51 protein-coding genes (1 of these 51 only partly in view) are annotated in these 57,045 nt (G+C 60.4%); 21 read left to right on the top strand and 30 right to left on the bottom strand.

Annotation, left to right across the window (positions count from 1 at the left end; all coding sequences use genetic code 11):
• From dmeF to N1078_RS10630, 6 genes are all read left to right on the top strand, one after another.
• On the top strand, positions 1-295 hold the 3' portion of the coding sequence (gene dmeF, locus N1078_RS10655) for a CDF family Co(II)/Ni(II) efflux transporter DmeF (protein WP_274088150.1). The gene continues 719 nt to the left of window position 1, outside the view; 295 of the gene's 1,014 nt are visible here — the last part of the coding sequence; its start codon lies beyond the left edge, outside the window; its stop codon occupies positions 293-295.
• A gap of 277 nt (positions 296-572) precedes the next feature.
• Positions 573-1,964, top strand: a complete 1,392-nt coding sequence (locus N1078_RS10650) for a PhoH family protein (RefSeq protein WP_274088149.1) — start codon at positions 573-575, stop codon at positions 1,962-1,964.
• Positions 1,965-2,102: 138 nt separating this feature from the next.
• The gene (gene moaC / locus N1078_RS10645; protein ID WP_274088148.1) at positions 2,103-2,591 is read left to right on the top strand and encodes a cyclic pyranopterin monophosphate synthase MoaC; all 489 of its coding nucleotides are present in this window, start codon (positions 2,103-2,105) and stop codon (positions 2,589-2,591) included.
• The gene (locus N1078_RS10640) at positions 2,588-2,830 is read left to right on the top strand and encodes a MoaD/ThiS family protein (RefSeq protein ID WP_274088147.1); all 243 of its coding nucleotides are present in this window, start codon (positions 2,588-2,590) and stop codon (positions 2,828-2,830) included. Before moaC ends, N1078_RS10640 begins: the two co-directional genes overlap by 4 nt.
• Positions 2,831-2,987: 157 nt before the next feature.
• A complete protein-coding gene (gene moaE / locus N1078_RS10635) occupies positions 2,988-3,446 on the top strand; it encodes a molybdopterin synthase catalytic subunit MoaE (protein ID WP_274088146.1) in 459 nt (152 codons plus the stop codon).
• Positions 3,447-3,865: 419 nt separating this feature from the next.
• Positions 3,866-4,642, top strand: a complete 777-nt coding sequence (locus tag N1078_RS10630) for an ABC transporter substrate-binding protein (RefSeq protein WP_274088145.1) — start codon at positions 3,866-3,868, stop codon at positions 4,640-4,642.
• Positions 4,643-4,675: 33 nt separating this feature from the next.
• On the opposite strand, the gene N1078_RS10625 is transcribed toward N1078_RS10630, so the two are convergent.
• The 8 genes from N1078_RS10625 to N1078_RS10590 all read right to left on the bottom strand — a co-directional run bounded on the left by N1078_RS10625 (position 4,676) and on the right by N1078_RS10590 (position 12,796).
• Positions 4,676-5,095: a group II truncated hemoglobin gene (locus N1078_RS10625; RefSeq protein ID WP_274088144.1), complete on the bottom strand. Its 420-nt coding sequence runs from the start codon at positions 5,093-5,095 to the stop codon at positions 4,676-4,678.
• Positions 5,096-5,178: 83 nt separating this feature from the next.
• The gene (locus N1078_RS10620; protein ID WP_274088191.1) at positions 5,179-6,102 is read right to left on the bottom strand and encodes an FAD:protein FMN transferase; all 924 of its coding nucleotides are present in this window, start codon (positions 6,100-6,102) and stop codon (positions 5,179-5,181) included.
• Positions 6,092-8,269, bottom strand: coding sequence for a PepSY domain-containing protein (locus N1078_RS10615; RefSeq protein ID WP_274088143.1), 2,178 nt, complete (start codon positions 8,267-8,269; stop codon positions 6,092-6,094). The genes N1078_RS10620 and N1078_RS10615 overlap by 11 nt, the downstream gene beginning before the upstream one ends.
• 15 nt (positions 8,270-8,284) lie before the next feature.
• Positions 8,285-8,752: a DUF2271 domain-containing protein gene (locus N1078_RS10610; protein ID WP_274088142.1), complete on the bottom strand. Its 468-nt coding sequence runs from the start codon at positions 8,750-8,752 to the stop codon at positions 8,285-8,287.
• A gap of 206 nt (positions 8,753-8,958) precedes the next feature.
• The gene (locus N1078_RS10605; RefSeq protein WP_274088141.1) at positions 8,959-9,588 is read right to left on the bottom strand and encodes a helix-turn-helix transcriptional regulator; all 630 of its coding nucleotides are present in this window, start codon (positions 9,586-9,588) and stop codon (positions 8,959-8,961) included.
• Between the two features lie 80 nt (positions 9,589-9,668).
• Positions 9,669-10,796, bottom strand: a complete 1,128-nt coding sequence (locus tag N1078_RS10600; RefSeq protein WP_274088140.1) for an NAD(P)/FAD-dependent oxidoreductase — start codon at positions 10,794-10,796, stop codon at positions 9,669-9,671.
• A complete protein-coding gene (locus N1078_RS10595) occupies positions 10,796-11,749 on the bottom strand; it encodes an ornithine cyclodeaminase family protein (protein ID WP_274088139.1) in 954 nt (317 codons plus the stop codon). Before N1078_RS10595 ends, N1078_RS10600 begins: the two co-directional genes overlap by 1 nt.
• Before the next feature lie 99 nt (positions 11,750-11,848).
• A complete protein-coding gene (locus N1078_RS10590) occupies positions 11,849-12,796 on the bottom strand; it encodes a GlxA family transcriptional regulator (RefSeq protein ID WP_274088138.1) in 948 nt (315 codons plus the stop codon).
• A 118-nt stretch (positions 12,797-12,914) separates the two neighbouring features.
• On the opposite strand from N1078_RS10590, the gene N1078_RS10585 reads away from it, so the two are divergent.
• From N1078_RS10585 to N1078_RS10575, 3 genes are all read left to right on the top strand, one after another.
• Positions 12,915-13,385 carry a nuclear transport factor 2 family protein gene (locus tag N1078_RS10585; RefSeq protein WP_274088137.1) on the top strand — a complete coding sequence of 157 codons (471 nt, stop codon included), beginning with the start codon at positions 12,915-12,917 and terminating at the stop codon, positions 13,383-13,385.
• A 37-nt stretch (positions 13,386-13,422) separates the two neighbouring features.
• Positions 13,423-13,743, top strand: a complete 321-nt coding sequence (locus N1078_RS10580; RefSeq protein ID WP_274088136.1) for a GIY-YIG nuclease family protein — start codon at positions 13,423-13,425, stop codon at positions 13,741-13,743.
• 66 nt (positions 13,744-13,809) lie between these two features.
• Positions 13,810-14,745, top strand: coding sequence for a glutathione S-transferase family protein (locus tag N1078_RS10575; protein WP_274088135.1), 936 nt, complete (start codon positions 13,810-13,812; stop codon positions 14,743-14,745).
• A gap of 42 nt (positions 14,746-14,787) precedes the next feature.
• On the opposite strand, the gene N1078_RS10570 is transcribed toward N1078_RS10575, so the two are convergent.
• From N1078_RS10570 to yjeH, 5 genes are all read right to left on the bottom strand, one after another.
• Positions 14,788-15,105, bottom strand: a complete 318-nt coding sequence (locus N1078_RS10570) for a glutaredoxin family protein (RefSeq protein ID WP_274088134.1) — start codon at positions 15,103-15,105, stop codon at positions 14,788-14,790.
• A gap of 58 nt (positions 15,106-15,163) precedes the next feature.
• On the bottom strand, positions 15,164-15,982 hold the full coding sequence (locus N1078_RS10565; RefSeq protein WP_274088133.1) for a polyphosphate kinase 2 family protein: 819 nt from the start codon (positions 15,980-15,982) through the stop codon (positions 15,164-15,166).
• A gap of 2 nt (positions 15,983-15,984) precedes the next feature.
• Positions 15,985-16,992: a nucleoid-associated protein YejK gene (yejK, locus tag N1078_RS10560; protein ID WP_274088132.1), complete on the bottom strand. Its 1,008-nt coding sequence runs from the start codon at positions 16,990-16,992 to the stop codon at positions 15,985-15,987.
• 36 nt (positions 16,993-17,028) lie between these two features.
• Positions 17,029-18,363, bottom strand: coding sequence for a TAXI family TRAP transporter solute-binding subunit (locus tag N1078_RS10555; protein ID WP_274088131.1), 1,335 nt, complete (start codon positions 18,361-18,363; stop codon positions 17,029-17,031).
• Between the two features lie 76 nt (positions 18,364-18,439).
• A complete protein-coding gene (yjeH, locus tag N1078_RS10550; protein ID WP_274088130.1) occupies positions 18,440-19,708 on the bottom strand; it encodes an L-methionine/branched-chain amino acid transporter in 1,269 nt (422 codons plus the stop codon).
• Between the two features lie 125 nt (positions 19,709-19,833).
• On the opposite strand from yjeH, the gene N1078_RS10545 reads away from it, so the two are divergent.
• The 4 genes from N1078_RS10545 (at position 19,834) to N1078_RS10530 (ending at position 26,332) form a co-directional block, all read left to right on the top strand.
• Complete coding sequence (locus N1078_RS10545; RefSeq protein WP_274088129.1) at positions 19,834-20,253, top strand: Lrp/AsnC family transcriptional regulator; 420 nt, start codon at positions 19,834-19,836, stop codon at positions 20,251-20,253.
• Positions 20,254-20,255: 2 nt separating this feature from the next.
• On the top strand, positions 20,256-21,476 hold the full coding sequence (gene sbcD / locus N1078_RS10540) for an exonuclease subunit SbcD (protein WP_274088128.1): 1,221 nt from the start codon (positions 20,256-20,258) through the stop codon (positions 21,474-21,476).
• Positions 21,473-24,907, top strand: coding sequence for an AAA family ATPase (locus N1078_RS10535; protein WP_274088127.1), 3,435 nt, complete (start codon positions 21,473-21,475; stop codon positions 24,905-24,907). The genes sbcD and N1078_RS10535 overlap by 4 nt, the downstream gene beginning before the upstream one ends.
• A 138-nt stretch (positions 24,908-25,045) precedes the next feature.
• Positions 25,046-26,332, top strand: coding sequence for an ABC1 kinase family protein (locus N1078_RS10530; protein WP_274088126.1), 1,287 nt, complete (start codon positions 25,046-25,048; stop codon positions 26,330-26,332).
• Here N1078_RS10530 and N1078_RS10525 read toward each other — a convergent pair.
• Complete coding sequence (locus N1078_RS10525; protein ID WP_274088125.1) at positions 26,329-27,471, bottom strand: ABC transporter substrate-binding protein; 1,143 nt, start codon at positions 27,469-27,471, stop codon at positions 26,329-26,331. The genes N1078_RS10530 and N1078_RS10525 overlap by 4 nt on opposite strands.
• A 129-nt stretch (positions 27,472-27,600) precedes the next feature.
• Positions 27,601-28,401 carry a substrate-binding periplasmic protein gene (locus tag N1078_RS10520; RefSeq protein ID WP_274088124.1) on the bottom strand — a complete coding sequence of 267 codons (801 nt, stop codon included), beginning with the start codon at positions 28,399-28,401 and terminating at the stop codon, positions 27,601-27,603.
• 173 nt (positions 28,402-28,574) lie between these two features.
• Here N1078_RS10520 and N1078_RS10515 point away from each other — a divergent pair, with 173 nt between their 5' ends.
• Entirely contained in the window at positions 28,575-29,942 is a 1,368-nt protein-coding gene (locus N1078_RS10515; protein ID WP_274088123.1) for a choice-of-anchor I domain-containing protein, read from the top strand.
• A gap of 133 nt (positions 29,943-30,075) precedes the next feature.
• Here the strand turns inward: N1078_RS10515 and rlmF are convergent, their stop codons facing one another.
• From rlmF to N1078_RS10470, 9 genes are all read right to left on the bottom strand, one after another.
• The gene (rlmF, locus tag N1078_RS10510) at positions 30,076-31,089 is read right to left on the bottom strand and encodes a 23S rRNA (adenine(1618)-N(6))-methyltransferase RlmF (protein ID WP_274088190.1); all 1,014 of its coding nucleotides are present in this window, start codon (positions 31,087-31,089) and stop codon (positions 30,076-30,078) included.
• A gap of 90 nt (positions 31,090-31,179) precedes the next feature.
• The gene (locus N1078_RS10505) at positions 31,180-33,006 is read right to left on the bottom strand and encodes an SLC13 family permease (RefSeq protein WP_274088122.1); all 1,827 of its coding nucleotides are present in this window, start codon (positions 33,004-33,006) and stop codon (positions 31,180-31,182) included.
• Between the two features lie 32 nt (positions 33,007-33,038).
• Positions 33,039-33,335 (bottom strand): winged helix-turn-helix domain-containing protein, encoded by a 297-nt coding sequence (locus N1078_RS10500; protein WP_274088121.1) that lies wholly within the window; start codon positions 33,333-33,335, stop codon positions 33,039-33,041.
• A gap of 69 nt (positions 33,336-33,404) precedes the next feature.
• Complete coding sequence (nhaD, locus tag N1078_RS10495; protein WP_274088120.1) at positions 33,405-34,781, bottom strand: sodium:proton antiporter NhaD; 1,377 nt, start codon at positions 34,779-34,781, stop codon at positions 33,405-33,407.
• Positions 34,782-34,994: 213 nt separating this feature from the next.
• Complete coding sequence (nhaC, locus tag N1078_RS10490; RefSeq protein ID WP_274088119.1) at positions 34,995-36,458, bottom strand: Na+/H+ antiporter NhaC; 1,464 nt, start codon at positions 36,456-36,458, stop codon at positions 34,995-34,997.
• Positions 36,459-36,591: 133 nt separating this feature from the next.
• Positions 36,592-39,423, bottom strand: a complete 2,832-nt coding sequence (locus N1078_RS10485) for a valine--tRNA ligase (RefSeq protein ID WP_274088118.1) — start codon at positions 39,421-39,423, stop codon at positions 36,592-36,594.
• A gap of 117 nt (positions 39,424-39,540) precedes the next feature.
• Positions 39,541-39,942: a DNA polymerase III subunit chi gene (locus N1078_RS10480; protein WP_274088117.1), complete on the bottom strand. Its 402-nt coding sequence runs from the start codon at positions 39,940-39,942 to the stop codon at positions 39,541-39,543.
• A gap of 82 nt (positions 39,943-40,024) precedes the next feature.
• A complete protein-coding gene (locus N1078_RS10475) occupies positions 40,025-40,444 on the bottom strand; it encodes a DNA polymerase III subunit chi (protein ID WP_274088116.1) in 420 nt (139 codons plus the stop codon).
• Between the two features lie 185 nt (positions 40,445-40,629).
• Positions 40,630-42,120, bottom strand: a complete 1,491-nt coding sequence (locus N1078_RS10470; protein WP_274088115.1) for a leucyl aminopeptidase — start codon at positions 42,118-42,120, stop codon at positions 40,630-40,632.
• Between the two features lie 143 nt (positions 42,121-42,263).
• On the opposite strand from N1078_RS10470, the gene lptF reads away from it, so the two are divergent.
• Both lptF and lptG read left to right on the top strand, forming a co-directional pair.
• On the top strand, positions 42,264-43,385 hold the full coding sequence (lptF, locus tag N1078_RS10465; RefSeq protein WP_274088114.1) for an LPS export ABC transporter permease LptF: 1,122 nt from the start codon (positions 42,264-42,266) through the stop codon (positions 43,383-43,385).
• Entirely contained in the window at positions 43,378-44,439 is a 1,062-nt protein-coding gene (gene lptG / locus N1078_RS10460) for an LPS export ABC transporter permease LptG (RefSeq protein WP_274088113.1), read from the top strand. Before lptF ends, lptG begins: the two co-directional genes overlap by 8 nt.
• Before the next feature lie 132 nt (positions 44,440-44,571).
• On the opposite strand, the gene N1078_RS10455 is transcribed toward lptG, so the two are convergent.
• Positions 44,572-45,066, bottom strand: a complete 495-nt coding sequence (locus N1078_RS10455) for an RDD family protein (protein ID WP_274088112.1) — start codon at positions 45,064-45,066, stop codon at positions 44,572-44,574.
• A 181-nt stretch (positions 45,067-45,247) separates the two neighbouring features.
• Entirely contained in the window at positions 45,248-45,460 is a 213-nt protein-coding gene (locus N1078_RS10450) for a cold-shock protein (protein WP_274088111.1), read from the bottom strand.
• Between the two features lie 609 nt (positions 45,461-46,069).
• Between N1078_RS10450 and N1078_RS10445 the strand changes: the two genes are divergently transcribed.
• Positions 46,070-46,684 (top strand): hypothetical protein, encoded by a 615-nt coding sequence (locus tag N1078_RS10445; RefSeq protein ID WP_274088110.1) that lies wholly within the window; start codon positions 46,070-46,072, stop codon positions 46,682-46,684.
• A gap of 792 nt (positions 46,685-47,476) precedes the next feature.
• Here the strand turns inward: N1078_RS10445 and N1078_RS10440 are convergent.
• Genes N1078_RS10440 through N1078_RS10425 form a run of 4 tightly spaced genes read right to left on the bottom strand, consistent with a single transcriptional unit; the run spans position 47,477 to position 51,701 of the window.
• Positions 47,477-49,513 carry an LTA synthase family protein gene (locus N1078_RS10440; protein ID WP_274088109.1) on the bottom strand — a complete coding sequence of 679 codons (2,037 nt, stop codon included), beginning with the start codon at positions 49,511-49,513 and terminating at the stop codon, positions 47,477-47,479.
• Positions 49,510-50,121 (bottom strand): hypothetical protein, encoded by a 612-nt coding sequence (locus tag N1078_RS10435; RefSeq protein WP_274088108.1) that lies wholly within the window; start codon positions 50,119-50,121, stop codon positions 49,510-49,512. The genes N1078_RS10440 and N1078_RS10435 overlap by 4 nt, the downstream gene beginning before the upstream one ends.
• Positions 50,118-51,398, bottom strand: coding sequence for a sialidase family protein (locus N1078_RS10430; protein WP_443218108.1), 1,281 nt, complete (start codon positions 51,396-51,398; stop codon positions 50,118-50,120). Before N1078_RS10430 ends, N1078_RS10435 begins: the two co-directional genes overlap by 4 nt.
• A 3-nt stretch (positions 51,399-51,401) precedes the next feature.
• Entirely contained in the window at positions 51,402-51,701 is a 300-nt protein-coding gene (locus tag N1078_RS10425; protein WP_274088107.1) for a PepSY domain-containing protein, read from the bottom strand.
• Positions 51,702-52,339: 638 nt separating this feature from the next.
• Between N1078_RS10425 and N1078_RS10420 the strand changes: the two genes are divergently transcribed.
• From N1078_RS10420 to N1078_RS10405, 4 genes are read left to right on the top strand one after another with little or no spacing between them, the layout of a single operon-like run.
• A complete protein-coding gene (locus N1078_RS10420) occupies positions 52,340-53,827 on the top strand; it encodes a SulP family inorganic anion transporter (protein WP_274088106.1) in 1,488 nt (495 codons plus the stop codon).
• 14 nt (positions 53,828-53,841) lie between these two features.
• A complete protein-coding gene (locus tag N1078_RS10415) occupies positions 53,842-54,693 on the top strand; it encodes a universal stress protein (RefSeq protein WP_274088105.1) in 852 nt (283 codons plus the stop codon).
• 5 nt (positions 54,694-54,698) lie between these two features.
• Positions 54,699-55,052 (top strand): TraR/DksA family transcriptional regulator, encoded by a 354-nt coding sequence (locus N1078_RS10410; protein ID WP_443218107.1) that lies wholly within the window; start codon positions 54,699-54,701, stop codon positions 55,050-55,052.
• A 45-nt stretch (positions 55,053-55,097) separates the two neighbouring features.
• Positions 55,098-56,060, top strand: coding sequence for an SdiA-regulated domain-containing protein (locus tag N1078_RS10405; RefSeq protein ID WP_274088104.1), 963 nt, complete (start codon positions 55,098-55,100; stop codon positions 56,058-56,060).
• Positions 56,061-57,045: the final 985 nt, after the last annotated feature.

The raw sequence follows: 57,045 nt of genomic DNA, 5'->3' as shown, positions 1-57,045 counted from the left end.
GCTGTTGATTGAAACCGCCAAGGCGCTACTCGACCGGGAGATGGATAACCCAATTGTCGAGCGCGTGCGCAGAGCCTTGGCCGAAGAGGCCGATACCGAGTTGGCGGATTTGCACGTGTGGCGCGTTGGCCGGGCGCAGTTCGCGTGCCTGGCCAGCGTGGTGACCCATGGCGATCGCTCAGCGGATCGTTACAAGGCTCGCCTGGCGGGGATTGCAGAACTGGTGCATGTAACCGTTGAGGTCAATCGTTGCGCGGTTGCGCAGGGCGCCGATGAGAAAAATCGGCAGGCGTGAAGGCCGGTTGAATCATCGACTTTAACGGTGCTGGCGCGGGGCGCCAAGCGCTATTTGTCACACTGAAAAATAAACCCCCGAATAGGTAAAAAAACGTTTTTCTGTCATCCAAATAGGAGTAATTAAAAGGCAAGACCGCCGAACCCTGCAGACAGGTGGCGGCCATTGGCCCTCACCTTTTTGCAGCCTGCTCAGCCTCGCCACTGAGCAGCCGGCGGCCCCTTTGCAGCGCAGTTTCACTGCTGCGTTGCTTGGCTACTACAGAAGGTGACCGAGTATGGATGACCACGGACGCGCCAAATCCAACGCCCCAACCCTGTACGCCCTCGACACTAATGTGCTGATCCATGATCCCAATGCGCTGCTGAATTTTCAGGAGCACCATGTCGCCATTCCGATGACCGTACTGGAGGAGTTGGACAAGCTTAAAACCGGCAAGCAGGGCGTCGCTGCCGAGTGCCGCCAGGCCATTCGCCTGATCGACAAAATCCTCGGCAGTGCCAGCCCCGAGGAGGTGGAGCACGGCGTCGCGATTCAGCGCGATAAGAGCGGGCCGCGTGGCTTTCTGTCGATCCTGATGAGCAAACGCGCGGCGCCCATCACCTGGCTGCCCGAAGACCTCAACGACAACAAAATCATCAACCAGCTGGTGGAGCTGAAGGCGCGCCGGCCAGGCCTTGATGTGGTGCTGGTGACCAAAGACATCAACATGCGCCTTAAAGCGCGCGCCTGCGGCATCGATTCAGAGGATTACCACACCGACCAACTGGTCGACGATATATCGCTGTTGCCCAAGGGGTACCACAACGTCAGTGGCTCCTTTTGGGACCGCGTCGAGAAAGTCGAGACGCGTCAGGGCCATGGCCGCACCTGGCACCAAGTGCAGCTCACCGAAGACCTGCCGGCGATGCACCTCAACGAGTTCATCATCGACGAGCAGGGCTTTGTTGGCTGGATCAAAGGCATCAAGCCGGGTGAGTTGCTGATCCTCGATATGCACCAAGAGCCGCTGATGCATCAGGAAGCCTGGGGCCTGCGGCCGCGCGATATCTATCAGTCACTGGCGCTGTATGCGCTGCTTGATCCGGACATTCATCTGGTCAACCTGACGGGCGCCGCCGGCTCCGGTAAAACCATCCTGGCCCTGGCGGCGGCCATCGAACAAACCATGGTCAGCAAGCGCTATCGGCGCATTATTGCCACCCGTAGCGTGCAGGGGCTGGACCAGGAAATCGGTTTTCTGCCCGGCACCGAGGCGGAGAAGATGGAGCCCTGGCTCGGCGCGATCACCGACAACCTTGAAGCCCTGCATATGGAGGACGAGAACACCCACGGCAGCGTCGACTACATCCTGCAAAAGGTGCCGCTGCAATTTAAATCCCTCAACTACATCCGCGGGCGCAGCTTTCAGCAGAGCCTGATCCTCATCGACGAATGCCAGAACCTCACCCCGCACCAGATGAAAACCATCATCACCCGTGCTGGCAGCGGTTCAAAAGTGGTGTGCCTGGGCAACCTGGCGCAGATCGATACGCCTTATCTGTCGGCGCCCAGTTCAGGGCTGACTTACCTGACGGAGCGCTTCAAAGACTTCGAGCATGGCGTGCACATTACCCTGCAAGGGGTGCCGCGCTCGATCCTCGCCGAGTACGCCGAAAGCCATCTGTAGCTCACTTGCCGCGCTCGCCCTGCAGGCCATATGGCTGCAGGGCGAGTTGCCGCGTGATGCTGAATCCTACGGCATTCATAGGTGCCGTAACCTGACCCCTGGGTTTACAATCGCCGGACACTTGTCTGGAGTCTGCCCGTGTTAACCCATCTCGATTCCCAAGGCCGCGCCAATATGGTCGATGTCAGTGATAAAGCCCTGACCGTCCGTGAAGCCGTGGCTGAAGCCTTGGTGCGCATGCGCCCCGAAACGCTGCAGATGATTAGTCAGGGCGAACACCCCAAGGGTGATGTATTCGCCGTGGCGCGGATTGCCGGCATTCAAGCGGCGAAGAAAACCAGCGATCTGATCCCGCTGTGCCACCCGCTGATGCTCACCAGCGTCAAGGTCGAGCTACTGGCTGAGGGTACGGATGCCGTGCGCATTACCGCGCGCTGCAAGCTAACCGGGCAAACCGGCGTGGAGATGGAGGCGCTCACCGCCGCCAGCGTCGCCGCGTTGACCATCTATGACATGTGTAAGGCCGTCGACCGTGGCATGGTCATCGAAGGCGTGCGCCTGCTGGAGAAGGTCGGCGGTAAGAGCGGCGCCTTCAAGGCCGAGAGTGTGGCGGGAGCAGGCGCATGATTCGCGTGCAGTATTTCGCCCGTTACCGCGAGGCACTGGGGCTTGATGGTGAGCAGCTAAATGCCGCGTTCAGCGACCTTGAGCAATTGCGCCAGCACCTCCTGAGCAGAGGGGGCGTCTGGACGGTGCTGGCCGAGCAGAACCTGATGTGCGCGCGTAATCAGGAACTTTGCAGCCTGGACGAGCCGTTGCAGGCCGGCGATGAAGTGGCGTTTTTTCCTACCGTGACGGGCGGTTAAATCTGTTGTTATCGCGGCTAAAGCCCCTCCCACAAGTGATCACGCCTCTGTGGGAGGGGCTTTAGCCGCGACAGAGCCTAGGAGGGTTTGAACGCAGCGCCCCCTGTGTTGACTCAGTTTTTGCCTTTCACCCTTTACGCTTCGAGGCCAGTTTTTCATGAATATTCGCGTCCAGTCGCAACCCTTCGACCCCGGTCATGAACTTAACGCCTTACATGCCGCCAATCTGGGCATTGGCGCGGTGGTCAGCTTTGTAGGCTATGTGCGCGACTTCAACGAAGGGCGCGAAGTCGGCGGTATGTTTCTCGAACACTTCCCCGGCATGACCGAAAAAGCCTTGGGCAAAATTGCCGAAGAAGCCAAGCAGCGCTGGCCGCTGCTGGGTATTGAGATCATCCACCGCGTGGGGCGCTTGGAGCCGGGCGAGCCGATTGTGTTTGTCGGCACCAGCAGCGCGCATCGCCAGGCCGCGTTTGATGCCTGCAACTTTGTCATGGACTACCTGAAAACCCGCGCACCGTTCTGGAAAAAGGAAGACACCGCCGAAGGCCCGCGCTGGGTCGAGGGGCGTTGCTCCGACCAGGCTGCGGCTGAGCGCTGGAAACCGCAGCCCTAAGAACCTGTTCAAAGTCTGCTGCGCGTCGGCACTGTTGCGTTAAAAACAGGCTCGGAATGCTCATTTACAGCTCGTAAACTCCGCTTCCTCGCCTGTTTTTGCCTTGCATTGCTCTAGCTCGCGAGCCTTTGAACAGGCTCTAAGTCATTTTACCGACGTCGCCTGCGCTGATCGTTCAGTCGCAGCGATGACTTTTGCTCGGTTGACGATTTGTACCTATAAGTCCAGTATGGAATTTAAAGTATAAGTCGAGACTGGCAAATGACCCGTCCACGCGAGCGTAACCGCTATCGCTTCCCGCTCAGGTGCAAACCTGCTGCGCCTTTCTTCTGTCTTGCAGCAACCGTCGTTGCCCTGCTGACCTGTGCAGCAATGCCAGGTGGCGTGGGCCTGTCACTTTCCCAGCAGGAATCCATATCATGAAGAAAATCGTCCTGGCGGGCGGCATCGCCCTGAGCCTTATCGCCTCTAGCCTATTCGCGGCAGACAAACCCTTGCGCCTGGGTATCGAGGCGGCGTATCCACCCTTTGCTTACAAGGAAGCCAGCGGGCAGATTGCCGGCTTTGACGTGGATATCGGCAACGCCCTGTGCGCCGAAATGAAGACCGAATGCCAATGGGTTGAGCAGGAGTTTGATGGCCTGATCCCCTCGCTCAAGGTGAAGAAGGTCGACGCCATTCTGTCGTCTATGACCATTACCGATGATCGGCGTAAATCGGTGGATTTCACCGATAAGTACTATTACAGCCCTGCGCGCTTGGTGATGAAGGCGGGCAGCGAAGTCGCCGCCGATTTCAGCGACCTCAAGGGCAAGCGCATTGGTGTGCAGCGCTCAACCACCACCGACCGTTTCGCCAGTGCAGTGTTGGCCGCGCGAGGGGTTGAAGTGGTGCGCTATAGCTCGCAGAACGAAATCTATCTGGACCTGCTGTCCGCGCGCCTGGATGGCACCCTCGCCGATGCCATACCTGTGGAGGAGGGCTTTCTGAAAACCGATAACGGCAAGGGTTTCGCCTTCGTTGGCCCAGCCTTTACCGACCCCCAGTACTTTGGTGAAGGCGCCGGTATTGCTGTGCGCAAGGGCGACAGTGAGCTGCTCGGTAAACTGAACGCGGCCATTCAGGCGATTCGCGCCAGCGGCGAATACCAGAAGATTCAGGATAGGTACTTCACCTTCGACATCTACGGCGACTGAGTGCTCGGCTAAATAGCCCGGATAGCCTTTGGGCTATGCATGCCGATTACGGCTGGCCTGGACGATGCGCTGAGCCGGTACCCGCAGCTGGGTTAGCAGGTACTCGGCAAACGCTGGCGCATAAGGCTGCAGAGCGATGGCCTGGGCCATGCAATTGAGCCAGCTCTGGCTGAGTTGCTCGGTGATCGGCCACTGGGCGTGAAAGGCCGGCAGGGCGATGGAACCGTATTTTTCACTGAACAATTTGGGGCCGCCGAGCCAGCCGCTGAGAAAGCAGGCCAGCTTGTCACTCGCCAGGTGCAGGCTTTCGCCGTGCAGGCGGCGCAGTTCTGCGGCCTCGGGCTGCTCATCCATCAATCGATAGAAATCTGCGACCAGGCGGCGCAAACCTTCGATGCCGCCCGCGGCCTGATACGAGGCGTCGCCTACGCCGTAAATCGCTTGCTGTTGCATCCACTGAACTCCTCGCCAAAGCGCACATTGTAAGGCGGGTAATAGGCATTCGGGTCGCTGTGCGCTGAGCTGTGCTGTCGGCGTTAAAGTCCGACTGTCACTTCGCGTAACTCATCGCCATCGCGCACGACAAAAATGGCGCTCAAGCCTTTGGCGTTGGCCAGCTGCGCGCCGTGTTCCACGCCGAGCACCATCAGTGCAGTGGCCCAGGCGTCGGCGTACATACAACTGGTGCACAGCACCGACACCGAGGCGAGCTCAGAGAGCAGCGGGGCACTGGTGTGCGGGTTCATGGTGTGAGAAAACACCTGGCTGTTATGCTCACGCCAGTGGCGGTAGTCGCCGGAGGTGGCGATGGCGGTGTTGCTCAGGGCCAGCGAGCCAAGCACTTCGCGTTGGCCTTTAAGGGGTTTTTCCAGGGCGACTGACCATTCGCTGCCATCGGCCTTTACGCCGCTGACGCGCATCTCGCCATCAATGCTCACCAGGTAGGACATGATGCCGTGGCGCGCCAGGCAGCGGGCCATCTGGTCCACGGCAAAGCCTTTGGCGATGCCGTTAAGGTCCAGGGTGATGGGCGCATGTTTGCGTACTCGGCCGTTGTCCGGGTCGATTTCCAATACATTCCGTGCGCTGGGTTGCTTGTCCGGCCAGGTGTTGAGCGGCGCGTGTGGGCCAAAGCCGCACGCGCTGACCAGCGCGCCGACGCCAATCTCGAATGCGCCCTCAGACTCGGCGCTGATGCGCAGTGCGCTGCTCAGCACCCACAGCAGCTCATCGGGCACGCTCAGCCATTGGCCGCAGCTGGCCGCATTGAGTTGCATCAGGTCGGACTCGGGCTTCCAGGTCGACATTTGCTGGTCAACCTGATCGACCGCCTGTTGCAGCTCGCTGCTGATCACGCTCAGGTCGAGCCCGGCCGGTGCATATAGCACCGCGCTCCAGCGGGTGCCCATGGTGGCGCCACTCAGGTTGTGGCGCTGCGCGGCGCTTATCTCAGTAGACATCTTCACGGTAGCGTCCTTGTTGGCGGAGTTGTTCGATGTTCAAGCCGAGTTGCTGCAGCAAGGGTTCCAGCACGTTGCGCACCCCGGCGGCCATATCGCGGGAGCCGCACACCAACACCTGAGCGCCCTGTTGCAACAGCGCCAGCAGTTTGTCGGCGTCCTGCAGGAGACGGTCTTGCACATACATCGGCTTAACCGCCTGGGAGAACGCCAGGCCTAGCTGGGTCAGGCGTCCGTCAGCCAGGTATTCATTCAGTTGCGTTTCATAGAGGAAGTCCGACTGTGCGCTGCGCCCACCCCAGTACAGGTGCAGCGGGCGCTGATGGGCATTCTTACGGACAAAGCCAATCAACGGCGCTAGCCCAGTGCCAGCGCCCACCAGAATCAGCGGGTGCTGGCCGGCAGTCGGGCGAAACTCAGGGTGCGCTTGGATTACTCCTTCAATACAGTCACCTACCTGCAGCCTATGCAGCAGGCCTGAACACAGGCCCTCGCGCTGTTTGCGCACACAGATTTCCAGCACGCCATCTTCATCGCCGCTGGCAATCGAGTAGAAGCGTGGCGGCAGATCAATGCCTGGACGGATGGCCAGCAGGTCGCCGGGTGCAAAGCGGCTGTTGCTGGTGGGCGATACGGCAAAGCGCAAAACGGCGGCCGGTGATTCGCTGCCCTCGCCGTAAAGCTCGCGGCTCAGTAGCTGCAACTGTTGTGGGGTTTCGCAGCTGGCGTGCGCAGTGAAGTGCAGGGCAACGTCGACTTCCTTGCCAAGCCGCTGCGCCCACTGGTTGAGCTCGCCCAAGGCATTGCGGTCGATGCGCTGCAAGGGCAGTAACGTCGCTAAGCCCTTTTGCTGCAGGCATTGCTCAACGTGCTCGGCATAGCCGCAAAAGTGCTGAAACTGCGAATCACCAAAGCCCAGTACCGCGACTTGCAGCGTTGGCTTCAGCTCGCTGCGCTGTAAACGCCCGAGAAACGCCTTGGCCGAATCGGGAGCCTGGCCATCGCCATAGGTCGAGGTGAGTAGCAGCAGTTGGCTGGCTTGGCGGTAGTGCGGCTGCAGCTGATTCATGCTGGCGCAGTGCACTCGCAGGCCCTGGCTCTGCAATTGTTCCTGCAACTGCCGGGCATAGTTCCAAGTAGCCCCGCCTTGACTGCCAACCAGCAGAATGATCTGCGCTTGATCGGCTGGCGTATTGTCCGCTCGTGCGCCAGCCAGACGCTTGCGCCGCGCCCAAGAGAACAGACCGAAACCGCTGAGAAACAACACGGCCAGGCTGGAGCCGCTGAGGATCAGCGTCCACAGTGGCGAATGCGCGCCGGTGTGCAATTCGTAGATGTTCTCGTACAGGCGAGTGGCAAAACCGTGCGGCTGATAGCTGATCCATTGGCCGGTGTTGGCATTGACGAAGCCTTCACCCGCCGCCGTGCGTACGGTGTAGATATTGGCATCCGGGTCGCTGGGGAACTCCAGTTCGCGCAAGTCTTGCAGGTCCAGGTTGCGCAATGCAGCAAGGCTGCTCAGCTCGGCTGCGGGGGCCGAGTAGCTGGCCTCAGGGTAGGCGGGCGAGGCATCTTGACCATCGTAGATCCAGCCCTGACTGATAGCCGCCAGATACAGCCCACTCAGGGCGAGAATCGCCAGGGCCGGCAGCGTCCAGCGGGCCACGACCATATGCCAGTGAATCAGCCCGCTGCTGGCTGGAATAGGCCGAACTAAGCGGCTCCAACCCCCGAGTCGGCGCGCTAACAGCCAAGCGCCAGTGACCACCAGGATCAGCATGGCCAGCGCCGCGAGGCCACTGAACCAGCGGCCCGGCTCGCCGAGCAGCAACTCGCGGTGCAGGTTGCGCGTCCAGGCAAGCAGGGCGGAAGGCTGGTAGGGCGAGATAACTGAACCGGTGAGTGGATCAACCACCACGGTGCTGTTCTCGTTCGTAGTACTGAGCGTGACGCGCAGCTCACCACTGGGTGCCCGTTCAATGCGCTCGATACCTTGCACCTGGCCGGCGATACGCGCGGCAACGTCGGCGACGTTTTCACCGGCTGCTGGCGCCGTTTGCATGTGTGCAACCAGGGTGCTGCTGGACAACACCAGACCGGTGGCCGCCGAGACCATCAGCAAGACGCCAAGGAGCAAGCTGAGTACCACGTGGGTGCGTTGCAGCATGAGCGGGCTCCTGGGTTAAAACTGGTAGCTGAAGGTGTTGACGTAGCCTGTTGCGCTACCGCTGACTGGCGTGGGCTGTTGTGTGAGCGGCACTTTGATCTCGGCGCGATTGTCCTGCTTGTTCTCGACGGCGCTGTCGATGCGGATTTCGTAGCCGGCATCAATCAGCGCATCTTCCAGTTCAACAGCCACCTTCAAGGTTTGCCCGCTGCCAACGCTGGCACCGGTAAGGCCGTCGTATTCGGCAGGCTTGTTACCATCACGCACCCAGTCACGCAGGTGCTTGTAGTACTTGGCCTTCTTGCCGGAGACCCACAGCGTGCGCTGGTAATTGCCCTGCGCATCGGTAACGTAGAACGCCAGGTAGGCATCGTTGCCGCGGTACTCTTTCAAGGTGGTTTGCAAGGTGATTTCGCGGGCCTGGCTAAGCGTGGGCAGCGCCGCCAAACCGGCTAAAGCGAGGGTGAAGGTGGTCTTGTTCATGCTGAGTCTCCATGAAGGCATGACGCCACCTTAATGACCCAGCCTGAAGCCAAGCTGAACAGCAGAATAGACGGGCTTAAGGCCACCTTAAGGATGTTCTGGAACAGGTTTGCCGGCTCAACCTACGGCCTATTGCAGGCGGGCGGATGGGCACGAGTAGGCGGTGTGTTGAGTGTTGTTCAGGTGCACTCAAGAGGGGCGGCAGGCTAGTCGGCCTTGATCTCTTTCAGGTGTTTGTACACCGTCGCGCGGCCCATGTTCAGCACGTTGGCCACGTAGTTGGCGGCGCTTTTACCTTTGAAGGCGCCTTCGGCGTGCAGGGCTTCGACCAGCTCGCGCTTGTGTTCGCGGGTCAGCAGGTTGAGGCCGAGTTGGCGCTGACGCAACCAGCTGTGCAGGAAGGTATTGATGCGCTCCTGCCAGTCGTCGCGGAACAGCGCGTCGGGCTGTGGCACCAATTTGCTGGATGAGAGGAACAGGTCCAGCGCCTGCTTGGCGGTTTCGAACAGCGAGATATTCAGGTTGATGCACAGCACGGCGATCGGTGTACCGCTTGCGTCACGCAGCACGCTGCTGACCGAGCGGATCTTCTGGCCATCCCAGTTGAGCTTTTCGTAAGGACCGATGGTGCGTTCATCGACCTCGCCGCTGAGCATGTCTTCCAGCGCGGCGTCGTCGCCGATCACCCGCTTGGAGATGTTGTTGGCGATGTAGTCGACTTTCTGCGTGCGAACATCGTGCAGCACCACCTCGGCATGGGGGAAAAACAGCGTGGCGATGGCGTCGGCGATGGTGCGGTAGTTGTCCAGCTCGGGGGCGTGGCGGGGCGGCGTCATGCGACTAACTCTTCGGGCTCAGGTGGCGTTGCGAGTGTGCCGTATAGCGCCCGAGGCGTCATCCTCGGGCGTGCTCGGCGTTATCTGTTTAGCCGTGCCGGCGAGAGCATGGCCTCGGTTAAACCAAACTGGCGCAAGTGCTCGGGCATTGGTTCGCCACGCGCCAGAGCGGCGCAGGCCATGCCCATGGCAGCGGAGGTCTGGATGCCATAACCGCCTTGCGCCGCGACCCAGAAGAAGTCCGCCACCTGTGGGTCGAAGCCGCCCACCAGATCACCATCAGCAACGAACGAGCGCAAGCCGGCCCAGGTATGCGCCGGGCGGCGAATGCTCAGGTGGGTGTGCTCTTCGATCTGATAAATGCCCATGGCGATATCCAGCTCTTCCGGTTGCACATCGTGGGGCTCGACCGGGTCAGCGTTGGCCGGCGAGCCGAGCAGCAAGCCGGCGTCGGGCTTGAAGTAGAAGGATTCGTCCAGGCTGACCACGCAGGGCCAGGCCTGGCAATCGATCCCTTCTGGCCCGTCAAAGGTAAACGCTGCGCGGCGTTTGGGCGTTAGGCCAATGGGCGCGACACCCGCCAGCGCGGCAATCTGGTCGCACCAGCCGCCAGCGGCATTGATCAACACCTTGGCGCGGTATTGCGCGGAGCCACACTCAACCAGCCAGGCGTCACCATCGCGCTGGATGCGCAGCACTTCACGGTGGGTGTGGATTTCCCCGCCTTGCTGACGGATGCCGCGCAGGTAGCCCTGGTGCAAGGCGTCGGTGTCGATGTCAGCGGCGCTGGGATCGAGCATGGCGGCCTGCACCTTGTCGCGGCGCAGCACCGGCACCAGCGCGCAAGCTTCGTCGGCAGTCAGCATACGCATCTGCGGCACGCTGGCGCGGCCACTGTCGAACTGGCGCTGCAGTTCTTCGGCGTCGCCGCTGAAGTCCACCACCAACTCGCCCCGTGGGGTTAGCAGCGGGTGTTCGGCAAAACCGGCGGGCGGCGCGTCATAAAAGGCGCGGCTGGCGGCGGTCAGGGCGCGTACCTGAGGTGTGCCGTAGGCCACGGTGTAGAGCGCGGCGGAGCGGCCGGTGGAGTGATAGCCAGGCAGTTGCTCGCGTTCCAGCACAATGGTTTTGCCATGCGCCGCAAGAAAGTAACCGGTGGAAGCTCCAGCGATACCGGCACCGATGATCAGGTATTCCGCCTGCTGCATCAGCATGCCTCCTGCTTGAGTTGGTACAAGGCGTGGGCCAGGGCGACATCCTCCAGGCCCAGGCCGATGGAGCGGAAGAATACCGAGCGGCGGTAGTCCGGGCGAGGGGCTTTGGCGCTGACCAGTTCGGCCAGGTCGCCCTGGATGTCGGCGCTGCTCCAGCCGAGCCTGCCGGCTAACAGCATTTCTCCCGCGCTGCTTGGCGTGGTGGCGCGGTAGTCACAGTAAACATCCATGGTCAGCAAACTGGCCGGCGTGACTTCGTGGGCGCGCGGTGCGTTGGTGCTGATTGAGGTGATCAGTGCCGGCTTATCGAGGTCGGCAGGGTCCAGCAACGGCTTGGCTGAAGAGGTGCAGAGCATCACCACGTCGGCGTCGCGCAGGGCATCCGCTTGGCTGGCACAGAGTTCAATACGCGGGTCGAGTTGCCGCAGTTGATGTTTCTGCGCATCAGTCTTGCCGGTTAGGCCGGGTGAGTAGAGGCGAATGCTCTGCCATGGGCGCAGCTGTTTTGCGTAATGCACATGGGCCTGGGCCACTGCGCCGCTGCCGATCACCACCAGGCGGCTGGCTTGAGGCGCAGCCAGGGCATCCACGGCGACGGCGGTGGTCGCGGCAGTGCGCGCGGTGGTCAGGCTGCCCGCGTCACACAGCAACAACGGCTGGCCCGTTTGCATGGACATCAGCAAGGTCCAGGCAGTGACCAGCGGGCCTTGCTCACGGACGATATAGGGCGAGGTCTTCACCCCGTAAACGCCTGCGCCGGCGAGCACGCCGAGGTAGTTGATAAAGTCGCCGCCGCCATTGGGGAACTCCACCAACTGTTGCGCCGGTTGCACCGCATTGCCGGCGGCCAGCTCGCGGAACATGGCGACCATGGCCTGGTGCACATCGACCTGGGCAAGCAGTTGCTCGGCTGCGGTTTTATCCAGCACATAGGGGGTGGTCGACATGGGCGGCTCCATCATGGGTTAAACAGTTAAATCCATTTTGGACTTTTAGGTATTAATCGACAAGCGCCGACGCGCCAAGTTGATACACCGCAGCGACGTTCAGCGGGTTTGCCGCAGGCGCTTGCGAAACGCCCCTGGGTTCTCGCCGCAGAGTTGTTTGAACAGCTTGGCGAAGGTGGCGCGGTCGGTATAACCGACGCGTTCGGCGACCTGTTCGAGCGACGCGCCACTGCGCAGGGCGTGCTGCGCTGCGCTCATGCGTACACGTTGCAGGTAGTCGTTGGGCGTCAGCCCGGTGCGGATCTTGAAGCGCCGAAGCAGGGTGCGCGATGAACAGTTGGCCTGGGCGGCCAGGCGCTTGAGGTCGATGCGCTCAGCGTGATGCTGATGCATCCATTGCAGCAGTGGGGCAAGCGGACAATCGCTGTTGGTGGGCGGCAACAGTGGGGCGAAGCGCGATTGCTGACCGCGCTGAGTATCGAAGACCAGCGCATTGGCCACCTGCTGCATCAACTCGTTGCCGCCATGCTGGGCGATCAGGTGCAGGCACAGGTCGAGCCCGGCATGCGCGCCACCGGAGCTGAGCAGGTGGCCATCCTCACAGACCAGTTGCTCGATCTGCAGATTGACCTGCGGATAACGCTGCCGAAACTGGCCGGCCAGCGCCCAATGGGTGGTGGCGCGGCGACCCTCGAGTACACCGGCGGCGGCCAGCAGGAAGGCGCTGCTGCACAGGCTGGCCAGTTGTTGATGGGGCGTTCGTTGCGCCAGCCAGGGTAACAGGGCGGCGTTGTCAGTCAGTGTGCTGTCGATGGCGCTGCCGCTGGCGGGCAGCAGAATCAGATCGGCGCTTTCGGCCAGCCGTAAATCACCATCGACCTGGATCTGCGCAAAACCGAGGTCGACCGCTTGCCCGTCCAGGCTAAAGCGCTGCAACTGGAACAGCCGCTGCTCGGCCAAGCGGTTGGCCAGGGTGAAGGCGTCCATCGCCATACTCAGGCTGGAGCAGACGGTTTGCGGGCAAACGTAGAGGGCTATTTTCAGCATGACGCGCTCATGGCTGACAAGGTTGGCGATTATTGACACAAGACTGTCTTATGCGCCAATCGCGACTCAGGGTTTTTAGGGCAATACTGCCTGCAGTCGCCTTACGGAGTTCTGCCTCATGAGCCATGCCAACGCCGAACTGATCGGCCGCTTTTACCAGGCCTTTCAGCAGCTGGATGCCGAGACTATGGCCAGCTGTTACACCGAGGACGTGCAGTTTAGCGACCCGGTGTTTACCGACCTGCGTGGTGCGGATGCTGGCGATATGTGGCGCATGCTGTGCGTCAAAGCGCAGGGTTTCACCCTGACATTCGAGGGCGTTACGGCGGATGATCACAGCGGCCGAGCGCGCTGGGTGGCGACTTACACCTTTAGTAAGACGGACCGTACCGTGGTCAACCGTATCGAGGCCAGTTTCCGCTTTCGCGACGGCAAGATCTGCGAGCACCGCGATCATTTCGACCTGTGGCGCTGGGCCCGTCAGGCGTTGGGCAGCAAAGGCTTGTTGCTGGGCTGGACGCCTTTTGTGCAGAACGCTATTCGCCAGCAGGCCGGTAAAGGGTTGGCGGCGTTTCAGAGGAATCGCTAAGCTCGGCGACCGTATTAATTGCCAGCCGATCCGACTGATGCCCGACTCTTCTCTTGCGCCTGAGACACCCGCCGCCAAGCCCTGGTTTGTCTACCTGGTGCGGGCAGCCAACGGCGCGCTGTATTGCGGCATCAGCGACGATCCCCATAAGCGGTTTGCCAAGCATCAGACTGGCAAGGGCGCACGCTTCTTCCATTCCAGCCCGGCGCAGGCCCTGGTGTATATCGAGGCCTGCGTAGCCAAAGGCGATGCACTGCGCCGCGAGCGAGCGATCAAGGGGCTGGGCAAAGCCGCCAAGGAAACCTTGGTGCTGGCTTACGCCGCTATCGGTGCGACTGATAACCCGCCATTAGGCTAAGCGGGTAGGCCGCCAACGCTTGCACGGGTAAGCTGCTGCACTACCTGAATCCTTGCGGAGCCTGCCATGCACGAGTTGATCCTGCACCATTACCCAACCTCGCCCTTCGCCGAAAAGGCGCGGTTGATGCTCGGCTTCAAGCTGCTGTCCTGGCGCTCGGTGATGATCCCACCGGTGATGCCCAAGCCGGACCTGACCGCGCTTACCGGTGGCTATCGCAAGACACCCGTGCTGCAGGTGGGTGCCGATATTTATTGCGACACGGCGTTGATCGCCCGTCGTCTAGAAGCGGAAAAAAACACCCCTGCGCTGTTTCCCGAAGGCCAGGAGTTTAATGTTGCCTGCTTTGCCCAATGGGCCGACACCCAGGTGTTTCTGCATGCCGTGAGCCTGGTGTTTCAGCCGGAGTCCATCGCCGCACGCTTTGGCAAATTACCGCCGGAGTTTCTCAAGAGCTTTATTGCTGACCGCTCGGCGCTGTTCACCGGCGGCCTGGCGACGCGGGTGCCGCTGGAAGTCGCCAAGCACCAGTGGCCGACAATGATGGCGCGCTTGCAGCAGCAACTTGAACGCGAGCAGGGCGACTTCCTCTTTGGTGAGGCCTCGCTGGCGGATATCGCCATGGCCCATCCACTATGGTTCCTGCGCGGTACGCCAGTGACGGCGCCGCTGGTTGATGCCTACCCTGCGGTTGCCACGTGGCTGGCGCGGGTATTGGATTTTGGGCATGGCTCGTTCAGCGACATGACTGCAGAAGAAGCCGTTGGCATCGCCCGCGAGGCGACCCCAGCCGCGCTGCCGGATATTGCCCTGGCTGATCCGAATGGCTTTGCCGTTGGCCAACAGGTGGCGATTTCTGCCGTCGATTATGGCGTGGATGCGGTAGAAGGTGAGCTGGTCTTCAGCGGCACGGAAGCGCTGATCCTGCGCCGCGAAGACCCGCGCGCCGGCACTGTACATGTGCACTTCCCACGCATCGGTTTTGCCATCAAGGCGCTGTAGCGTCGTAAAGCCCGGCGCGCTTAGGGCTTTAGGCGCCGGGTCTTAGTACGCGGCCCGCATCGCGCGTGGGTTGTAGCCGTGAATCAGCGTGCCGTTGATGTCTATCAGCGGTACGCCGCGGCCGCCTAGCGCCTTGAAGGTGGCATTGCCATCGGCATCCTTCTCGATATCCACTTCCCGATATGCGATGCCGTCGTTCGCCAGTTGTTCGCGGGTTTTGGCGCAATAGCCGCACCACTGCGTGGCGTATAGCACCACTTCGCTTGGCCGCGCAGCCTGCTCGGGCTGCAACCAGGCGTTGATGTTGTCCCAGTATTGATAGAGCGCCAGTGCGCTTAACAGCAGGATGATTTTCTTCATGGGGCGTTCCTTTGCCTCGCTATTGCGTTGTGCTGCGTGCGCCGGTTGCGCGCGTAGATTAACTGCGCGCCAAATCTGCCAGGCTGAAGGGCGCTGGAGTGTCCGGCCAGTCCAGTTTCAACTGTTCCAGCGCGCGGGCCAGTAGGCTGGTCACGAACCAGTCACGCAACCAGCGGTGATCGGCTGGGATGACATACCAAGGCGCTGCGTCGGTATGGCTGGCGCTCAGTTGCTCGGCCCAGCGCTGCTGGCGCAGGTCGAATTCGCGGTAGGACTGCAGATCGCTGCTGTGTAGCTTCCAGCGCTTATGGGGTTGCTCCAGGCGCTCCTGCAAGCGTTGCTTTTGTTCGTCTTTGGAAATCTGCAGAAAGCACTTGAGGGGCTGAATCGACTGGCTGAGCAATTGCGCTTCGAAGTCCGCAATCACCTGCTGGCGTGCCGGCAGCTCGGCGGCGCTGCACAGGCCGTCCAGCGGGTCGCTGATCAGCCCTTCGTAGTAACTGCGGTTGAACACCCCGAGCAGACCTGGCGCCGGCAGGCGACGTTGGTAGCGCCAGAGAAAGTCGTGGCGCTGTTCGCAGGCATCAGGCTTTTGAAAGCCATGAATACTCAGCCCCTGCGGGTCGAAACTGCTGATCACCCGGCGGATCACGCCGTCTTTGCCGGAGCAGTCAGTGCCCTGCAGGATCAGCAGCAGAGCATTACGGCGGTTGGCCCAGAGCATGCGCTGCTGTTGGTTGAGCCAGGGGCGCAGCTCCGCCATGGCTTGGTGCGCCGTGTGTTTGTCCAGGCCGAATGTACGCGCCGGGTCCTGGCCAAAGGGGGCCGCGGGGGCACACCGACAGCTATCCAGTAGGTGGTCAGGCAGGCGCGTCATGGCTAGTTTTTACGGCGTTTGAGTTGATCGGTCAGCTGCGTTGGCAGGTTGCGGATCACCAGGGTGTCACTGCTTTCGTCGTACTCGACCTTCGAGCCGAGCAGGTGCGCCTCGAAACTAATCGACAAGCCTTCGGCACGCCCGGTAAAGCGCTGGAACTGGCTGATCGTGCGCTTATCGGCCGGGATTTCCGGTGACAGGCCGTAATCCTTGTTGCGGATATGGTCGTAAAAGGCCTTGGGATGTTCTTCGTCGATCAGCCCTGAGAGCTCAGTCAGGGTCATGGGCTCGCCCATCTTGGCTTGGCTGCTGGCGTAGCTAACCAGGGTCTTGGTTTTCTCGCGGGCTTGCTCTTCGGGCAGGTCTTCGCTTTCGACGAAGTCGCTAAAGGCTTTCAGCAGGGTGCGGGTTTCACCGGGGCCGTCGACGCCTTCCTGGCAACCGATAAAGTCGCGGAAGTATTCCGAGACCTTTTTGCCGTTTTTGCCTTTGATAAACGAGATGTACTGCTTGGAGTTGGCGTTATTACGCCACTCGGAAATATTGATCCGCGCCGCCAGGTGCAGCTGGCTGAGGTCCAAGTGTTTGGCGGCGGTCACGTCCAGCGTGTCGGTAACGGCCACGCCATCACTGTGGTGCAGCAAGGCAATGGCCAGGTAGTCAGTCATGCCTTGCTGGTAATGGGCGAACAGCACATGGCCGCCGGTGGACAGGTTGGACTCTTCCATCAGCTTTTGCAGCTGCTCCACGGCCTGGCGGCTGAACGCGGCAAAGTCCTGACCTTCGTCCAGGTAATGCTTGAGCCAGCCGCTGAACGGGTAGGCCCCAGACTCCTCATGGAAAAAGCCCCAGGCCTTGCCCTGTTTGGCGTTATAGCTCTCGTTAAGGTCCGCGAGCATATTCTCGATGGCCTGCGAGGCCGCCAATTCAGTGTCCCGCGCGTGCAATACAGCGGGGGTGCCATCAGGCTTCTTGTCGATCAGGTGGACGATGCAGTGGCGGATCGGCATAGCGGCCTCGTGGTGCGTAAACGGAAAGCGCGCATATTAACCGACCTTCGCTTCGGCAGTCGTCCGCCGCTGGTAAGCGGTCAGGCGTTCGATCATATAGCGCAGGTGCATGTGCAGCTCATACAGCTCATTGGAGTAGGACAGCGGCACCTCCACGCGCGCCAGTTCGTCCTCAAGCTTTTCTAAGCGCTCAATCTCGGCGCCGATGTCGCTGTTCAGATTACCCTTGTACAGCTGCTGGTCGATCTCGCGCAGGTGCTTGTACCAGCGGTAAATGCGTGCACGGATGCGCCATTGGTAGATCGGGCCGATGGCCTTGAACAGCGGGAACAGCAAAATCACCAGCGGAATGGCGAGGATGATGTAACGGTCGGCCAGCGAGGCAATGCGGAACGGCAGGTAGCGCTGCAGAATTGGCAGGCCCTTGGCGTAGTAATACTCGGCCTGATCGAGAATCGGCAGCGACAGCGGCGGCCGAGCCGGGTAGCTGCCAGCCGGGTCGAGCAGGCTGCCGTTTTTCAGGACGGTTTTGGCGGCTTCGAGGATCAGTGGGGTGATTGAGGGGTGAAAGTCTTCTCCGGCGGCCAGGGTGGCGACCGGGCCGAGGGTGGCAATGTCTTGGTCTGGCGTGTTGTGCGCCAGGTCGAGCATGCCTTCGCCGACCTCCAGGCGGCTCAGGTACGGCAAACGCGCGAGGTAGGCATCGATACGGTGCAGGCCAACCAGGCGGATTTTTTCTTCTGCGGCCAGGCGCTGGATCAGCGCATTTTCCGCCGGCCCAACGAAGAAGGCTGCATCCAGCTGGCCGTCGATCAGGGCGTCGGCGGCGCGACTGCCGCCCAGTTCTTGCCATTGCGGCGGATAGTGCTCGGCGTCTATGCGGTTGGCACTTAGCAGTGCGGCGGTCACCGCTTGCGTGCCGCTGCCTGCTGAACCAATCGCCAGGCGCAGTTTCATCAGGTCGGCCAAACGCTCGAACTTGACCTTGTTGCCGACGAACAGCCATAGCGGCTCGCGGTACATCACGCCCAAACCTGAAATCTTGGCGCGCTGCTCCTCGTCCAGGGTCAGCTCTTGGCCGCTCTGCACCAGGGCCAGTTCCACTTCGCCAGCGGCGAGTTTGCTCAGGTTGTCTTGCGAACCTGCACTGGGCACCAGCTCCAGGCTAAAGCCCTGCAGCGCCAGCTCGCTTTGCAGGCGCTCGCCAAACGCGTGGTAGCCACCGCCCTCGGCCCCGGTTGCCAGGCGCGCATGCATAGGCGGTGGTGGTGCGGCGAAATAAAACAGCGCACCCACCAACCCGGCCAGTACGGGTACCAGCCAGAGGTTGGTGAGGATGAGGATTTTCAGGTCACGGAGAATGCGGCGCATGGTTGGTCCTTGTCATTACCTAGCTGGGATTGAGGGTAGCTGGAATGACTGACCCAGTTAAGGGTTAGCGCCAGGTTCAGTGTGGCCCGGTTGCCAGTCGGATGCTGCGCTGCTCATTCCAACGGTCCAGCAGGCCGAGCACCGCCAGCAAAGCCAGGGCATAGCCTGCATCCACGCCGAGCATCAGCAGCACCAGCCCGCACAGGAGCGCGCTGAATGCTGCCAGCCAGCGCCAGATGCCGCGCAGCAACAGGGTGCCGGCGGCCATGCTGAGCAGGTAGACCAGCACAAAGTTACCGTTGGCGTAGCGGATCAGGTCATCGACCGTCAGCTCAAGCACGTTCGCCAGGATGGCGCACAGGGCGCAGCTCAGGATCACCAGTAGCAGGGCGCGGGCTGGCACGCCGTGATGGTTGCGCTGGGCCAGGCTGGCCGGCAGCTTACCTTCGTCAGCCAGGCTCCAGATCAACCGGGCAAAGCCCTGCATATACACATTCATCGAGGCGAAGCAGGCCAGGTAGCCGACCGTGGCAGCCAGCCAGCGGGCTTTCTCGCCCAGCAGCACATCGAGCAGGCGCGGCAGCGAGGCGGCATCGCTGGTCACATCGCCGTAGGCATGGAAGCTCAATACGGCCACCGAGCAAGCCCAGTACACCAAGCCTGCGAGTAGCACGCCAAACAGCAACGCCAGGGGGAAGTCGCGTTCGGGGTTCTTGAATTCTTCGCCCATGTGGGTGAACGCCTCGATGCCGACAAAACACCAGAACATCACTCCCAGTGCCGCGGGCAGCAGGTGCCAGGAACCACTGATTGGCGGTAGCAAGGGTTGGCTGCTGATGGGCAGGTCGCCGACCCACCAGATCAGTGCGATGGTGCTGATAATGGCCACGGCAATCGCGCCCTGAATCAGCCCGGACGCTTTCGCCGGTCGCTGGCCAAGCCAGAGCATGGCCGCCAGGGTGGCCAGTTGGATGATCAGGGCCTGGTTGCTGTTGAGGTCAAACAACGCCTGCCAGAAACCGCTGGCGATGTTTAGCGCGGCCGGCAAACCCACCGGCAGCACGGCGAGAAAAAGCCAGGCGCTGAGACGTTCCATGCGCGGGCCAAAGGCGCGGCCAATCAGGTGCGGCGCGCCGCCGGCATGGGGGAAGCCGCGGCCCAGTTGGGCAAAGGTAAAGGCCACTGGCAACACCAGGGCGATGAGGATCATCCAGGCCCACAACGACGCCTCACCGGCGGCCGTGGCCGCCAGGGCAGGAATCACGAAAATCCCGGTGCCAAGCAGCGAGGTGCTCAGCAGACCAATCCCTTGTAGCAGGCCCAATTCCTGATTCAGACGGCTCATGTTGTATGCTCTGCGGTTTCGTTCGCCATGTTAAATCGCCCGCCTGATTCAGGCAGCTGGCGAAACGTCGGCTTTGCCCGACGAATCGGCGGCATTCTCCAGCAAATTGCTTTTGAGAGCACCCCGTGGACAAGTTCGATCAGCAGATACTCGCCTTGCTGCGCGCAGACGCGCGCTTACCCGTTAGCCAGATCGCCCGCGAGGTCAACCTGTCGCGTTCGGCGGTCAGTGAGCGGATACGTCAGTTGGAGCACAGTGGCGTCATTAGCGGTTATCACGCTCACGTGGCGGTGCCGGGCGAGGCGGCAATCAAGGTCTATCTGGAGCTGTTCTATAGCGGCGGCCGTTGTGAGCACTATGTCGAGCTGATGCGCGTGTTTCCCGAAGTGCGCCGCTGCAGTGGTATCAGTGGCGAGACCGACATGTTGGTGTACATCGAAGCACCGTCGATGCTGCGCTTCAGTGAGGTGCGCGGCGAGATCGAAAACTTCCCAGGTATGCAGAAAGTGAAGACGCATATGATGGTTAAGGATTGGGTGTTCTAAACATGCGCATCCTGCACACCTCCGACTGGCACTTGGGCCAGCACTTTATGGGCAAGACCCGCCAAGCTGAGCATCAGGCCTTCTGTGCCTGGCTGATTGAGCAGGTGCGCGAGCAGGCGGTGGATGCCGTGCTGATTGCCGGCGATATCTTCGACACCGGCGCGCCGCCCAGTTACGCGCGCGAACAGTACAACCGCTTTATCGTCGAACTGCGCGCCAGCGGTTGCGAGCTGGTGGTGTTGGGCGGTAACCATGATTCGGTGGCCATGCTCGGTGAGAGTAAAACCCTGTTGGCGCAATTGGGCACGCGGGTGATTCCCGGTGTCTGCGAGCAGTTGAATGAACAGCTGCTGGTGCTGCATCGGCATGACGGTACGCCAGGCGCGATTCTCTGCGGTATCCCGTTTATTCGTCCGCGCGATGTGTTGCTCAGCCAGGCCGGGCAGAGCGCTAAGGATAAACAGCAGTCCTTGCAGCAGGCGATCCAGCAGCACTATCAGGACCTGTTCGCCCTGGCCGAAAGCAAACGCGCCGAGTTGGGCGGCAACCTGCCGATTATCGCCAGCGGCCACCTGACCACGGTCGGCGCCAGTGCCAGCGATTCGGTACGGGAAATTTATGTCGGCAGCCTAGAGGCCTTTCCCACCAGTGCCTTCCCGCCGGCTGCCTATATCGCCCTGGGGCATATTCACCGGCCGCAGAAGGTCGGCGGCCTGGAACATATTCGCTACTGCGGCTCGCCGATTGCCCTGAGCTTCGATGAAGCTAAGCAGCAGAAAGAAGTGCTGCTGGTCGAGCTGGATAGCAGCGGCCTGCGCCAAATCACCGCGCTGCCGGTGCCGCGCTTTCAGCTGCTGTTGTCCTTGCGTGGCTCGCTTAAAGAACTTGAAAGCGCCATTCAGGAAGCGGCCAAACAGGGCAGTGCCGAGCAGCCGGTGTGGCTGGAAGTGCTGGTGGGTACTGACGATTATCTGAGCGACTTGCAGCTGCGGATTGCCGGGTTGTGTGAGGAGCTGCCGGTCGAAGTGCTGCGCATCCGTCGCGAGCGCGGTAATGCCAGCGCCAGCCTGCAAGGCCAGGCCAAGGAAACCCTGGATGAACTGAGTGTGGAGGATGTATTCGCCCAACGGCTTAGCAGCGAAACCTTGGAGGATGCCGAGCAAGCCAAGCTGCTGGGGCTGTATCGGCAGGTGGTCTGTGAGCTGCGCGAGGGTGACGTATGAAGATCCTCAGCCTGCGTCTCAAGAATCTCAACTCGCTCAAGGGCGAGTGGAAGATCGACTTCAGCGCCGAGCCGTTCAAAGACAACGGCCTGTTCGCCATCACCGGGCCGACCGGCGCGGGCAAGACCACGCTGCTGGATGCCATCTGCCTGGCCCTGTATCACCGCACCCCGCGTATGAGCACGGTTTCGGCCAGCGCCAACGAATTGATGAGCCGGCATACCGCGGATTGCCTGGCCGAGGTCGAGTTCGAGGTTAAGGGCGTCGGTTATCGCGCCTTCTGGAGCCAGCGCCGCGCCCGCGACAAAGCCGATGGCGCGTTGCAGGCGCCCAAGGTTGAGCTGGCCGCCGCCGACGGGCAGATCATCACCGACAAGATCAACGAGAAGCTGCGCGAAACCGAACGCTTGACCGGATTGGATTTCGAGCGCTTTACCAAATCCATGCTGCTGGCCCAGGGCGGTTTTGCCGCCTTTCTCGAAGCCAACGCCAATCAACGCGCCGAGCTGCTGGAAGAGCTGACCGGCACCGACATCTACGGGCAGATTTCCCAGCGGGTGTTCGAGCAGACCCGTGAGGTCAAGGTCGGCCTCGATCAGCTACGCGCCCGTGCTGAGGGGGTCGAGCTGCTCAGTGAAGAGCAACGCACGCAGTTGCAGGCGCAGGCCGCGCAATTGGCTGTTGAAGAAGCCCGCCTGGGTACAGAGCAAACCGAACTGCAGCGCCAGCGCCGCTGGTGTGAGGACCTGAGCAAGACCGAGGCCCAGTTGCATGCCAACCAGAAGGCCGAGCAGACCGCGCAGGATGAGTTGCAACTGGCCCAGCCGCAGCTGGCGCAATTGGCCGCCAGCGAGCCGGCGCTAAGTTTGCAGCCGTTGCACCATGACTGGCAACAGGCCCGCCAGAGCCTGACGCAGACCGAGCAGGGTCTGCAGCAGAATGCCGCCGAGCAACGCCAGGTAGAGCAGAGCATTGCCGAACAGACCTGGCAGGCCCGCGAACTTAGCGCGCTGCTACTGGCCGATTGCCAAGCGCAACGTCAGCAGTTGGCCGAGCGTCTGCAGCAGTTGCAGCAACAACTGGCCGCGCAGCCGCAGCATGGCCGTCTAGGCGAGCAGCTGGGCAGTTGGGGCGAACAATTGAAGGTACGCCAGCAACTGGCTGGAGAAATCGCCCAGCTGCAACTCAGTCAGCAGCAACTGCAAGACAGCATCGCCGGCCTGCAGGCGCAGCTCAGCCAGCAAAATGAACAGCTTGGCGCCGAACTGAAACACCTGCAGCAGGCGCGCGAGCAGGAAGATGCTGCGCAGCAGCAACACACTGCATTGCTGGCCGGGCGCAGTGAGGCGGCCTTGCGTGAGCGCTGGCAGCAGCTGCATATCCAGGGCGGTTTGCTGACTCAGCTGGCTGACGTGGCCGTGGCCCAGCAGCGCCTGAAGGCCGAACAAACGCAACTGGCCAGCGCCCTGACGCTGCTGCGGGAGCAGCATCAGGCCAAGGGCGCCGAGGTGGCGCAGTTGCGCCTGAGCTACAAGGACCTGCAGCAACAGGTGCAGACCCAGGAAAAACTGCTGGAGCAGGAGCAACGCATCCAGGCCCTGGAAGCCCATCGTGCCCAGCTGCAGCCAGGCGAGGCCTGCCCGCTGTGCGGCTCCGAGGCGCATCCGGCGATCAGCGCTTATCAGGCCCTGGATGTTTCGGCGACCAAGGCGCAGCTCACCCGCAAGCGTGGCGAGCTGGAGGCCCTGACTGAACAAGGCCGGCAATTAGCGGGCGAGCTGGAAAAACTTGCCGCGCGCCTGGAACAACAGCAACAGCAGTTTGAGCGTGGCCAGCAGACCCAGGTCGAGCAAAGCGAACGCTGGCAGACGCTTAGCGCGCAACTGGAAAATCCGTTGGCTGATGCCGTTGCCCTGGCTGAGCAGCAGGCGCAACAGAGCATCGAGTTGCAGCAACTGCAGCAGCAACTTGAGCAGTTGCAACAGCTGGGTAGTAGTCTTGAGCAACGTCAGCAGGCGCGGCTGAGCCTGCAACAGCAGTGCAGCGAGCTGGAACAGCAGCTGGCGCTTAACCGCCAGCAACTGCAGCAGCGTCAGGAACAGTGCGAGCAGGGACAGTTGCGTTTGCAGCAGTTGCTAGGCCTTGCCCATGAGCGCAGTGAAAGCCTGAGTCAGGCCCTGGCCAGCTTTGGCTATGAATTGCCAGACGACGCCAGCGCCTGGCTGGCCGAGCGCCAAACCGAGTGGCAGCGTTGGCAGCGCAATCAGCAGCAAAGCCTGGATCTGCAGCGCGAGTTAGGTGAGTTGGATCATGACCTACAGGCTGCTGTGCAACAGGCTCAACTCTGGCAGCAGCGTTGGGCTGCGTTGGAATTGGCCGATCAACCGGCTGCGACTAAACCTGCTGATGTGCAGGCGGCCTTGCAGCAGGCGCTGGTGCAGCTGGAAGAGGCGCAGCGCCGACAGCAGGAGCGTTCCGGTAGTCGTCAGACCCTGGTCAGCCGCTTGCAGGATGAGCAGGCGCGCCTGCAACAGACCGAACAGCAATGGGTGGCTGCGCTAAGCGCCAGCCCCTTCAATAGCGAAGCCGATTATCTGGCCGCCTTGCTGGATGAGGCGCAGCGCGTCGCCTTACAACACTTGCGTCAGCGCCTGGATAAAGCCTTGAGCGATGCCCAGGCGCTGGTTAGTGCAGCCGTACAGCAGCTGGCGACTCTGCAAGCCAGCCCAGCCACCTCGCTCGGTCTTGCGCAACTAGATGAGCAACTGCTCGGCCTTAACGCCCAGCTAAAAGCCTTGAGCGAACGTCAGGGTGAAATCCGCGCCCAGCTGCAGGGCGATGACGCGCGCAGGCTCGGCCAGCAAAGCCTGTTCGCGGCGATCAGCCTCAAGCAGGGCGAGTACGACCTGTGGCAGCAACTCAATAGCCTGATTGGCTCGGCCGATGGCGCCAAATACCGCAAGTTCGCCCAGGGCCTGACCCTGGATCATCTGGTCTATCTGGCCAACCAGCAACTGGAGCGCCTGCATGGCCGTTATCAGTTGGCGCGGCGCAGCAGTGGCGAGCTGGAGCTGGAAGTGCTCGATACGTGGCAAGCCGATGCGGCGCGCGACACCAAAACTCTGTCCGGCGGTGAGAGCTTTTTGGTCAGCCTGGCGTTGGCCTTGGCGCTGTCTGATCTGGTCAGCCATAAAACCAGCATCGACTCGCTGTTTCTCGATGAAGGCTTCGGCACCCTCGACGGCGAAACCCTGGAGGTGGCGCTGGATGCGTTGGACAACCTCAACGCCAGCGGCAAGATGATTGGCGTGATCAGCCACGTCGAGGCGCTCAAGGAGCGCATTCCGGTGCAGCTGAAAGTGCACAAGGGCGTGGGCATGGGCTACAGCGGCCTGGACAAGCGTTTTGCGGTTGACCCACGGGGCAATTGAGCGATCCCGCCGGGGCATTTGCCACGCTAGCCAAGGTGTGTGCGTGCGCCGTGCGGGCTTACCCAGAGAGCAGCTTAATGCTTGGTGCCTGCCAGGCAGCGGTGCATGATCGTGCTTCGTTCTGCTGAGTAGTCGCCCATGGCCAAGCCTCCCGTTGCTCCTCCGTCATCCTCTGCACTTGGGCGTTTCCTGACCTTGGCAGGCACTGCCACGCGCATCGGCAGCCGTGTGCTGGGGCAAAAGCTGATTCCTGGGCGCAGTGGTATTGACTGGCAGCCGGTGGCTGAGTTGCTGACGGATGTGTTGGGCGAGATGAAAGGCCCGGTGCTCAAACTGGGACAAATGGCGTCGCAGTGGCAGGGCGTGCTGCCGGAACCAGTGGCGCTTGCCCTGAGTTCACTGCAGAACCGTGTGCCGGCCTTGCCCTTTAGCGCCCTGCGCGAGCATTTGCAGCAGGTGTATGGCGCGGACCTTGGGCAGTTTTTTCAGCAGATCGACGAACAACCCTTTGCCGCCGCGTCCCTGGGCCAGGTGCACCGCGCCGTGGCGGCGGACGGCCGAGCGCTGGTGCTCAAGGTGCAATACCCAGGCATCGCCGAGATCTGCCAGGCGGATCTGCGTCAGTTGCGCCGCTTGCTGCCGCTGGGGCGTTTGTTTCGTGCCCCCGCCGCGCAGCTGGAAGGCCTGCATCAAGAGCTGGCGGCGGTCATTACTGCCGAGCTGGATTACCCGGCGGAGATGCGCCGCTTGCAACACTTTCGCGCGCATTTTGCCGATTGGCCGGGCCTGCGCTTGCCGCAACCCTATGAGGACCTCTGTCGTCCCGGGGTGCTGGCGCTCAGCGAGGAAGCGGGGTTGTCGTTTGCCGAGGTCGGCCAGGCCAGTGCCGAAGTCCGCGAGCGCCTGGCCCTGACCCTGGTGCGCTGGCTGAGCGCTCAAGCGTTTGAATTGGGGCTGTTGCATGCCGACCCGCATCCGGGCAACTTTGCCTACACCGCGGCCGGTGAATTAGTGGTGTATGACTTCGGCTGTGTGCAGGCGTTATCAGCGCCGTTGCTGGCGGCCTATGTGCAAGCCTACAAGGCCTTGCAGGCGCGCGATGGCGAGCAGCTGGAGCAGGCTTTTCAGGCGCTCGGCACACGCCAGCCAAAATCGACCATTCCTTATGGATTTTACCGCCAGCTGCATGGCTTGCTGGGGCCGTTGCTGCAGCCTGGCGTGCACTGGGATTTTGCCGCCATACCGCTGCATGAGCAGGTGCAGCGCTTGTTGCCGGATGTGCTGGGCGCGCTCGGCAGCTTGCAACCGTCACCGGCCACTTTGCTGGTCAATCGTACGCTGGAAGGGCATTACTGGAATCTCAGCCGCCTCGGCGTGGCGCTGCCGGTGGCGGATCTGCTGCAGGGATCACTGGCCGAGAGCTAGCGCATTGTTGTCACGGTGACGGCTTTACCCTGCTCGATGCGGGTCAGGTAGACCGCATCGGAACCCTGATGGCGGTTACGTGAAAACGCCACCGTGAAGCCACCGAGGTCCATATCAAGGTGCTCCAACGCGTCGATAAAGCCCTCGCGGGTCGGCTCTGCGCCGGCCTTGCGCAGCGCTTCAATAAACACCCGCGCGCCGATGTAACCTTCAAGCGAGGCGTGATCAACCTCAGTGCCTTGCATGTCCGCCTTATAAGCCTGCACCAGTGCGCGTGAGGTGTCGTTAGGTGAAGGCACAACTTGGGAGATGTACACCCCATCCGCATCACGCCCCGCCACGGCGATAAGCCGCTCAGAGCCGATAAACGACACGCTGATAAAGCGCGTCTTGAAGTTCAGCGCTTTCGCCTGTTTGATCGCGGCCGCCAGTTGCTTGTAAGTGCCTACAAAGAACACCGCTTCTGGCTGAGTGCGCTGCAGCGCCTTGATGGCCTCCGTCACCTCCAGTGAGTTGCGCTGAATGCGCGCCTGCGCATAAATCTTCAGGTCGCGCTTGAGCAAGGCACCGTTAAGGCCGCTTTTGACGGATTCACCGAACGAGTCGTCCTGCATCAGGATGGCAATCTTGCTCAGCTTGAGGTCCGCGGTGATCCGCTCGACCAACTGCTCGGTCTCCTCGATATAGGACGCCCGAATATTGAACACTCCGGGTTTTACCGGTGTGCGCAGAAATTCAGCCCCACTGAATGGGAAGAGGTAAGGCACCTGCGCCCGCTGGGCGATTGGCACGGCTGTGCGTGAGGTCGGTGTGCCGACATAGCCGAGCAGCGCAAACACTTGTCGCGTCTTGAGTAGGCTCTGGGTATGCACCGCCGTGCGGCTGGGCTCATAGCCATCATCAAGGCTGAGCAGGCTGATACGGCGGCCGTGAACACCACCTGCGGCGTTTATGCGCTGGAAGTAGGCCTGCACACCGTTGCGCATGCTCTGGCCCAGCGCAGCGGCGGGGCCACTTTGCGCATTGACCATGCCGACGCGCACCTCGTCTGGACTTAGCCCCGGTTCGGCGGCGACGGATAATCCAGGCAGCAATAGGCAGCTGATAAAAAGGCTAACCAGCCGCTGTCGAAACGTCATTGTTTGATTCCTGGCCATGGTTACTGGTCGCACTCGTACAGGCTGTTACAGGGTTGCTTAGGGTGGGCGGGCATGTGCTGCATGTAATTCTCTAAAACACTCTAGTCACGTGTGAAAGGCCCCAGGCGATCACTCGCTTGTGGGGGCGGCCACGGCGGACGGTTCCAGCTGGTACTTGCCTTGTTGAAGGTCATCGAAGTAGCGCTGGTAGCGCCCGTTTTCACGCCATAGCTGCAGGCGTTTATTAAAGCGCTCTAGCAAGACCGGGCTGCTTTTCAGGCTTTTCGGCAGCATCAGGTAACTGCGGTTAATCAGCAGCGGTTTGCGGTGATGCGTAATACGCGCCTGCTCCGCTGGGCTGAAGTGGCTGCGCAGTGAGGCATAACCCACGTTCATCTCTTGCGGATACAGCACTACGCGCTCCTTGAGCAGCTTTTCGAAGTTCTGCGTGTCGCTGGACACGCGCTCGATTTTGACCTTGCCGGTGGCGAGGAAACGATCGAAATCCGCGCCGTAGCTGTATTCCAGGCCGCCACCGAGGGTCATGCCAGTCAAGTCGTCAAAGCGACGCCAGTCAAAGGGCAGGCTTTTCAGGTGAAAGAACACAAACTGCTCGTCCAGTAACGGTGCGCTGAAGAGAAAATCAGCCTCGCGCTCATGCTTGTGCATCCACACGGCTGTAGCGTCAAAGCGGCCGGCTGCAGCCGAGGAGTAGGCGCGCGGCCAAGGCAGGAACTGGAAGTTTACGCGGTAGCCCTCAGCGGCGAACAGGTCACTGATCAGGTGAGCGATGACGCCGTTATGTTTTAAGTCGCTGGACAGGTAGGGCGGCCAGTCCCCGACGCTGATGTTCAACTCTGGCTGCTCGCTGGCTTGTGTGGGCAGCCCTAGGAGCAAGCACACAACGACGAACAGGTTTTTCCACTTCATTAATGCCCCTTACTGCAACCGATACTGCAGGTGCGTGTTTGCTCTCAGTACAGTAATACCATCGCCGTGCTGTGGATGAAACGCCATTAATGCGTCATTAAAACGTCATCCTGTGGGTTAAGACTGCTGCGGATTTGTTCAATTCCCCCTGTTTTTGCCTAAGGATAGTTACCGTGCTGCGAATCCCAACGTTGTGTGCGCTGTTTGCCCTAGCCCCATTGGCGTCGGCCCTGGAGCTGAAACCGCTGGGGCAGTATCAAAGCGGTTTTGCTGAAGGCACTGAAATTGTCAGCGTGCAGGCATCAAGCCTGCGCGTGGCTGTGTCCAATAGCGCCGAAGGCCTGGTGGATATTCTGCAGCTGGACCCGGCCAAGGGTCTTGATCGCCTGGAGCGCTATAACCTGGTGGCCGAGGCGGCTGGGGAGATTACATCGGTGGCCTTCCACCCCAACGAAGACCTTTTTGCCGTGTGCATCCGCGACCGCGATGGCCTGAAAAACGGTCGTATAGAGTTTCGCAGCGCGGCTGATGGGAAACTGCTGAATACCCTGGAGGTTGGTGTTTGGCCGGACAGCGTAGGGTTTTCGCCCACGGGTGATTTTGTTGTAGTGGCTAACGAAGGTGAGGGTTATGTGCGCGACGGTGCAGGTTTTCGCAGTGGTGAAGGTTCGATCAGCCTGATCGACCTGCGCGGTGGCGTGGTCGCGGCCAAACACAGCCTGATCAGCCTGCCGGACCTGGCCGGTGTCGAGGGTGCGACGCAGGCCGAGCACAAGCGGCTGCTGGAGCGGGAAATCGACGGTGAAGAGCTGAAAATTCCATTCGGCACCAGCCCCGAGCATATCGAGCCGGAATACGTGGCCTTCAGCCCAGACGGAGCGCGCGCTTATATCAGCCTGCAGGAAAACAACGCGGTTGCCGTGATTGATGTCATGCAGGGCAAGTTGGACAAAGTGTTTGGCCTCGGCACGGTGCGTCATGCGGCGGATATTGTGGATGACGGCAAGTACGACCCGAGTGCCGAGCTGTTCGCCCTGCGTGAGCCGGATGCCGTGGCCGTAAGCGCCGATGGTCGTTACCTGATCACGGCTGATGAAGGCGACAGCGACCCGAAAATCGGCAAAACCAAGGCCGGCTTGCCCAGCGGTGGTGGCCGTACGGTTAGCGTGTTTGATGCCATGAGCGGCACATTACTCGGCGATACCGGCAGCCAGCTTGACGACAAGGCTGCCGCTGCCGGCGTTTACCCGGATGCTCGCAGCCCCAACAAAGGCAGCGAGCCGGAGGGTGTGGTGAGTTTCGATGCCTTCGGCAAACGTCTGGCGGTGGCTACCCTGGAGCGTGCGGATTCGCTGGCGCTGATCGATCTCGATCAGCCGAATCAACCGCAGGTGCTGCAAGTGATCGGTGCAAGCGAAGGCGCAGGGTCTGGCAACCTGGCGCCTGAGGGGCTAGCGCATGTTGAGCACAATGGGCGACATTTCCTGGTGACCGGGCTGGAGAAGAGCGGCAACGTTGCGCTGTTCGAACTGGTCAAATAACGCCTTGATGCACCTGTAGGATGGGTTAGCCGCCACGTATATTCGCGTTCATGCGCCTATAGCGAGGCGGCGTAACCCATCACTGCGGCATTGAGCGCCACGGGTATCACGAGGGACGTCCATGTCCCTCGCCCTACGACCAGCGTTCTTTGCGCCATGCCTGCTGCTGCTCAGGCGTCTGGAAGGTCCAGGCGACAAAGCGGCTCTGCTTCTGGCCTTGGGCCATTTCCACGGTCTGCACCTGTAGCGCGCCGGCCTTCTTCAGTGCGCTGTAAACCCCCTGCAGATTGCCGGCCTTGGAGATCAGGCTGCTAAACCACAGCACCTGCTGGCCGACGGCGGCACTTTCCCTGATCAACTGACTGACAAACGCCGCTTCGCCACCCTTGCACCACAACTCCGCCGCCTGGCCACCGAAGTTCAGCACCGGCAGTTTGCGTTTGGGGTCGAGTTTGCCGAGGTTGCGCCACTTGCGCTTGCTGCCGCTGCTGGCCTCTTCGGCACTGGCATGGAAGGGCGGGTTGCACAGCGTCAGGTCGAAACGCTCATCACTGTTCAGTAGGCCCTGAAAGATATGCGCTCTGTCGCGTTGCTGGCGCAGTTCGATGGCGTCACGTAAACCGGGGTTGGCCTGCACGATGGCTTTGGCTGAGGCGATGGCCTCGGCGGCAATGTCCGCGCCGAGAAACTGCCAGGCGTATTCGCGGTTACCCAACAGTGGGTAAATGCAGTTGGCGCCGACGCCCACATCTAGCGCGCGCACCTTGGCCCCGCGCGGTATCTCGCCAGCATTGCTGGCGGCCAGCAGGTCAGCCAGGTAGTGCAGGTAATCGGCGCGGCCAGGGATCGGTGGGCACAGGTAATCTGCCGGAATATCCCAATGATTGATGCCGTAAAACTGTTTGAGCAACGCCCGGTTGAACACCTTGACCGCCGCCGGGTTGGCGAAGTCGATGCTCTGATTGCCATAGGGGTTGATGATCACAAAGGCCGCCAGCTCCGGGCTGGTCTTGATCAGCGCGGGGAAGTCATAACGGCCCTGGTGACGATTGCGCGGGTGCAACTGGCCCTTGGCGGCATCTGGCTTGGGCGCAGACGGGCGTGGCGCAGTGGTTTTCTTGCTGGGGCGTTTGGCTGGCGGGAGCATGGTCTGGCTGTCGAGCGAGTGGGGGCGGGATTTTCCCACAGCCGCTGGCCGGCTGCAGGAAAACTCAACGTTTGCCGTTGTGGCGCCGGTCTAGAGCGGGAAAATCCACGGCACCAGTAGCACCGTGACCAGCATCACCAGCAAGGTAAAGGGTACTCCCACCCGCACGAAGTCGCCAAAGCGGTACTGCCCAGGACCCAGCACCAGCGTGTTTACCGGCGAGGAGATCGGCGTCATAAAGGCTGCCGAGGCCGCCAGCGCGACGGTCATGGCAAAGGGGTAGGGCGAAGCGTTCAGCGCCTGTGCGGTGGCGATAGCCACCGGAGCCATCAGCACGGCGGTGGCGGTGTTGGAGATAAACAGGCCGATTACCGCGGTCACGGCAAACAGGCTGGCGAGAATCCCCCGTGGGCCCGCCTCGCCCAGCAGTTGGACTAAACCGTGGACGGCCAGATCCACTCCGCCGGTCTGCTGCAAGGCTTGGGCGAATGGCAGCATGCCGACGATCAGAATCAGGGTCGGCCAGTGGATGGCGCGGTAGGCGCTGTCCAGGTCGATGCAGCGAAAGGCGCCCATCAGCAAGCAGCCAATCAGTGCGGCCATGACATTGGGCAGCAGGCCGCTGAGCATCAACGCCACCATTACCGCGAGGCTGAGCAGGGCGTAGGGGGCTTTGCGCGCCGCCGGGGCCACTTCATCCACTTCGGCCGGCAGGCTCAGCACCAAGAAATCACGGCTCAGGCCTTGGAGACGGTGGATGTCGCGCCAGTTGCCGGCGACCAGCAGGGTGTCAGAGGGTTTTAGTTTCTCGTCCACCAGCACCCCTTGCAGGGCTTCGCCATGGCGGCGTAAACCGACCACGTTGAGTTTGTATTTGCTGCGAAAACCCAGCTCGAAGATGCTTTTGCCGGGCAGTTGCGACTCCGGCGGCAGGGCGATCTCGGCCAGGCCCAACTGATGGGCGTGCAGGCTGAAATAGGAATGCGCCAGGTTCATTGGCTCCAGTCCCAGGCTGTGGTACGCATCCAGCAAGCCGATGGTCGGGCTGGCGAGGTCCACCAGCAGCACGTCACCAGGCTCCAGCAAGGTGTTGCCGGTGGCCATCAGCAGCAAGGTCCGAAATTTACGCTGGCGTTCAACCGCGATCACGTTGATGCCGTACTGCTGGCGCAGCTCCAGTTCGTTGAGAGTCTGGTTGGCCAGGGGCGAATCGACACGTACTTTTAGGCGTCGCTCGCGTTCGTTGAGCCGGTAGGCGTGCGCCAGGTCGCTTAGGGTCAGGCGTTCGGGGCCGGAGTTGTTGCTGTGGCTGCCGGCCAGCCAGTTACGGGTCAGCAGCATGTAGACGATGCCCAGCGCCAGCACTGCCAGGCCAATCGGGGTGAAGCTGAAGAAGCCAAAACCCTCCAGGCCCGCGCGGCGCAGTTCGGCATGAATAACCAGGTTGGGCGGGGTGGCGACCAGGGTCAGCATGCCGCTGATCAAGCCGGCGAAGGCCAGCGGCATCATCAAACGTGCCGGGGCGATGCGTAAACGCGCGGACACGCCCAGCACCACCGGGATAAAAATTGCCACCACCCCGGTGGAGCTCATTACCGAGCCGAGCCCGGCGGCGGTCAGCATGAGTAGGATCAGCAGGCGCGTTTCGCTGTTGCCGGCCCGGGCCACCAACCAATCGCCCAGGCGGTAGGCGATGCCGGTACGCACCAAACCGTCGCCGATGACGAACAGGGCGGCGATCAAAACCACGCTGGGGTCGCTGAACCCCGCCAGGGTTTGCTCAATGCTGAGCACCCCGGTCAGCGGCAGGCCGATGATCACCAGCAAGGCGACTACGTCCATGCGCGGCTTGTTGAGGATGAAGAGGGTCACGGCGGTCAGCAACAGACCGAGTACCCAGAACAGTTCGTTACTCATGCGTGTTTAGCCCTGCAGGGCGCGCAATTGTCTCAGGGATAACCCAGCACGGCCTTGATCTGGTGCAGGTTGTGCGCGACCCATTGCGGGTTGATCGGCCCCCAGTCACGTATCACATAGTGCCCGGCGTTATTGCGTTCGCCTTCTTGCTGGGCAAACTGGCAGTCGATGTCCAGCTCCGCCAAGGCGGTGAGGGTGTCCTGGGCGGTGCGTCGTGGCATGCCGGTGGCCTCCATCAGCGCCGGCACGCTGCTGGCGGTGCCGCTGTCGACCAGCCAGGCCACATAGAGGCGGCGGTAAAAGCTGGTTTTGGTCTTGCTGACATCCATCAGTGCGGTGCTCCTGCGTTTGACCCAGGCGCGCAGCCAGTTGAGCGCGCCGTGTTCGGGTGAAGGTGATCAGCCGAGGGTGGCAATACCAATATAGGTGGCTGCACCGGCTATATAACCGATAAAGGCCAGCAGGCTGATTTTCTTCAAGTACCAGATGAAGTTGATCTTCTCCATGCCCATGGCCGCCACGCCGGCCGCGGAGCCAATGATCAGGCAGCTGCCGCCGGTGCCGGCGCAATAGGCGAGCATTTCCCAGAAGGTGCCGTTGACCTGGAAGTTGCTCAGCCAGGTTGCGTCCGCTCCGGCCAAGGCCAGCGCCTCCGGGCTCACCAGGGGGTACATTTTCATCGCACCAGCCACCAATGGGACGTTATCGACCACCGATGACAGCAGGCCGATGGCGATATTGATGGCGTAGACATCGCCCAAGCCTTCGCGCAGCAAGGTCGCCACCTGGGTCAGGTGGCCCGCAGTGGCCAGGCTGGAGACCGCCAGCAGGATGCCAAGGAAGAACAACACGCTGGTGGTGTCGATGCGCCGCAGCACGCCGACCACCGAGAGTGGGTGTTTGTCTTCATCGTTTTTGCCACGGTGGATGATTTCAGTCACCACCCAGAGCACGCCCAGACCCAGCAGAATGCCCATGTAAGGCGGCAGGTGGGTCACGGTCTTGAACACGGGGACGAACACCAGTGCGCCGATCCCGAGTACGAATACCAGATTGCGCTCGAACGGGGTGGTCGGGTCGCGACGTTCTTCGGCGGAGGGTTTCACTTCGGCACGTTGGATCTCGCCCTTCATTGTCACGCTGAGAATCAACAACGGCACCAGCAGGCATACCAGGCTGGGGATAAACAGGTTGGCCACGATGCCGCTGGTGGTGACCTGATTACCGATCCACAGCATGGTGGTGGTCACGTCGCCAATCGGTGACCAGGCGCCGCCGGCGTTGGCCGCAATCACCACGATGCCTGCGTAGAACCAGCGCTCTTTCTGGTCCGAGACCAGCTTGCGCAGCAACGAGATCATGACGATGGTGGTGGTCAGGTTATCCAGCGCGGCCGAGAGAAAGAAGGTGATCAGCGCCACGGTCCACAGCAGGGTGACGCGCTTGTTGGTGCGGATACGGTCGGTGATGACCTTGAACCCTTCATGGGCGTCGATCAGCTCGACGATGGTCATCGCGCCCATCAGGAAGAACAGAATCTCGGAGATCTCGCCCAAATGGTGGCGCAGTTCCTCGGTGACGTGGTGGCCATTGCTGCTGGCGCCGGCCGTGCCTGAGCCAATCAGCGGCAGAATGGTGTCGGCACCGAGCACCAACACGGTCCAGCAGATCACCGCGGTAAGGATCGCCGAGGCGGCCTTGTCGATTTTCAGTGGGTGTTCGAGGGCGATGCACAGGTAACCGAGGACAAAGATCAATGCCATCAACGCATACATGGTCAGAATTCCATTTGCAGGGCTTTTTTATTGAATTAGAGGTGCCAGAGGTTTTTGATGCGTCGACGAAGATGCCTGAATTGCTCAGAAATTGGCAGGCTATTTATCGTGCAGCCAGTGCGCCTGCGCTCTGCATGGGCGATTTCTGACTGATCGGTTAGTGCTGCAGCGCCCCAGTTGCGCGGAGTTGCGCAACTGGGGCGGGCTTTTCGATTAAGCCTGCGGCAGGGCGTCGCGCACAGCCGTGGGGGGCGCAACCGGTTGCGGCGGGAAGATAAACGCGAGGAACATCGCCAGCAGCGGCATCAGTAAATTAAAGAAGCAGTACGGCAGGTAGCTCAGGGTCGCGACACCGAGGGTGGCCGCCATGTAAGCCCCGCAGGTGTTCCACGGCACCAGCACCGAGGTCAGAGTGCCGCCGTCTTCCAGGGCGCGCGACAAGGTCACCGGGGCAAGGCCGCGCTTGGCGTATTCCTCACGGTACATGCGCCCGGGCAGCACAATGGCGATGTATTGGTCGGCGGTGATGATGTTGCTGCCAATGGTAGTGGCGATGGTGCTGGCGATCAGGCTGCTGGTGCTTTTAGCCAGGTGCAGGGTGCTTTGCAGCAGGCGTTGCAGCAGGCCGAGTTTTTCCAGTACGCCGCCAAAGCACATGGCGCAGATGATCAGCCATACGGTGGTGAGCATGCTGCCCATGCCGCCCTTGGACAGCAGGCCATCCAGCGCCACGTTGCCGCTGTTGGACTCGTAACCGGCAAACAGTGCGGTCCACATCGTTTTCAGTGGCGCCAGCGCCCCCGCGGCGGGGTCGGCCAGGCGCTGCATGACCTCAGGCTGGAAGATCAGCGCAAACACTGCGCCGACCAGCGCCGCGAGAAACACCGCAGGGAAGGCCGCCCACTGACGCACCGCCAGAAACAGCAAAAAAGCCACCGGCAACAGCAGGTGCCAGCCGAGGCTGAACTGGCTCTCAAGGGCTTGCAGCACCTCGGCGATACGCGTGGTGTCATGGCTGTCGCTGGCTTGCTGGCCGAGGATAAAGAAGATCACCAAGGCGATCAGCAGCACCGGCACGGTGGTTTGCAGCATGTAGCGAATGTGTGCGAACAGGTCGGCCCCAGCGGCGGCGGGCGCCAGGTTGGTGGTGTCCGACATCGGCGAGAGCTTGTCGCCAAAGTAGGCCCCGGAAATGATTGCCCCGGCGGTGATCGCCGGGTCCAGGCCCAGCCCTGCCGCTACGCCCATCAGGCCAATGCCCAAGGTGCCGGCTACGGTCCAGGAACTGCCGATGGACAGCGCCGTGAGGGCGCAGATCAGGCAACTGGTGACGTAGAAGTATTCGGCTGAAATCAGCTTTAGGCCGAACCAGATCATGGTCGGCACGGTGCCAGCGAGAATCCAGGTGCCAATCAGCGCGCCAACCGCCAGGAGAATCAGGTTGGCCTTCATCGCCATGTGGATGCCCGCGAGGATGCCATCCTCAATGTCAGCCCATTTCAGGCCGTTTTTCAGGCCGATCAGGCCGGCGACAAAAGCGGCACTCATCAGGGCGATCTGGTTGGGCCCGCTGGAGGAGCTGTCGCCGTAGAGGTAAACCGAAAGACCCAGTAAGACCACCAATACGCCGATTGGCATGAGTGCGTCGAGCAGGGAAGGGGAGCGTGCATCAGTCATGGGTGTACCGATAAATCAGTGGAAATGGACAAGCATGGGTCGCGATGACCCATGCTTGTGGGGAATTCCCTTCCCATTAGAAAAAACAAGGCCCGCGCCAGTGAGGGCGCGGGCCTGGGGTGTTGCCAGCGGCTTAGAGGGCGGCGATTTTGCCGCGCTGCTCAACCATTTTGCTCAGGGCTTGTTCGGCTTCAGCCAGCTTGGCGCGCTCTTTATCGAGCACTTCGGCCGGCGCCTTGGCGACGAAGCCTTCATTGCTCAGCTTGCCGCCGACACGCTTGACCTCGCCATCTAGACGGGCGATTTCCTTATCCAGACGCGCCAGTTCGGCGTCCTTGTCGATCAGCCCGGCCATTGGCACCAACACCTGCATCTCGCCAACCAGCGCAGTGGCGGACATCGGTGCTTCTTCGCCGGCTTCCAGCACGCGCACGGTTTCCAGCTTGGCCAGCTTGTTCAGCAGCGGTGCGTTGTCGTTGAGGCGACGCAGGTCTTCGGCGCTGGCGTTTTGCAGGATGATGTCGATGCGCTTGGCCATGGAGATTTTCATCTCGCCACGGATCTGCCTTAGGCCGAGCATCAGCTGCTTGACCCACTCGATATCGCCTTCGGCAGCGGCGTCGATGCGGCTTTCATTGGCCACTGGCCAGGCCTGCAGCATGATGGTCTCACCGCTGACGCCTGCCTGCGGCTTGATCCGCTGCCAGATTTCTTCGGTGATAAACGGCATAAACGGGTGGGCCAGGCGCAGCGCCACTTCCAGTACGCGTACCAGGGTGCGGCGGGTACCACGCTGGCGCTCGATCGGCGCGTTTTCGTCCCACAGCACGGGTTTAACCAGCTCCAGGTACCAGGCGCAGTACTCGTCCCAGATAAACTCGTAGAGCGCCTGTGCGGCCAGGTCGAAGCGGAAGGCGTCGAGCTGGCGGGTCACTTCGGCTTCGGTGCGCTGCAGGGCGGAGATGATCCAGCGGTCCACCGAGGACAACTCGACTGGCTCGCCGTTGACGCCAGTGTCTTGGCCATCGGTGTTCTCGATGACGAAGTTGGCGGCGTTCCAGATCTTGTTGCAGAAGTTGCGGTAACCCTCAACCCGGCCCATGTCGAACTTGATGTCGCGGCCGGTGGAGGCCAATGCCAAGTTAGTGAAGCGCAGGGCGTCGGTGCCATAAGCGGCGATGCCGTCAGGAAATTCCGCTTTGGTCTGCTTGGCGATTTTTTCGGCGAGCTTTGGCTGCATCAAGCCGGTGGTGCGTTTTTCCAGCAGGGCGTCGAGGGTGATGCCATCGACGATATCCAGTGGATCGAGCACGTTGCCCTTGGACTTGGACATCTTCTGGCCTTGGCCATCGCGTACCAAGCCGTGCACGTAGACGGTCTTGAACGGAATCTGCCCGGTCAGGTGAGTGGACAGCATGATCATCCGGGCAACCCAGAAGAAGATGATGTCGAAACCGGTGACCAGCACGTCGGTCGGGTGGAAGGTTTTCAGTGCGTCGGTCTGCTCGGGCCAGCCGAGGGTAGAGAAGGTCCACAGGCCAGAACTGAACCAGGTGTCCAGCACGTCTTCGTCTTGGCGCAGGTTAGCGTCGCCAAGGTTGTTTTCAGCGCGCACTTCGGCTTCGTCGCGGCCGACATAGACGTTGCCGGCATCGTCGTACCAGGCCGGAATACGGTGGCCCCACCACAGCTGACGGCTGATGCACCAGTCCTGAATGTCGCGCATCCAGCTGAAGTACATGTTTTCGTACTGCTTGGGCACAAACTGGATTTCACCGCTCTCGACCACGGCGATGGCTTTTTCCGCCAGCGGCTTGGTGGACACGTACCACTGGTCGGTCAGCCACGGCTCGATGATGGTGCCGGAGCGGTCGCCTTTCGGCACTTTCAGGGCGTGCGGCTCGATACCTTCAAGCAGGCCGGCGGCCTCGAAGGCAGCAACGATCTGCTTACGTGCTTCAAAACGGTCGAGGCCGGCGAACTGCGCCGGCAGGCTGCCGTCGAATTCGCTGTTAACGCTGCCATCGATGTTGAACGCCTGGACTTGCGCCAGTACCGCGGCGTTTTTGTCGAAGATGTTCAGCAGCGGCAGGTTGTGGCGTTTGCCGACTTCATAGTCGTTGAAGTCATGGGCTGGGGTGATCTTCACGCAGCCAGTGCCGAATTCCGGGTCGCAGTAGTCGTCCGCGATGATCGGGATGCGTCGGCCCACCAGCGGTAGCTCAACGAAGGTGCCGATCAGCGCTTGGTAGCGTTCGTCACTCGGATTTACCGCAACGGCGCTGTCGCCCAGCATGGTTTCCGGGCGAGTGGTGGCGACTATCAGGTAGTCCTTGCCGTCGGCGGTCTTGTTGCCGTCAGCCAGCGGGTAACGCAGGTTCCACAGGCTGCCTTTCTCGTCGTGGTTTTCCACTTCGAGGTCGGAGATGGCGGTGTGGAACTTGGTGTCCCAGTTGACCAAGCGCTTGCCGCGGTAGATCAGGCCGTCTTTGTGCAGGCGTACAAAGGCTTCTTTAACCGACTCGGACAGGCCGTCGTCCATGGTGAAACGCTCACGCGACCAGTCCACCGAACTGCCCAAACGGCGAATCTGCCGGGTGATGGTGCCGCCGGACTGCTCTTTCCATTCCCAGACTTTCTCCAGGAATTTTTCGCGGCCCAGGTCGTGGCGGCCAATGCCGTCAGCGGCCAGCTGACGTTCAACCACCATCTGGGTGGCGATGCCGGCGTGGTCTGTGCCCGGTTGCCACAGCGTATTGCGGCCCTGCATGCGGCGGAAACGGATCAGCGCATCCATGATCGAGTTGTTGAAGCCGTGGCCCATATGCAGGCTGCCGGTGACGTTCGGCGGCGGGATCATGATGGTGTACGGCGCGCCTGTACCTTGCGGGGCGAAATAGTTGTTCGCTTCCCAGTTCTGGTACAGGGCGGTTTCAATGGCGTGCGGCTGGTAGGTCTTGTCCATGCGCGGCGGGACCCTTATGACGGCTAGACGGAAAAGCCGGCAAGTATAGCGGGGATGGCCTGTGTGGCGTAAGGGTGAGCGCGCTGGGGCTGACTGATGGGCGTGATGCGCCTGTGCTTATGGGCGGCGTGGCGGCAGTAGGCGCGTCAGACGGGCTTCCAGGCGGCGTTTCAGCTCGGCCTCGATCTGCGGCACAAAGTCGTCGATCACGTCTTGCAGAATCAGCTGGGCGGCGGCGCGCAGTTCACTGTCCAGGCGATTCAACTCGCTGTCGCGGCTGATGCTCTGGTTGACGGTTTCGCGCAGGGTCTGTGGTGCTGGTGGCGCGCTCGGCTTAGGGGTTGGGTTGGCTATGTCGGGCGCTGGCGTGACGATTTCGGAGAGCAGGGGGATGCTGTCCGGGTCGATCGAGTCCATCAGCAGGGGTGGTTCGAGGTTTTCATCGCCCAGCAGTTGGCGGATCGACTCCAGGTCGTTCAGCAGGTGTGCGGGTTTGTTCGGTGTGTTTGGGTTGTCCATGGTGTGCAACTAAGCAGGCGGTTGAGAAGCGTAGGCGAGGCGGGCAAGGCAAAGGCGGCGCCGGTAGTTTTGCAGCGGCCGGTTATAGTTCGACTCGCTTGGGATCATACCCGCGCTGCCGGTAACTGCGGAAATTCTCCCGGCAGGCGGTCAGCAGATCGGGTTCCTGGTTGACGATCTCAATCACCCGGCTGAAGTGGTCAACCTGCGGTGACAAGTCGTTCCCAAGGTTGATCAGCACGCCTTGGGCGCTCGCAGGCTCCTCATCTAGGCCAATCACCACCGGTGCTTGCGCATCGTCCTGATGCAGGCTGTGCGGCACAAAGCTTTCTGCCTTGAAGCGCCACAGCAGTTCGTCCAGCTCGCTGCACTGCGCCGCATCGCTGCCGCGCAAGAATACCGGCAGACCAGCCCGCCAGGCCTTCATGGCCAGCTGGCAGGCCGCGCGCAAGCGGTCACCCGGCAGCGCGGTGGAGAGTACATAGAATTCAATTCGGGGCATGGCGGTACGCTTGGGCGTTAGTTGCAGGAGCGGCTTGCTGATACGCGCGCAGCTTACCAGTCAATCGCGGTCAAGACCGCTCCTACAATGCGCCAGAGGCTCAGGCGTTGCTGCGATCCAGAGTCGTAGCCCGGATGCAATCCGGGACAGGGGCGTCCCCGGATTGCATCCGGGCTACAGGCGCATCAGACCTTGGCGCGGTCCAGCAGATACTGCGTCAACATCGGCACTGGACGGCCTGTTGCGCCTTTGTCCTTGCCACCGCTGATCCAGGCCGTGCCGGCGATATCCAAATGCGCCCAGTGGTACTTCTTGGCAAAGCGCGAGAGGAAGCAGCCGGCGGTGATGGTGCCGGCTTTCGGCCCGCCGATATTGGCGATGTCGGCGAACGGGCTGTCCAGTTGCTCTTGGTACTCGTCATACAGCGGCAGCTGCCAGGCGCGGTCGTCGGCGGCCAGGCCGGCGCCGAGAATCTGCTGTACCAGTTCTTCGTTATTGCCCATCAAGCCGGAGACATTGCTGCCCAGCGCGACGATGCAGGCACCGGTGAGGGTGGCGATGTCGATCACCGCCTGCGGCTTGAAGCGTTCGGCATAGGTCAGTGTGTCACACAGCACCAGACGGCCTTCGGCGTCGGTGTTGAGGATTTCCACGGTTTGCCCGCTCATGGTGGTGACGATATCGCCTGGGCGCGTCGCGCCGCCGCTCGGCATGTTTTCGGCGCAGGCCAGCAGGCACACCAGGTTGATCGGCAATTGCAGCTCAAGAACGGCTTTAAGGGTGCCGAACACGCTGGCGGCGCCGCACATGTCGTACTTCATCTCATCCATGCCGGCCGATGGCTTGATGCTGATGCCGCCGGTGTCGAAGGTGATGCCTTTGCCGACCAGGGCGAAAGGTTTCTCGGTTTTCTTGCCGCCTTGGTAGTTGAGCACGATCATCCGTGGCGGCTGATCGCTGCCCTGGGCCACGGCGAGGAAGGCGCCCATGCCGAGTTCCTTGAGCTTCTTCTCGTCAAGGATGTCGACCTTGAGGTTTTTGTAGGCTTTGCCCAGTGCCTTGGCTTCTTCCGCCAGGTAGCTTGGGTGGCAGAGGTTGGGCGGCAGGTTGCCGAGGTCCTTGGTAAAGGCCATGCCGCTCGCAATTGCCTGAGCATGACTGCTGGCGCGCTCAGCGTCGGCCAGGTTGGTTTTTTCCGTGAGCAGGGTGAGTTTCTTCAGTGCGCCGGCTTCGGCCTTTTGGCTCTTGAAGCGATCAAAGCAGTAGCCCGCATCGGCCAGGCTTTCCACCATCAGGCGGGTTTTGCCGTAGCTGTCGCGGTTTTTGACTTGAAGTTCGTCGAGCGCCAGTACCGCGTCGCTGCCACCGAGGCTTTTCAGGCTGCTGTATACGCCAGTGATCACTTTGCGCAGTTGGCGGTCAGACAGTTCGCTGTCCTTGCCCGTGCCGACCAGTAATACGCGCTCGGCTTTGAGACCTGACAGGTTATGCACCAGCAGAGTCTGGCCAACCTTGCCGGCCAGGTCGCCACGTTTGAGCAGCGCGCTAATGGCGCCAGCGCAGGCACTGTCAATGGCCTTGGCGATTTCGCCAAGTGTGCGGCCTTCGCCGACAGGGATAACCAGGGTGGCGGTTTTTAGTGTTTCTGGGCGTGCGCTTTTAACAATAAATTCCATTACGTGGTGTCCCCAAGACAACGAGTCGCTATTGCAGGATAATGCCGGCTGAAATTTCGAGGTTCGCCCGTTGAGCGAGCCGGCAAGCAGTCTGGCTAGTTTGAGCTTAGCCAGCTGAGCCTGACAACCCTGGAGTGTCTGGTTTGATCGTCTTCCGTTATCTGTCCCGTGAAGTGTTGCAGACCTTAGGTGCCGTAAGTGCGGTGCTGTTGGTCATTATTATGAGTGGTCGCTTTATTCGTTATCTGGCCCAGGCGGCGCAAGGGGCGCTCGACCCCAGCGTGCTGCTGCTGATCATGGCTTACCGAATTCCCGGCTTCTTACAGCTGATTCTGCCGTTGGGACTGTTTCTCGGCATTCTCCTGGCCTATGGGCGGATGTACCTGGACAGTGAAATGACCGTGCTCTCGGCCACCGGCATGAGCCAGCAGCGCTTGTTTGCCTACAGCCTGGCGCCGGCAGTTCTGGTGGCGTTGTTGGCCGGCTGGCTTAGCCTGGGCCTGGCTCCGCAAGGTGTTGAGCAGGTGGCGCGGATTCTTAATCAGCAAAGCGCCCTGACTGAGTTGGATACCCTGGAGCCAGGGCGTTTTCAGTCGATGCGCAATGGCTCGCGAGTGACTTACACCGAAGAGTTGTCCGAGGACCGTGGCGCGTTGGCCGGGGTGTTTATCTCCGAGACTCAGCTGTCGCGCGCGGGCGACAAGGAGCGCGGTATTTCTGTGCTGGTGGCCGAGTCCGGACGCCAAGAGATTCAGTCAGATGGCAGCCGCTACCTGATTCTGGAAAATGGCTACCGCTACGACGGCAATCCGGGGCAGGCCGATTACCGCGCCATCAAATACGACACCTATGGCGTGCTGCTGCCCAAGCCGGAAGTGTCCACTGAGGTTACGGAGCGTGAAGCGATCCCCACGCGCGAGCTGATTGGTAGCGACAATCCACGTATGCAGTCCGAGTTGCAGTGGCGCTTATCGATTCCTGTGCTGGTGTTTGTCGTCACCTTGCTGGCGGTGCCGTTGTCGCGGGTCAATCCACGGCAAGGGCGATTCCTCAAGCTGTTACCGGCGATCCTGCTTTACATGGCTTACCTGGCGCTGCTGATCGGTGCGCGTGGTGCGCTGGATAAGGCGACAGCCCCAACCGCTCTGGGTTTGTGGTGGGTGCACGGGCTGTTCGCGATGATCGGCCTGCTGTTGCTGTATTGGGAGCCGCTGCGTTTGCGCTGGTTGGCCCGTCGTGTGGCGCAGGAGGTGGCCCGTGGTTAAGTTGGATCGTTATATCGGCACCCAGGTATTTCTCGCCATCATTGCGGTGCTGGGCATCATTGTTGGCTTGGCCCTGCTGTTCGCTTTTATTGATGAGCTGGGCGATGTCGAAGATAGCTATACCCTGTTGGATGCGCTGGGCTATGTGCTGCTGACGGCGCCGCGGCGTCTGTATGAAATGCTGCCAATGGCGGCGCTGATCGGCTGTCTGATCGGCCTGGGTTCGCTGGCCAGTAACAGTGAGCTCACCATCATGCGCGCCGCCGGGGTGTCGATTGGGCGGATTGTCTGGGCGGTGATGAAGCCAATGTTGGTGCTTATGCTGGTCGGCTTGCTGATCGGTGAGTACCTGGCGCCCTATAGCGAGAATCAGGCGCAAGCCAGTCGCGCCATGGCCCAAGGTGGCGGTGAAGCGCAGAGTTCCAAGCACGGTATGTGGCATCGCCAGGGGCAAGAATATGTGCACATCAATGCCGTGCAGCCGGATGGTGTGCTGTTCGGTGTGACCCGCTATCGCTTTGATGAGCAAAAGCGCATGCAGTCCGCAAGCTTTGCCCGTCGTGCGCAGTACCAAGGCGATCACTGGCAGCTGGAAGACGTGTCGACCACGCATTTCCGTGAGCGCAGCAGTGAAGTTATCCAGCAGGCGAACGAGCGTTGGGATGTCGAGTTGACCCCGCAGTTGCTCGGCACGGTGGTGCTGGCGCCTGACGCGCTGTCGATGACCGGGCTGTGGAGTTATATCCACTACCTGGCGGAGCAGGGATTGAATAATAGCCAGTATTGGCTGTCGTTCTGGACCAAGGTGCTGCAGCCATTGGTAACGGCCGCGCTGGTGCTGATGGCGATTTCCTTTATCTTCGGCCCGTTGCGTTCAGTGACCCTCGGTCAGCGCGTGTTTACCGGCGTGCTGGTGGGTTTTGTGTTCAAGATCAGCCAGGACCTGCTCGGGCCATCGAGCCTGGTGTTTGGTTTCTCGCCGCTGCTGGCGGTGTTGATCCCGGCAGGCATCTGCGCCCTCGCGGGGATGTTTCTACTGCGCCGCGCCGGTTAATCAGGCGCAAAAAAAGCCGGCGTCCCATTGTGGGGCGCCGGCTTTTTTATGCCTGCCATCCATGGCGGCGACCCTTTGGGCCGTCGCTGCGCGACGTTAAAAATGGCTCCTCACCATTTTTATGCCTGCGGTTTACTTCTTGTGAATATTCTTCGGCAGCTGGATGACTTGGCTGTCTGAGTAAATGTCGTGCCAGCTGCGTTTCTCCTTGTCCCTCAGGATCCAGAGAAAGCCCAGGCCGAACAGTAGCCAAGAACCAATGGCGACCAAGAAGCGCAGCAGTGCCTGCCACAGGCTGATGGCAGAGCCGTCACTGTTCTGAATGCGCAGACCCCAGACCTGCATGCCCAGCGTTTGACCGCTGTGGGTCCAGAACTTGGCGAAGAAGCCAAACAAACTGAAAAATAGCAGGGTCGAGAGCAGGGGATCGCCATCCAGTGCACCGGCATCGGACATCTGCTTGAGCTGCGCCTCGCCATAGAAACCCATCAGGATCAGCTTGTAGATAAAGGTCACCACGATCAGCAGTGCGATGCACAGCAGGAAGTCATAAAACATGGCGGCAAGGCGGCGGATCAGTCCGGCGCTGGGGAATTCACCCTGCGGGCGCAGTAGGTGGTTTGGCATGATGGGCTCTTTACTCGGTCGGCTGGCTGAATGGCGGCAACAATACGGCATTCATGGCTGGAAAAAATGGCCGCGAGGCATTTTGGCGTCGTTCGGCGGCGGCCTGTGGTGTGCTTGCGGTGGATGATGGGCCATAAAAAACCCCTGATGGCGTCATCAGGGGTTCTTTGAGTCGGCAGGTTTATTCCTGAACTTGGACTTCGTCAGCCTGCATGCCTTTCTGCCCTTGCACCGCGATAAAGCTGACTTTTTGGCCTTCTTTCAGGCTCTTGAAGCCGTTGCTCTGGATCGCGCGGAAGTGCACGAACAAGTCCGGACCATTTTCTTGGGCGATAAAGCCAAAACCTTTCTCGTCGTTAAACCACTTGACGGTACCGTGCTGACGATTCGACATGGTGTATTTCCTTGAACCTAGAGTTGATGACAGCCACTACTCGACATGAGGGGCTGATACTGGTTGCAAGGCAATGTGCGGCGCTGGGCTGGATGTAGCGGATCTCGGTGATCGGCTGCACCAGGTCACGATGATCCGCGACCCATGCAAACACAGTGGCGCAAACTTTACGCCAGCGGCCAGGCACATGCCAAGCCCGCCAGCGCATGCGAATACTGGCCCCAAGACGCGTCTATGCGGGCTTCAGGGTAAGCGTGTTGAGGGTGCTTATAAGGCGCTTCGCCTCGCGCTTCTGATGCCTTTTTACTTTATCGCGGGCAATAAAAAAGGCCTTGATAATCAAGGCCTTCTTCGAGATTTATGGTGCCCGGGGGAGACTCGAATCTAGCGCTACAGGCTACGTATTTGATGGGTTTAAGGTCTGTGCGGTTTTCGATCTACTCACAAATCTACTCACTATTTGTTTTGTGCCCACCTAAAACATGAATTTTGGGGCGTAAGAAAAGGCACCACCGTCGTTCGGCCAGCCGGTGCCAGTCGTGTTGACCATAGCCTTGTTAATGCCGCAGCCTCTCAGCCGCGTACTCACTCGCTCAAGGATGACCAGTTATGTCGATGCCAGTCGTTACCTACGGATGTACCGCGTGCGATCTTAGCCGCTGGGACGCCGGCACCTGGGGCTACAGGTATTACCTGCATGGAGAGGCCAAGGTGCGCATGCGTGTCGCCATTGGCTGGTGCCATGCATGTGCTGACCTTGGAGTGATTGAAGTCCTACCTGATGCTGCTGGCGAGCTGGAACGCCAACGAACGCTGGAGGCCTGCCGGGCCGAACTTAGCGAAGTGCTTGCCATTGACTCACCCCGAAAGCGTTGGTGGCAGTTCTCGGCTAACAAAAGTACCAGGCAGATGATATTGGAGGGCGAAGTCGAATCAGCAGCGGAGGCGCTCGCTGAATATCAGTTGGCGCGCGAAGCGTTGTCCTCAAGAGTGAGCCGGGGGCGCTGCCTGAGCTGCGGGTCTGATGATTGCCTACAGCTGCCACCGCATGAGGCCAAGTACTACGATCCAGAGCCAGTGCCTGAACCTATCGGCCTCGAGCATCCAGGCTGCGGCGGACAGCTGACAATCTTCTGTGATGACCTGCGCCTCAATATGCGGCTGACAGAAAAAGGTTATGACCTTGAAGGCTTTCTGGTGGAAGAGGTTACGCCGGAGCGCTAAGCGCAATGTCGCGTAGAGCTGCGAGAAACGGGCTATTTGCTGGCAACTATGGTGGAAACCTCTCGTTTGGAAACGTGTGATGCACGCACGGTAATACCCGCTTGCCTCGCGTACGCGCGCGTACTGTTCCCGAAACTATGCGGGTACCGCCATGCAATCAAGACAGCCTGCCGCCTGAATGTAAGCTTTTGACAGCAGCATCACGCATTGCCGGGCGCAGTAATCACGGCCAGAAGGTTAGCTTTTGTTAGCACGCCGGCCTCGCGTACGCGCGCGTTCTGCTCCCGAAACTAGGCGGGTGCTGCGATGCAATGAAGGCCGTCCTCCGCCATGTAAACTTTTGTCAACACGCCGGCCTCGCGCGCACGCGCGTATCTGTTACGAAACTCGGTGCCGGTAATACGCTTTGACCGCTCTAGGGCGGCGGTCTTCGGTCATATCAGTGACAGTAAAACGCTTACCTAAAAGTGAGGTTTTGTGAGGTTCTGCGGCTTGCCTAAACCACAGGTTTTAACAGGTTAGAGGGCGGGCAGAACTGAGGTTTTATGAGGTAGCCGGCTGCGAAATTGCACCCCGCTTGACCACCCGGTTGCATTCGCCCTGACCACCGATTACATCGGATTTGACCAGCAGCCTTTGTAACCATGATCGGCAGAGAGCGGCCAAAAGCTGCCCCACGCGAATGGTGGATAATTTCTTTTCACGAGTAGCAAGAGCCGGTTAAAACGTGTTTTAAAAAGAGGGTTCCGTATAGCCTCATCTGTGCCATCGGCTGCACTTCTGCCTAGACAATCAATTCTCTACCCGTACGTTGCGGTACATCTGCAGACGTGAGGCTTCGTGCAGGCCGCGACTCAGTGCATTCAGCCGCTGAAACTCCTGCGGATGGGCCTCTGCCACGTTGTCACGCGGGGTGGGCGAATGCAGGTCGTGCAGGGTCGGTGAAGTGCCGTCGTGTCGCATCTGCAGCAGGAAGTCCTGGGTGACCGCGCCGATAATCGGAAAGCTACCCTCCTGTAGTACCAGCGGTACCACTCGCTCGCCCTCGGGTGCCGGGCGTTGAATATCGCGCCCCAGCGCGCCGCTGGTAAATGGCACACCGAGCAAACCCGCCATGGTTGGCAGCAAGTCCGCCAACCCCACCGCTTCGTCAAATTCACGCGGGGCCAACCACTTAGGCGCGTGGATCAGCAGTGGCACGTTGTTACTTTCCAGCCCCAGTTGCTCAAAGGCCGGGGCCATGTGCGGAATCTGGCTGATGCGCGTGTTGTGGTCGCCAAAGAGCACGAAAATCGTGTTGTCGTAGAAGCCCTGCTCCTTAGCCAATTCCATCAGGCGGCCAATGTTGAAGTCAAGCAAGCGCACGGCGTTGAACTGTTCCACGCTGCGCGAACCCGCTTCTTTTACCTGTTCCAACGGCAAGTCGAGCGGCTTGAAGCCGTCATTTTCCTTGGGAATGGTAAATGGACGGTGGTTGCCTGAGGTTTGCAGGTAGGCGAAGAAGGGTTTGTCCTTGGACAGGGCCCCAAGGATGCGCGTGCTTTCCTTGAAAAAGTCGAGGTCGGAGATGCCCCACACGTCCACTTGTGGCGACTGCCAATGGCGCTCTTCATAGAGTTGCACATCATCGATGCTCTGCCGAATCAGGCTGTTGATATTGGCCCAGCCGGCATTGCCGCCGATCATGTAGAACTTCTCATACCCTTCAAGGTTGTTGATCAGGGTGTGTTGACGGGCAATGAACGGGTTACGCGTGGCAGTTTCTTCACGCGACACATCTGGAATACCGGTGATGCTCGCCCACACGGTTTTCGCGGTGCCGGTAACGGGCACGTAGAAGTGGCGGAAGAACCAGCTTTCCTGGGCCAGGCGATCCAGATTCGGCGTGGGGTTGAGCGGGTTGCCATAGGCACCTACAGCGGTGGTGCCAAGTGATTCGAGCATGACAAAAACGATATTGGGCGGGCGCTCGCTGGTCAGACGATGCGGTTGCACATCCTGCTCACGGACGAAGTTAAGCGCCTCGCGGTCGCGCGAGGTTACGCCCAGGTAATCGGCCACCACGTCATAGTGCTCACGGGTGGCCGCTTCATCAAACGCTACAGGTTCCAGCTTCAGCGTATCGAAGAGGAACAGGGCCGGGTTCAGGCCTACGGCCGCCACCTGGCTATTACCAGTATAAAAGGCATCGCTCCAGCGCAGTGGCACCGGGTTTTCCAGGTTCAACGCGGCCGCACGGCCGAGCAAACCAAAGAACACCAACATACCGACCAGGGCCGCGCCGCCCAGCGCTGGCAATACGCCGACGTGACGCACCTGCGGACGATCCAACGTTGCACGCTCCAGGCGCAACAGGGCATACAGCCACAGCGCCACACCCGCGAACCAGGCCAGCGTGATCCAGATCACCGGATAGGTTTGCCAAAGCATGCCCGCTGACGTTTGCGCGTCACCGGCAAACCGCAGCACAGTGGCGTTCAGGCGCACGCCCAGATAGGCATAGTGACCAAAGTCGATGATGTACAGCAGGCCCAGCGCCGCAATGGCCAGGCCCAGATAGCTGCGTACTAACCAACGAAATGCGCGAAATCGCGCCAGACGCAGCTTGGGCAGCGCCAGCAGCAGACCCACCGGTAGCAGCAACAGCAGCGCCAGGCGCAGGTCAAAGCGCAGGCCGATGCCCAGGGTGCGCAGCACATCCGGGTCGGTCACGTCGGGTAACCCGGAGAAGCCCAGCAGGAAGATTGCACGCAGGCTGGCGAACAACACAAACAGCAAAACGGTAAGGCCTACGAGAAAATGCAGACGGCGCGATCCTAACCAGCTCATGCAGCAGTCCTTGTGTCAGAGGCGAGCGCAGCACGGCCGTGGCGCAGTAACGTGCGGAGGCCCAGAGCCAGCAAGGCGCCGAGGCTGTAGAGCGCCAGATATGGGTCAATCAGGTAGTCCCAATAGTTTTCCGAGGCATTGAGGCGCAAGGCAAAGGCCAGGGTCGCCAGCAGCAACGCCATCGCACCCAGCCAGCTACGCAGAACGATGAGAATGAGGCACAGCACACCCAGCACCAGCAGCAGAGGGCGTGGCTCAAAGCCGACTTGATACGGATCGATGTAGCTCAGCCCCAACGAGGCCGGATATAGCAGCAAGGCCAGCGCAGCAAACAAGCCCAGCATCATTAGGCGGTCACGCGCAGCCGGCGCAGGCAGGCCAAAACGACCCAATCCGAAGCAGCCCAACAGCACCAAGCTGCTGATGGAGAGATCGCCCATGTAGGTGCGCAATTGCAGGGCCAAACTCATGCCTTGCAGAGGTACCAGGCTGAGCACAATGGCGGCGACCAAGGTGCCCAACATCAACGACTGACCGGGACGCACGCGCGACAGCAGGAGAAAAACAATCAAGGTAAAGGCCAGATACGGCAGCAAGAAATCGGTCATAGACGACGCTCCGCGAGCCAGGCTTCGTTGAATGTAAGGTGCTTGATGAACATATCGTTCCAGGAATAAACCAGGTGGTAGTTACCCTCTGCATCGCGTGTGAAGTAGGGATATTCATAGTCGAAGTCGCAGCCATTGCCGCTGCACATGCGCGCCGTGACACGCTCCAGAAAGACCGCTTCACGCTTGGCAAACCGCGCGCCACCGCTTTCACGGAACTTCTCCAGGATGACCGCCGGGAACTCCGCCTGTGGGATCGGCTCACCCCATGGGTTGGGGCTTTCATCCAGCTCACCGAGGGTGCGCCAGTTGTCCAGCTTGCTGTCAGTGGCGTAAAGGGTCAGACGGAAACGACCGTCCTCCAAGTCATTCATAGCCACCAGCAGGCTCCCGTCCGGGCGCCCAACAGCCGCCACTGACGAATTGGGGTTGCTCGGCTCCAGCGCATGGGGCTTGCTCCAGGTTCGACCGCTGTCTTCGGTGCGGCTGGCAAGCAGACGGTGGTGTTGCTCGCCTGAATAACGCAGCAGTGCCACAGCACGGTGCTCATCGAGCGGCACTACGCTGGGCTGTAAGGAATAACGCGCTTTGCCTATGCGGTACTTGCCTTGCACATGACCGGCGGCTGTCAGGTGCAGGTACTCGGGGAACTTGCCGAGGAACTCGTGATAGACCGGCAGGCCAATACTGCCGTCGGCGTGGAATACCGGCGCACCGCGTACAAGGGTACTTATGTTCAGGAAAGGCGTGGTGACTAACTGACGGGGTGTAGACCAGGTTTCACCCAAATCGCCGGAAACCATGGCATTGACCGCACTGCCGGCCCAACCGCCAATTGAAACAGAAACATAGAACAGCCATAGGCGGTTGTCAGGGGCCAGACTTATGACCGGATTACCCAGTTTACGAATGCGTTTGCCCACCGCCTGCTCTGTGACTTTTCGGGTTGCCAGTACGCGTTCGGCGGCCCACTGGCCGGTCTCGGCGTTAAAGCGCGATGAGCGAATCTCGACATCTGCCGATCCTTCTCGGGTGCCGGCGAACCAGACCGCCATCAAATCACCGCCACCCAGACCGGATATAGACGCCGAATGAACGAAGTCCTCCATGTTGCTGGACGCAAGGTGCGCCGCGAATTCAGGAGTGGAGGACGTTAACGCGGTGCTATTGGTAGGCACAAAGCCCGCCATGGGTTGCGGCGGTTCAGCTCTCCAAGCAAAGGAAAAGACTGCCACAGCCGCGCTAAGCAATACCGGGACTGCAAGGGTTCTGATCATGGTTTAAGCATCGCTTTCGGGATTGATTTCAGCGACTGGTGTGCCATCGACGGGGTTGGAATAAACCTCAATCTTCCTGCCCGATTTATCAAATCCGTAAATTTCGTAGCAATTCCCAGTCGTGACCAAGAACTTAGTGATCTGCACGCCACGATCCTTCATGTGCTCACGAAAATCTGACTCATTCATCCAAGTCGAGCGATCCGTATTTGAACATTGCACGTCTGCCAATGCCGGCCCAGCAAACATAATAAATGTTGGTAACAGAAGCTGACGCAGCCCTTTGCGACCGATTTCGAACATATTCTGCATCCTTTTTTACTCGATAAGACCAAGGCGTAAACGGCGCGTATATTGACATTGAGCAAGGTGACAGCGAACGGTTGATCATTATTTGTTACAGATCACTCATACCCTCCGTCACACTGAACAACTGGGAACAGACCACGACATTGATGCTATCGAACTTCAGTTCCAGATCGACTCTGCCTGCCGTGACTGTCCGCTCATGGCCGCTTTCTGCCTGTCGCTACAGGCCGGAGTCGGCCAACAGCGGACACCCGTGAGCTTCACCGAGCAGCGTAAGTAATTGAGATAGTGCGCGAGGGGCTCAGGCAGAGATCCAAGCAGGACGCCTGGTCATGCGTGACTCGCAAAAACAGCTCGAATCCTGTAAGGTGATCAGCGTTTTAGCTCCTAAAGACACTCGATTAGGCCTCATGCTTACTTTGCAAAACATCATCTGGCTGCCTACGCCGCCATAGCGCTACGCCCCCCGCATCATCTGTGATTGCTTGCTAAGCCAGCGGTCGCACTCTGCTGTGCACTCGGTTTCATGGCCTGTACAGCTCTCCAACATCTGACAATTTGACCTCGTATCGACCAGATGCACATGGCCTGCGCCATGCTGTGCTGCGCGATCCATTGCCTTGGAAAATCTGATGCTCCACTCGTTAAAACAAACCTGGTTGTCCAACATCCGTGGCGACATCCTCGCCGGTCTAGTGGTCGCACTGGCCCTCATCCCTGAAGCCATCGCATTCTCGATCATTGCCGGGGTTGACCCCAAGGTCGGCCTGTACGCCTCTTTCTGTATCGCCGTGGTGATCGCCTTTGTCGGTGGCCGACCCGGAATGATCTCGGCAGCAACCGGGGCCATGGCACTACTGATGGTGACCCTGGTCAAAAACCACGGTCTTGAATACCTGCTCGCCGCCACGCTGCTATGTGGTGTGTTACAGATTGCTGCTGGCTACCTGAAGCTAGGCTCACTGATGCGCTTCGTCTCGCGCTCGGTGGTGACCGGCTTCGTCAATGCGCTGGCGATCCTGATCTTCATGGCTCAGCTGCCCGAGCTGACCAATGTCACCTGGCACGTCTACGCCATGACAGCCGCAGGCCTCGGCATCATTTATCTGTTCCCCTATGTCCCCAAGATCGGCAAGCTCATCCCATCGCCGCTGGTGTGCATCATCGTGCTGACCGCCGTAGCCATGTCGGTTGGGCTGGATATCCGCACGGTCGGCGATATGGGCCAACTGCCGGATACGCTCCCGATCTTCCTCTGGCCTGACGTACCACTGACCTTCGAGACATTGGCCATCATCTTCCCTTACTCGGCAGCACTGGCCGTGGTCGGTCTGCTGGAGTCGATGATGACCGCGACTATTGTTGACGACCTGACCGACACCCCCAGCGACAAGAACCGCGAGTGCAAGGGCCAGGGCGTGGCCAACATTGCTTCGGGTCTGATCGGCGGAATGGCCGGCTGCGCGATGATCGGCCAGTCGGTGATTAACGTGAAATCCGGCGGGCGCACCCGCCTGTCCTGCCTGGCGGCCGGCGTATTCCTGCTGCTCATGGTGGTATTCCTCGGCGACTGGCTGAAGCAGATCCCGATGGCTGCACTGGTGGCAGTGATGATCATGGTGTCCATCGGCACCTTCAGTTGGGATTCGCTGCGCAACCTGAAGAAGCACCCGTTGTCGACCAACATTGTCATGGTCGTCACGGTGGTGGTCGTGGTGGTCACCCATAACCTGGCCTTCGGCGTGCTGGCCGGTGTGCTGCTAGCCGCGATGTTCTTCGCAAACAAGGTTGGCCATTACATGGCTATCAGTTCTTCGCTGGACGAAGCCGGCGAGCATCGTAGCTATAACGTCACCGGCCAGGTGTTCTTCAGCTCGGCTGACAAGTTCGTCGCTGCCTTTGACTTCAAGGAAGCCCTGAACAAGGTAACCATCGACCTGAATCGCGCCCACTTCTGGGATATCACCGCCGTTGCTGCCCTGGACAAGGTGGTTATCAAGTTCCGCCGCGAAGGCACCGAAGTCGAAGTGCTGGGCCTCAACGAGGCGAGCGCCACTATCGTGGATCGCTTCGGTGTTCACGATAAACCCGACGCCATTGATCAACTCATGGGCCACTGAGAAGGAGAGCAACGATGACCCAAGTAATTGCCTGTATCGACGGTTCCACCTCGGCCCCAGCTGTGTGCGACTACGCAGCCTGGGCCTGTCTGAGCCTGGAAGCCCCGCTGACCTTCTTGCATGTGCTGGATCAGCGCCAGTACCCAGTTGCGGCCGACTTGAGTGGCAATATCGGCCTTGGCAGCCGCGAGCATCTGCTCGATGAGCTTGCTTCCCTGGATGAACAGCGCGGTAAGTTGGCCCTGGAGCAGGGGCGGATCATGTTAACGGCCGCGAAAGAGCGGGCCATGACGGATGGTGTGACCGCGCCGGAGTCCAAGCAGCGTCATGGCGATCTGCTGGAAAGCCTGCAAGAGCTGCAAACCGAAACGCGCCTGCTGGTCATCGGTCGCCAGGGCGAGTCTAGTGGCAATCTGAGTCAGCATGTCGGAAGCCAGCTGGAGAGCGTGATTCGTATCATGCACAGGCCAATCCTGGTCACCCCGGCCAACTTCCAAAAGCCCAAGAGCGCGATGCTGGCATTCGATGGCGGAGCTACTACCCGCAAGGGAGTGGAGATGCTGGCAGCCAGCCCGCTGCTGAAGGGGTTGCCGATCCACCTGGTCATGGTTGGCCCCGTAAGCGATGAAGCATCTGCACAGCTGGACTGGGCGCAGAAAGTGCTGATCAACGCCGGCTTCACTGTTCGTGCCGAGACCAGGAGCGGTGAGATAGAGCCTACCCTGCACGCCTATCAGAAAGAGCATGGCATTGATCTGCTGGTGATGGGGGCCTATGGCCATTCCCGTATCCGGCAGTTCCTGGTCGGTAGCACCACGACCAGCATGCTCCGCACCACCATCAGTCCGCTGTTACTGCTGCGCTAATAGCCATGGACGACGCCCTCGATCTTGCCCATTTCAAGACCCTGCTGGAACAGCGGGCTGCCGAGCTGGATCGATTGCTGGAAGACGCTGAGTCTCGCTCGCAATCGGTAGAGCTGGATCAAAGCAAGGTAGGGCGTTTGTCGAGGATGGATGCACTCCAGCAGCAAGCAATGAACGATGCCATCCGTAGTCGGGCGCAGCATGAACGCGTCCGCCTCCAACTGGCCCTCAAGCGTTGGCACGAGGGTGAGTATGGATGCTGCGCCCAATGCGGCGAGTTGATCGCCTCGGGCCGTCTGGAGTTCGATCCGACAACGCTGCTGTGCATCACCTGCGCCAGTCGCACCGAGTCGGGTTGAAACCATCACGGCTCGTGACATCAGCCCCAATTAACGAGGCTTCTAATGTATTTGATGGCTAAAAACTGGCTGGGCCGAACACGGAAAACAAGCGCTTGGATGTGGGCACTGCTGTGCCTTGTGTTGCTCACCGTATTCCAAGTCCGCACCCATCATCTTGATGATCGTTTGTACTTCTGGATCAAGACCAATTGGCACACTTACGATTGGCAGGAGCACTCTGTGTGGCTGCCTGACTATCGGGTTGAGCTGGATGCTAAGGCGGTTCCCGGTGTGGACAACAATCTTTCGGGCCTGACCTTCGATCCTGACCTAAACCTGCTGTGGGCGGTCACCAATGGCCCAAACGAACTATTAGCCCTTAGTCGTGACGGTGATGTGGAAAGGCGCTATAGCCTGGACGGTTTCCACGATGTGGAGGCGGTGTCCTATGCCGGCAACGGCCAACTGGTAATCGCCGAAGAGCGCCGGCAGAGCCTGGTTGTCGTGGATGTCCCCATCGCCGAAGACGGTAAACTTTCTCCTGATCGACCATTGAGCCGAGACCAGTATCCAGCGCTGACCCTGGCGCTTGGCAAGGAAGACAACAAAGGCCTTGAAGGGCTCGCCTACGACCTGAAAGGCGACCGCCTGTTTGTGACCAAGGAGCGAGATCCTCGCCAATTGCTGGAAGTGAGCGGCCTTCGTGCCAGCCTGGCCGGAGGGTTTTCCCTGCACGTGCGTGACCTGTCCAGCCTGGTAAAAGACAAGGTGTTTGCGACTGACCTGTCTTCAGTCGTCTTCGATCAACAGAGTGGCCATCTGATATTGCTCAGCGACGAGTCGAAACTGCTGATTGAAATGACTGATGAAGGCAAGGTGGTGAGTTTCCGCTCCCTGGCGAGAGGTTTTGCTGGTTTGCTGAAAGCCATACCCCAGGCCGAAGGCGTAACCATCGACAATGAAGGGTATTTGTACGTAGTCAGCGAGCCAAACCTGTTCTATCGCTTTACCCGAGAAAGAGACTGATCAGTTGTCAAACTACTGCCAGCTCTCACCCTGAAGAGGTGCGTCAAGAGCCAATTCGGCGCGCCCTCCATTCCGTCCGCTTTTGGCCGATTTCTGCCTGTCGCTACCGGCAACTATGAATCGTTCTTTGCTGGTCATAGCCACGCAGCGTGATGGTCAAATCCGATGCAAGCGGGTGGTCAAGTCTGCGCAATTACCCAGCGCGCTTGCGTGTGCGTAGGGGTGTTAACTCGGGTGTTAACACCGTTTCCAATTGGCGGCCCAATGCGCCGTTTTGCTGGATACCACTGTGGATACCTCAGGCCATGCGCAGTTGCTGCGGTAAACACTCCACTAGGCGTAAACGGGCCGGGCGTATGCCCTCGTACTTACCTCGTACCAGTTAACAGTCCCCGCGCGTAAGGGGTGTTTCCTTAGGTGCTAACAGCGTTTCCAATTCAGTGCGGCCACTTCGGTTTTCCCGTCGCTATACCATGGGCGTGAGGTCATACCGTTGGCGCAACTCAGCACCAGCAGGGCAGTACCGCCCCACAGGCGCATGGCACGCACGGCACGGCATCAGATGGTGGTAGAAGGCGTCACGCGCCGCCAGCCATTCGGTCGAGGCCGTGACAGCGGTTTGAATGAAGTGCTGCGGCTGTTCGGGGGCTTCCTCAATTTGAGGGAGTGTCACCATTCTCTGACGTTGGTTAGATGCCCTCAGTTTCGGGGGTATCTCTGCCGGGTGATCCACCAATGGTGGACGGTCCCTTGCCAGCATTCGCTCGGTTCTCGCTTGCTGGTGCTGCTCCAGGTGTACGCCTGGCAAACGATCTGTGCGCGCCACGCTTTCACTCACTACAAAACGTGGCGCGGGCACTTTCTCCAGTTCGGTAAACAGTCCAGAAAGCAGGCTCATTGCGTAGCCTCGCACCGTGAAAACACACATACACATGTGCGTCTGGTTTCAAAAACACCGGCAACAGTGGCAACAGTGGCAACAACC

Origin of the sequence: Pseudomonas sp. MIL19, assembly GCF_028680365.1 — a bacterium.
Classification (GTDB): Bacteria; Pseudomonadota; Gammaproteobacteria; order Pseudomonadales; family Pseudomonadaceae; genus Aquipseudomonas; species Aquipseudomonas spirodelae.
Note: the sequence above shows the minus strand (reverse complement) of the source record. Positions and strands in the feature narration are given on the sequence as shown.

Coding starts and splice junctions, on each gene's coding strand:
- N1078_RS10650 (WP_274088149.1), top strand. CDS start 573: ATGGATGACCACGGACGCGCCAAATCCAACGCCCCAACCCTGTACGCC.
- N1078_RS10640 (WP_274088147.1), top strand. CDS start 2,588: ATGATTCGCGTGCAGTATTTCGCCCGTTACCGCGAGGCACTGGGGCTT.
- moaE (WP_274088146.1), top strand. CDS start 2,988: ATGAATATTCGCGTCCAGTCGCAACCCTTCGACCCCGGTCATGAACTT.
- N1078_RS10630 (WP_274088145.1), top strand. CDS start 3,866: ATGAAGAAAATCGTCCTGGCGGGCGGCATCGCCCTGAGCCTTATCGCC.
- N1078_RS10625 (WP_274088144.1), bottom strand. CDS start 5,095: ATGCAACAGCAAGCGATTTACGGCGTAGGCGACGCCTCGTATCAGGCC.
- N1078_RS10620 (WP_274088191.1), bottom strand. CDS start 6,102: ATGTCTACTGAGATAAGCGCCGCGCAGCGCCACAACCTGAGTGGCGCC.
- N1078_RS10615 (WP_274088143.1), bottom strand. CDS start 8,269: ATGCTGCAACGCACCCACGTGGTACTCAGCTTGCTCCTTGGCGTCTTG.
- N1078_RS10610 (WP_274088142.1), bottom strand. CDS start 8,752: ATGAACAAGACCACCTTCACCCTCGCTTTAGCCGGTTTGGCGGCGCTG.
- N1078_RS10605 (WP_274088141.1), bottom strand. CDS start 9,588: ATGACGCCGCCCCGCCACGCCCCCGAGCTGGACAACTACCGCACCATC.
- N1078_RS10600 (WP_274088140.1), bottom strand. CDS start 10,796: ATGCAGCAGGCGGAATACCTGATCATCGGTGCCGGTATCGCTGGAGCT.
- N1078_RS10595 (WP_274088139.1), bottom strand. CDS start 11,749: ATGTCGACCACCCCCTATGTGCTGGATAAAACCGCAGCCGAGCAACTG.
- N1078_RS10590 (WP_274088138.1), bottom strand. CDS start 12,796: ATGCTGAAAATAGCCCTCTACGTTTGCCCGCAAACCGTCTGCTCCAGC.
- N1078_RS10585 (WP_274088137.1), top strand. CDS start 12,915: ATGAGCCATGCCAACGCCGAACTGATCGGCCGCTTTTACCAGGCCTTT.
- N1078_RS10580 (WP_274088136.1), top strand. CDS start 13,423: ATGCCCGACTCTTCTCTTGCGCCTGAGACACCCGCCGCCAAGCCCTGG.
- N1078_RS10575 (WP_274088135.1), top strand. CDS start 13,810: ATGCACGAGTTGATCCTGCACCATTACCCAACCTCGCCCTTCGCCGAA.
- N1078_RS10570 (WP_274088134.1), bottom strand. CDS start 15,105: ATGAAGAAAATCATCCTGCTGTTAAGCGCACTGGCGCTCTATCAATAC.
- N1078_RS10565 (WP_274088133.1), bottom strand. CDS start 15,982: ATGACGCGCCTGCCTGACCACCTACTGGATAGCTGTCGGTGTGCCCCC.
- yejK (WP_274088132.1), bottom strand. CDS start 16,992: ATGCCGATCCGCCACTGCATCGTCCACCTGATCGACAAGAAGCCTGAT.
- N1078_RS10555 (WP_274088131.1), bottom strand. CDS start 18,363: ATGCGCCGCATTCTCCGTGACCTGAAAATCCTCATCCTCACCAACCTC.
- yjeH (WP_274088130.1), bottom strand. CDS start 19,708: ATGAGCCGTCTGAATCAGGAATTGGGCCTGCTACAAGGGATTGGTCTG.
- sbcD (WP_274088128.1), top strand. CDS start 20,256: ATGCGCATCCTGCACACCTCCGACTGGCACTTGGGCCAGCACTTTATG.
- N1078_RS10535 (WP_274088127.1), top strand. CDS start 21,473: ATGAAGATCCTCAGCCTGCGTCTCAAGAATCTCAACTCGCTCAAGGGC.
- N1078_RS10530 (WP_274088126.1), top strand. CDS start 25,046: ATGGCCAAGCCTCCCGTTGCTCCTCCGTCATCCTCTGCACTTGGGCGT.
- N1078_RS10525 (WP_274088125.1), bottom strand. CDS start 27,471: ATGACGTTTCGACAGCGGCTGGTTAGCCTTTTTATCAGCTGCCTATTG.
- N1078_RS10520 (WP_274088124.1), bottom strand. CDS start 28,401: ATGAAGTGGAAAAACCTGTTCGTCGTTGTGTGCTTGCTCCTAGGGCTG.
- rlmF (WP_274088190.1), bottom strand. CDS start 31,089: ATGCTCCCGCCAGCCAAACGCCCCAGCAAGAAAACCACTGCGCCACGC.
- N1078_RS10505 (WP_274088122.1), bottom strand. CDS start 33,006: ATGAGTAACGAACTGTTCTGGGTACTCGGTCTGTTGCTGACCGCCGTG.
- N1078_RS10500 (WP_274088121.1), bottom strand. CDS start 33,335: ATGGATGTCAGCAAGACCAAAACCAGCTTTTACCGCCGCCTCTATGTG.
- nhaD (WP_274088120.1), bottom strand. CDS start 34,781: ATGTATGCGTTGATGGCATTGATCTTTGTCCTCGGTTACCTGTGCATC.
- nhaC (WP_274088119.1), bottom strand. CDS start 36,458: ATGACTGATGCACGCTCCCCTTCCCTGCTCGACGCACTCATGCCAATC.
- N1078_RS10485 (WP_274088118.1), bottom strand. CDS start 39,423: ATGGACAAGACCTACCAGCCGCACGCCATTGAAACCGCCCTGTACCAG.
- N1078_RS10480 (WP_274088117.1), bottom strand. CDS start 39,942: ATGGACAACCCAAACACACCGAACAAACCCGCACACCTGCTGAACGAC.
- N1078_RS10475 (WP_274088116.1), bottom strand. CDS start 40,444: ATGCCCCGAATTGAATTCTATGTACTCTCCACCGCGCTGCCGGGTGAC.
- N1078_RS10470 (WP_274088115.1), bottom strand. CDS start 42,120: ATGGAATTTATTGTTAAAAGCGCACGCCCAGAAACACTAAAAACCGCC.
- N1078_RS10455 (WP_274088112.1), bottom strand. CDS start 45,066: ATGCCAAACCACCTACTGCGCCCGCAGGGTGAATTCCCCAGCGCCGGA.
- N1078_RS10450 (WP_274088111.1), bottom strand. CDS start 45,460: ATGTCGAATCGTCAGCACGGTACCGTCAAGTGGTTTAACGACGAGAAA.
- N1078_RS10445 (WP_274088110.1), top strand. CDS start 46,070: ATGTCGATGCCAGTCGTTACCTACGGATGTACCGCGTGCGATCTTAGC.
- N1078_RS10440 (WP_274088109.1), bottom strand. CDS start 49,513: ATGAGCTGGTTAGGATCGCGCCGTCTGCATTTTCTCGTAGGCCTTACC.
- N1078_RS10435 (WP_274088108.1), bottom strand. CDS start 50,121: ATGACCGATTTCTTGCTGCCGTATCTGGCCTTTACCTTGATTGTTTTT.
- N1078_RS10430 (WP_443218108.1), bottom strand. CDS start 51,398: ATGATCAGAACCCTTGCAGTCCCGGTATTGCTTAGCGCGGCTGTGGCA.
- N1078_RS10425 (WP_274088107.1), bottom strand. CDS start 51,701: ATGTTCGAAATCGGTCGCAAAGGGCTGCGTCAGCTTCTGTTACCAACA.
- N1078_RS10420 (WP_274088106.1), top strand. CDS start 52,340: ATGCTCCACTCGTTAAAACAAACCTGGTTGTCCAACATCCGTGGCGAC.
- N1078_RS10415 (WP_274088105.1), top strand. CDS start 53,842: ATGACCCAAGTAATTGCCTGTATCGACGGTTCCACCTCGGCCCCAGCT.
- N1078_RS10410 (WP_443218107.1), top strand. CDS start 54,699: ATGGACGACGCCCTCGATCTTGCCCATTTCAAGACCCTGCTGGAACAG.
- N1078_RS10405 (WP_274088104.1), top strand. CDS start 55,098: ATGTATTTGATGGCTAAAAACTGGCTGGGCCGAACACGGAAAACAAGC.